Genomic DNA, 57,671 nt, shown 5'->3' with positions numbered 1-57,671 from the left:
GCTGGCGACCGCCCCTCCGTACCCCACCGCTACAGGCGACTTGGGGGGTGGTGCGGTCGGTGGTGCGGACGAGGACGGGGCCGCTGCCCCGACCGTGACCAGAGCGGCGAGAACAACCGGCAACGACACATTCCGCGCGACAGAACGTCGCATGCGCACCTCCAGTGAAGGATTGTCCGCCGCAGGGTAACGCCGCTTTGCCCCACTCGTCAGGACCCTCGTGAACCCGAGTCCGGTTGCCGGTCAGACGGAGCAGTGGGTCGGCCCGATGACACCGTCGGTTCCGATCACCTTCACCGCCGCTCTCCGGTCCGTGATGCGGGCCTGCGCGGCCGTGCAGATCAGCTGCTGCCGGGCGACCTCGGAAAGTTCCGTGACGGCGGTGTTCACCCGGACCACCACACCGTCCGGCCCCCGAGTCAGGCTCAATACGGGTTGGATGTGCGGAAGTTCGGTATGGAGTCCCGCCTCGGCCTCGGCCTGGGTGGGCCCGTCGAAGAGTATGGCGACCGCCTTGTCGGAGCCAAGCCATACGGGCCCCGCGCCCGAGGATTCTGCTTCCGCCACCATTTCGATCGGCCGCATGACGGGCATCAGCCGGTTCGCGGACGACGAGGACACGAAGTAGAGCAAGGCGCGCTGTCGGTTTCCCGGGGGCACCTCCACGGTCGCCGGATCGCCGACCTCGACGACGTCCGTCGCCCGTATCCCGCACCCGGTTCCCAGCAGCACGAGGGACAGCAGGACGCCGAGCGGGCGTACGCGTATCACTGCCCCTCCAGCGGTAGGCCCACAGTCAGGACCGCGCCGCCCGCGGGCCCGTTGGCGGCGTGCACGGTGCCGCCGTGCAGCCGTACGTTCTCGGCGAGCCTGCGCAGTACGGCGCGGATCCTGGCCTCTATCACTTCGTGCGGGCGGGCTTGACGATGCAGTCGTCGGCGCCGGCCTCCAGCCCGACGACCACGTCGAAGTCGTCACCGCGCGCCGTGAGCATGATGACCGGCAGCTGGCTGGTCTCCCGTATCAGGCGGCAGACCTGCACCCCGTTCATTCCGGGGAGCATCAGATCGAGGAGCACCAGATCGGGCCGGAACTCGCCCAGCGTAGCGAGGCCCTCCTCACCTGTTTCGACGGCCCGCAGCTCATGGCCGCGCCGCCGCAGCCCCAGCTCGCCCCCTTCCCGTACGGAGGGGTCATCAGGAACTGCTCTCGAATAAGTGTCCATGAGTGTTCTTCAGGTGTCACGAGTGTCGTATGGTCTTGTGTATGAACCTGACGGAATGGGCTCGCGCGCAGGGGTCGCCCCGCGTACTGCGTACCGCTGGTTTCGTGAGGGCACGCTGCCGGTCCCTGCGGAGCGAGTGGGGCCGCGCACGATCCTGGTGAACATCGACGCGAACACCTCACCGTCCGTGATCGGTGGTGTGGGTCTGTACGCCCGTGTCTCCTCCCACGACCAGAAGGCCGACCTGGAGCGGCAGACCGCACGCTTGTCGGCATGGGCCGCGAAGGCCGGGCACAAGGTCGTGCGCGTCGAATCCGAGATCGCTTCGGGCATGAACGGCACCCGTGCCAAGGCTCGTCGCCTGCTGGCCGACCCGGCGGTGACCGCCGTAGTGGTGGAGCACAAAGACCGGTTGGGCCGCATGAACGTCGAACTTGTCGAGGCCGCTCTGGCCGCAACCGGCCGTCGACTCGTTGTGCTGGATGACGGCGAGGTCGAAGACGACCTGGTGCGTGACATGGTGGAGGTTCTGACCTCGTTCTGTGCCCGCCTGTACGGCCGCCGCAGTGCGAAGAACCGTGCCAGGAAGGCACTGGAAGCGGCGGCTGCCGATGACTGACAAGAAGGAGCGGCTCCGTACCATCGCCCCGCCGTTCGTTGCTGTCGGCCCGTCCGGTGTGGCGTTACGCGACCGCCTCAAGCACCTCACCCCGAAGGACGAGAAGGTGTCGCGTCTGGTCGGCGAGCACCAGGGCCGTCTGGCCTCTCTCGATCTCAAGGCCCGTTGCGAAGCCGGGCACAAGCACGACAACAGTGCGTGGGCATCCCGCAAGCGTGACCTGACCGAGCAGTCGTCGTCGCGTATCGCGGGTGCGATCACGAAGGCCACGCACGACCAGTACGGCCTGGCCCGACGCTGCCTGCTCGCCCATGTCCAGAACCTTGAGGCCGGTATTCGCACGCTGCGACACCGCCTGTCCCTCCCGATCGGAGAGAAAGGCAGCAAGCGGGCGCCGGGCGGGTACCGGTCCAAGGCCGAGTGGTTCCACAAGTCCCGCCGCCTGCACACCCTGGAACACCGCCTCGACGTGGCCCGCGACGACTGGAAGACCGGACGCGTCCGTGTCGTTCGCGGTGGCCGGCGGCTGCTCAACAACCGGCACAACCTTCAGGCCGCACAGCTCACCGAGGGCGAGTGGCGTCAGCGTTGGGAGGCTGAGCGCTGGTTCCTCGCCGCAGACGGCGAGTCGGGAAAACGCTTCGGGAACGAGACGATCCGCGTCTGCCCTGACGGCGAAGTGTCGATCAAGTTGCCCGCTCCGCTCGCCCACCTGGCCAACAGCAAGCACGGCCGGTACGTTCTCGCCTCCAAGGTCGCGTTCGCGCACCGTGGGGACGAGTGGCGCGACCGCACCGAGACCAACCGTGCCGTCGCCTACCGCATCCACTATCACGTCGAGCGGAGCCGCTGGTACCTCACCGCGTCGTGGACCAGGCCCGTCGTCCAGACGATCTCGCTGGAGACGGCCCGGGCCCGGGGCATGGTCGGCGTCGACACGAACGCCGACCACTTCGCCGCCTACCGCCTCGACCAGCACGGCAACCCGGTCGGCGACCCGCGCCGCTTCCCCTACGACCTGTCCGGCACCGCCGACCACCGCGACGCCCAGATCCGGCACGCCCTCACCCGCCTCCTGCACTGGACCAAACAGACCGGCGCGCAGGCGATCGGCATCGAGAACCTGGACTTCGCCGCCGAGAAGACCCGCGAGAAACACGGCCGCAAGAAGCGGTTCCGGCAGCTCATCTCCGGTATGCCCACCGGCAAGGTCAAGGCCCGCATCGTCTCCATGGCCGCCGAACACGGCATCGCCATCGTCGCCGTCGACCCGGCATACACCTCGATGTGGGGCGACCAGCACTGGCGCAAGCCCCTGATCAGCAAAACTCGCAGCATGACTCGCCATGACGCCGCCTCGGTGGCCATTGGCAGGCGCGCCCTCGGGCACCCGATCCGGCGACGGACGGCACCGCCCCAGCATCGCCAGAGTGATGGTGCTGGGCATCGGACCATCCAGGCCGATCATGGTGACCGAGGGCGTGAGGAAACCCGCCACCCCGTCACGGAGCGTGCACACGATGCGCGTCGCCGGACAGGGACAACGAGAACGCGGGGGACCAGCGCATCCAAAACCGTTCGGGACGCGCGCAGTTCCGGGACGTGGGCACAAGACTCACTCCCGGACACTGTTTAGGAACGGTCGTCTTCGATCAGCAACACGCGAGGCATGGCAGCAGTATCCCAGCGATCAAGGAATGGATTCGAACCGGTGACCGGAATGTTCGCCGGGGGGCTCACGCCCGCCGCAGCCGCCCCCGGCCCGCCGCGATCGCGGCACTGATCTCCCGCAGCCGCAGCGGCCGTGCCAGCAGCGCCACCGTGAGCAGGAGTACGACAGCGCCCGCCCCCACGGCGGCGAAGTCCCCGGACCCCTCGCAGGCGCGAGCGGCCAGATATCCCAGCAGCCCGGCGGGCACACACGCCACCACCAGCCGGAGCTGCGCCCACAGCCCGGGCGAACGCATCAGTGAGGGCCGGGCCGCATCGCTGCCGGAAACCCTGCGGTGCAGCACAAACGCGGTGACTCCGAAGCCCGCGAACAGCGCCACCGAGTACGCCCCGGCCATCCCGGTCACGGCCCAGCGGACCGGCAGCAGCAGATACGCGGCGATCGAGAGCCCGGCGTTGAGCGCCGCGATCACCAGATTGAGGAGGAACGGGGTGCGGGTGTCGCTCATCGCGTAGAACGCGCGGGAGAGCACGTACTGCCCGGAGTAGGCGATCAGCCCCGGTGCGAACGCCATCATCATCCCCGCCATCACGGCAATGTCCGCGTCGCCGGTGCGCCCGTATCCGTACACGGCGCCCATCACCCACGGTGCCAGCGCGAACAGCAGGGCCACCGCGGGGACCACGACCGCGGCCGAGGTGCGCAGGGCGTACGAGACATCGCGCCGGACACCCGTCAGGTCGTTGTCGGCCGCCGCCCGGCTCATCCGGGGCATCAATGCGGTGACGAGCGAGACGGTCACGATGCCGTGCGGCACCACCCACAGCTGAAAGGCGTAGCTGTACGCGGTGTAGCCGACGCCGCCCGACACATGCTGTTCCGCGGCGTGCTGACCGGTGGCGGTGGAGAGCCGGGTGACCACCCAGTAGGCGATCTGGTTGGTCAGCACGAGCATGACGAGCCAGCCGGCCGCGCGCAGCGGCCGGGTGAGTCCACTGCCCCGCCAGTCGAACCGCGGTCGCCAGCGGAACTTCGCGGCGCGCAGCGCGGGCACCAGGGCGAGCGTCTGCACCGCGATCCCGGCGGTCGTCCCCCAGCCGAGCCACTGGGCCTGCGCCGCGGTCAACGTACCGTCGGAACCTGCCGCGACGGTCAGATAGATCCCGAACACGGCAATGGTCACCACGTTGTTGAGGACCGGGGTCCACATCATCGCGCCGAACCGGTCGCGGGAGTTGAGCACTTGACCGAGGAGGGTGAACAGTCCGTAGAAGAGGATCTGCGGCAGGCAGTAGCGGGCCAGGGCGATGGTGAGATCGGCCTGCTCGCCGTGGTAGTCGGGGGCGTAGACCGAGACGATCCATGGGGCGCCGACGACCGTGAGCGCGGTGAGGGCGAGGAGCCCGATCGTGCAGACGGTGAGCAGCCGGTCGGTGTACGCGGCACCGCCGTCGGCATGGTTCCTGGCGGCCCGCACCAGTTCCGGGACGAAGACGGCGTTGAGCGCGCCGCCGATGAGCAGTGTGTAGAGGATGTTGGGCACGGTGTTGGCGACGGTGTACCCGTCCGCCTGGAGTCCGGTGCCGAGCGCGGCGACGACGACCGCCGAGCGTATGAAGCCGGTTGCCCGGGAGACGATGGAGCCGGACGCCATGACGGCACCGCTGCGCAGCACCGAGCCGGACTTGCGCTCTGCGGCCTTCGCAGGGGCCGTCTCGGTGGCCGTCATCGGCGCGCCAGGTACGCCTGGAACGCCCGGTACAAGGTGTTGTTGGCGGCTCCGCCCACCGATGTCTCCCACTCGTCGAGGGTCTCGACGACCTGGCCTCCGGTGCCGAGCTTCCAACGGAGCAGCCCGAAGGGGCGGTCGTCGGGGTCAAGGGTGGAGCGTACCCCGCGCATGTCGTGCACATCGGCACCGAGCCCATGGGCGTCGAGCATCATCTTCCACTGCAGCGCGTTGCTGGGACGGACCTCGCGCCGGTGGTCGGCGGAGGCGCCGGTCTGGTACCAGACCCGCCAGCCGGTGCTGATCATGGTGTGGGCGGCCAGGATCTCGCCCTGGTGGACGGCCAGATAGAGCTTCATCCGGCCGGGGTGTTCGGCGTTGAGTACGGCGTACTGCTGCTGGTAGTACGCGAGGGAGCGGCCGAGCCGGAAGCCGTCGCGCTCCTCGGTGATCCGCAGCAGGCGGTGGAACTCGGGCAGTTCGGCCGCGCCGCCGATGACGATCCGCACCCCGGCCTTCCGGGCCTTGCGTACATTGCGGCGCCACTCCTGATTGAGTCCCGACCACAGTTCGTCGGTGGTCCGTCCGGCGAGCGGCACCTGGAAGACATAGCGCGGCTGTGCGTCGGCGTCCTCTCCCCCGTCGCCGCCGCAGCGGCGCCAGCAGCGGGCCCGGAGCCGTTCGGCGACGGCCGTGCCGAGCGGGTCCACCTCCATCGCCTACTTCGGGGTGGCCAACCACAGTTCGGGCTGTGTCGGGATGAGCGACGCCAATGCCGCTGCGCTGTACCAGCAGGTGCGGGTCGGCGACCCGTTCGAGATCACCGGCGCGGACGCCAAGGGCACGGTCGCGGAGGGCAATGGGTACGGGGCATGGAACGCGACATGGCCCGACTGGCAGGCGAAGAGCGCCCTGAAGTGAGCCGCTGGTCACTGCGGCGAATGCCCAGGACTCCACCGCCGCCCGGCCCGCGACCACGAAGCCCCCCACCGCTCCGAAGCCGTGATCCACCTCACGTCCCGCCACCTCACCGGCGAATCCACCACCACCTGGCGCGGCGCACATGAATCACCACCACACATGCGTCACACGATGAAACAGCGGGACGAAACGCTTTCTCTCAGTCCGTGCAGGTGACCTTCAGCGCGGATATCGCGTGGTGCTCGTAGTTGTTGTCCTCGCCCCGGTCGTGCAGTTGCACGGAGAGCTTCTTGGCGTCGACGGAGAAGGTGCCCGGCACGTTGTACCAGGTGCCGCGACGCTCCTGCTGGCGGACGTAGTAGGAGCCGACCAGGTTGCTGGTCCTGGGCAGGAACCGGTCGTACACGGTGTAGTAGCTCGGGTCGCCACCGACCCGCGCGATGTCGGAACTCCCTGGCACGTGGACGGAGATACTGCACTTCCTGGCGGTGGCGGGCAGATCGAACAGCCAGGTCGCCGATCCGCCCGAGTCCTTGGAGGAACTGCCGGACATGGGCATGGAAAGGTACTTCCCCGCGCAGCCGTAACCGCCGAAGCCGCCGCTGTGGGTGGCCCAGCCCTCCTTGCCGTCGCTGTAGTAACCCGACTTCTGGAAGCGCTGGGTGGGGCACTCCGGCCCGGACACGCCGCTGTACACCACGGCGGGTGCCGACTTGGGCGTCGAACCGGCCGAGGGGGCCTTGGTGGGAGTGTCCGAGCCCGTGCCGACGGGGGCCTTGTCGCCGGAACCGCTCTTCTCCGTCTTGTCGGCCGTGCCCGGGGTGCTGCCCTTGCTGCCCTTGGTCTCTGCCTCGGCCGACCCGTCCGCGGGCTTCCGCCCTCCCCCCGTGTCCGCGCGTACGTCACCGACGGGGCCCTTGTCACCCCGGGCCGGGGCAACACCCGGCTTGTCGCCACCGGCGGCCGGTTTGTCCTCGGGGCTGTCGGGGTCGGTGCCCGGTACGTAACCACCGGCCCGGCCGTCTCCCTTCCATGCCGCCGCTGCTTCGCGGCTCTCGGGCTTGGCCTCGTCCTTCTGGGCGCCCGCCACGACGAACGGGGTCGCGAGGAGCAGCGCACCGGCGAAGGCGGCCGCGACCACCATCGGGCGCGACACCCGGCCGGGGCGCTCCGGGGCACCGGCCTCCCCCGCCGCGGCACCGCCGGGAGGGCTGGACGAAGCCGCGGCGGAGACGGCGGCCGTGGCGGTGGCCCGACCGGCCTCGACGGCCGCCGCGGTGGAACCGGCCGTCGAGGCAGCGACAGCCGGCTCCGTCGCGGTCGAAGCGGTCTCCGTGGAAGCTGTCTCCTCGGCTACGGCGGGCCCACCCGCGGGCGTCGATTCCGCGGCGGCCGCGGTGGACGACGTGCTCGCCCCGGCCGTCTTCCCGGTGGTGCTCTCCGTGACATCCGACGAGGCCGCGGAGGCGGTGATCGCAGCAGTGGTGGTGGCGGTGGTGGCCACCACCGCGGTCTTTCCGGCCGTCGGTGCCGCCTCTTCCTGGGCGACCGCCGTGTCCTCACCGCCCGGTTGCCCCTCGGGCTCGGACGTGCTCCTGCCGATGGAGACCCCGGCCGCGTGCACCACCGCCGGGGTCCGGGCCGCAGGTTCCCCGGCCTTCTCCGGGCCGGACTTCGACGAGGTCGGTGTCCGCGCGCCGCAGTCCTTGCCGCCGGTGACCGAAGGGTCCCCGCCCTCCGTCACCGTGCGGGACGAAGGCGAGGACGGGGCGCCTATGCTCCCCGGAACCGCGCCCTGCGAACTGTCCGGAACCGTTCCGCCCGAGGCCTCACCCCCGCCGTTGCCGGACTCACTCTCCTCGCTGGACCGCTCTCGCTTCACAGGTCGCCCCTCTTTCCCTGCCATTGATTCTCTTCATCCTTTTCGATTGCTGCTGGGAGGGCTCGGTTCCCGCCCCTGCCAGGGAATGTGACTTCACGTCACGTCTGCTCGTAACTCTGGTTCTCGCTCTCGGCCGTCAGCCAGTCCATGGCGTTGTGGAAGTGCCTTCCCTGGCGCTGGAACCAGAAGACCTGACGTCCGTCAATGGAGTTGGGGTGGGTCCCCCGAGCCCGTGGTACATCCGCATGACCTCGGGTGAGAACGGCTTCCCGTACACCAGCCCGGTGAAGACCTCCGCTACGAACTCGCGGGGGTTGCCGGCGGCGTAGGCGCTCACCCCAAGGGCGAGAGCCTGATGGGGTACGGCGTCGCCGTCCTGCCCGCTGCGGCCGGCGAGCTGTGTGAAGGCCAGATCGTGGTACTGCGCACGGGCGTTGGCGTAGTGCAGGAAGTGGCCCAGCTCATGCACCATCGTGCCGACGCCGGAGGGGTCGAGCTCGGTAGAGAGGTAGCGGTACCGCTTGTCGGCGAGCTTGTTGGTCAACGGATTGCCGACGATGTCGGGCGAGGCGATCACCGCGTTGGGTGCGAGGTACTCGGCGCGCTGGAGCCGGCCCCCGCTCCGCTCGGCGATCAGGTCGTTGTGGACCTCCAGAAACCGGCCGTACTTGGGCAGGTGCAGCTCGACGTCGGGAACGTGGAAGCCGGCCTCCTGCACTGTGATTACGGCCTTGCGGAAGTTGTCGATCCGAGCGTCGCGGAGGCTGTCCGTGGGGTCCCCGTGGACGGTGACCTGCGTGCCGTGGACGTCCTCGACCACCGGCGCCAGGTTCCCGAGGTGGGAGCCGGTGTCGAGTGCCTCGGCCTGGTTGGCACGGTCGAGATAGGAGTTGAGTTCCGGGTAGAGCGTGGAGCGGGTCAGGTTGTTGCGGGCGCTGTCCATCAACTCCCTTACACGAAGGGCGGACACACCCGCGTCGACGGTCACCCCACCAGCCGCCGCCTGATCCCGCTTGGCCGCCAGCTGCTGGCGCGAGAGCTCATCGGCAGCATCGAGCGCATCGTCCGACAAAGCGCCGTGGTGGGTGCGGTCGCCAGTGAAGATGTTGTGCGTGGTGTTGTTCGCCGGATCGACCCGATCCGGCAACCGTCGGCCCGCGAAGTCGCTCACATCAGGATGGATACGGGCGTACCGGTCGAGAAGCCGTGCCTGGTGCGCCCGCTCGGCGATGCGCTGGTGCAGATCGTCCCGCTCGGACCGGACGTGTGCGGTGAGGCGGTCGACCGCCCCGGTACGGTCGCTGGGGCCGTTCTTGCCTGACTTCCACGCTTCCACGGCATCGAGGATGGCCTCCAACTGACGCTGGTTGGCGTCATGGGCACCAGGCAGCTTCCGGCCGCCGTTCGCCCACTCCTGGACAGCCGTATCGATGCGTCGCAGAGCGTTGGAGCGCCGCGCCCGCGGCAGCGTCGACAGAGCCCGCCAACTGTCGATGATCTCGCTGTCCCCGACCCCGCGGCTATCGGTCGGGAGCGCGCCCGACGTTGAGCTGCCCCCCGTGGGCGGGCGACCGGAGGGCGATGGCTGGCCGTCGCCGCCGACCGCCGCCAGGTCGTCGGACATTGCCTGCTCCGCACTGTTCTGCGGCGCGGAGTTGAGGGTTTCAAAGATCATGTCCGAGAAGGTGGCGGTGTGCGGCACCGCTTCCCCCTGCGGGGCGGGGACGAAGGCCGGGCCGGTTTCGAGTGACTCTCCCGCCACGATCCAGGCACCGCGGCGCTGTGTGACGGGGTCCGCGAGCAGACCCAGCACGCCGGTGACGCCGTTGGAGTCGTTCGACGGTCCGGCGTGGCCGACCTCGGTATCGGGCGCGTACCAGAGACGTCCGGGTATGGCACGTGCTGCGTCCGTCACCACGCTCCCGCCGTCGTCACTGCGGATCTTCGCCGTCTCGCACGCGACCAGTACGACCGGAGCCGGGGGCTGCGCCGGGTCCCTGAGCGTCTCCATGAAACGTGCGAACCGGGCACCGTCGACGATCAGCGGCTTTTCGCCCACCACATGGAGTTCGATGCCGTTCTCGGTTCCGTGCGCGTCGAAGAACAGCGGCCTGACCGGCTCCTTCGCATCCCGCGCCGGTGCGGCCTGCCAGGGGAGCTCGCCGGCCGGGGAGTCCGTGTCGCTGTCGGTGTCGAGTACGACACCCCCTTCCTCCGTGGCCCGGTAATGCGCGAACAGGACCTCGTCGGCGCGGTACTTCGTGTAGAAGTCGTTGCGTGGAGCCCAGTCCCGGTCGCTGTGCGAGGCGTATCCGATGACCTCGCCGGTGGCGTCCCGGATCGTCCGAAGGCTCTGGCGTGCCTGCTCGAAGGAGACCTTCCGGCCGTCTTTGCCGACGAGTTCGTCCTTCGGTGTCCCGCTGGCTTGTTCAAGCCGTTGCGGTGCGGGGTCGAGGCCGCTCAGCAGTGTTCCGTTGTTCGGTAGCAGTGCTGTGCTCGAATCGGACCTGCCGCTGCCCCACCGTATTGAGCCCTTGACTGTCCTGAGGGTGTCGCCGAGGCGCTTGGCCAGTGTTCTCTGCCGGGCGGGCGCGGACGTGCTCTGGGGGGCTTCTTGGTTCTCGCTCTCGTCGGTCAGCCAGTCCAGTCGTGTCCAGTCCGCCCACTCGGCTGCCCGGACACGGAACTCGGCGGGCGGCCCGAACCTGATGTTCGGCGCCTGGGTGGTGTCGAGGGACTTGATGTGCTCGTTGAACTGCCGCAGGAGGAATATCGGACCGGTACTGGCGCCCACGTTCTTCGACTTTATGGCCAGCTCAAGGACACCCTTGGCGTAGGCGTCCTTGTTGTTGATGTCCGGCAGATTGTCCAGAACCTGCTTCATGAAGCGGCTCCGGGGGTGTGTGACGATGAACTGGTTCCCGAAGCGTCCCTCCTGGTAAGCGACTTCGGCGGCCTGGTGGATCCGGTCCGCAGTCACGGGTGTGTTCTCTTCGAGTCCGAGCAGTCTCCGTACGCTCTTGGGGTCGCGAAGCATGGGACCGAACATCGGCAGGGTGTCGTCGCTCTTGGGCATTGTCACGCCCTCGGGACGCAGCACCGCCTCTCCCGGCCCCAGGTCCACATCGAGATACACCCCGCCGTGCTTGTGGAGGAGTGCGTATCTGGCGATGTCGGAGGCCATCGCGAAGCTGTTCTCCTTACGCGCGGCCTCGTACAGCTTGGACACCTTGGAGGGCAGCTTCTCCCCGTCGGAGCTCTTGTCCTTTTTGAACAGGTCCTCGACTCGGCCTTGATGAACGGTGCCGGAATCCACCAGGCCGTTGAGGAACTCCTTGTTGTTGCGCCGGCCGCCCTCGTCCGTCCAGATCGTCAGCTTCCACTGCGCTTCTTCTGCCTTGGCCGCCCATGTCCGGAGGTTGGCGCGGGCACCGTCCGTCAGTTCGCCACCCAGCCAGATGAAATTGAGTTCCTTGGGGACCACGGCCAGCGGACCGGGACCGGCGCCCAGGTAGTGGATCGGGCCGGCCGGACGTGCATCGCCGGCCGACGCGGTCGCGGTGCTCTCGGACAGAACCGTGTCGGCCGGCTGCTGCGTGATCTCCGAGTCGGCGTTGAGCAGCAGGCCCGGACCTTGACTGTCCGGGAGTTTCGTTCCGTCGTCGGTGTCCTGGTGGGTCTGTCGTTTCTCCCGCGTGAGGAGGGTTTCGAGTTCGGTGGGCTGGTTTGCGGTGACCCATTGGCCCTGGCGTCCGGTGGCTCGGTCCTGGAGGAGGGCCAGTACTCCGGTTGCCCCGCCCGCGGCTGCTCCGGCCGGCGGTCCCACGTGGCCGACCGCGACATCGGGGGCGTACCAGCGGCGTCCGGGCACCGCCCGTGCCGCGTCGCTCAGGACGCTTCCACCATCGGTGGAGCGGACGCTCGCGGTGTCACAGGCCACGAGCACGACGGGAGCCGGAGGCTGGTCGGGGTCGGTGAGGGTTTCCATGAAACGCGCGAACTGGGCACCGTCGACTTCGAGGGGAAGGTCGCCGCCGATGTGGAGCTTGACGCCGTCCTGCGAGCCGTGTGCGTCGAAGAAGACCGGGTTGGGTGTCCGCTGCCCGGCCGGGGTGTTCGTGCCGGTGTGCCAGGGAACCGTGTTGGGCGATGCATTTTCCTCGGCCACGGGGACGAACTTGCCGTCGTCCGTCGTCCGGTAGACCTTGAAGGATGTCTCGTCGGCGCGGTACTTCGTGTAGAAGTCGTTGCGTGGAGCCCAGTCCCGGTCGCTGTGCGAGGCGTATCCGATGACCTCGCCGGTGGCGTCCCGGATCGTCCGAAGGCTCTGGCGTGCCTGCTCGAAGGAGACCTTCCGGCCGTCTTTGCCGACGAGTTCGTCCTTCGGTGTCCCGCTGGCTTGTTCAAGCCGTTGCGGTGCGGGGTCGAGGCCGCTCAGCAGTGTTCCGTTGTTCGGTAGCAGTGCTGTGCTCGAATCGGACCTGCCGCTGCCCCACCGTATTGAGCCCTTGACTGTCCTGAGGGTGTCGCCGAGGCGCTTGGCCAGTGTTCTCTGCCGGGCGGGCGCGGACGTGCTCTGGGGGGCTTCTTGGTTCTCGCTCTCGTCGGTCAGCCAGTCCAGTCGTGTCCAGTCCGCCCACTCGGCTGCCCGGACACGGAACTCGGCGGGCGGCCCGAACCTGATGTTCGGCGCCTGGGTGGTGTCGAGGGACTTGATGTGCTCGTTGAACTGCCGCAGGAGGAATATCGGACCGGTACTGGCGCCCACGTTCTTCGACTTTATGGCCAGCTCAAGGACACCCTTGGCGTAGGCGTCCTTGTTGTTGATGTCCGGCAGATTGTCCAGAACCTGCTTCATGAAGCGGCTCCGGGGGTGTGTGACGATGAACTGGTTCCCGAAGCGTCCCTCCTGGTAAGCGACTTCGGCGGCCTGGTGGATCCGGTCCGCAGTCACGGGTGTGTTCTCTTCGAGTCCGAGCAGTCTCCGTACGCTCTTGGGGTCGCGAAGCATGGGACCGAACATCGGCAGGGTGTCGTCGCTCTTGGGCATTGTCACGCCCTCGGGACGCAGCACCGCCTCTCCCGGCCCCAGGTCCACATCGAGATACACCCCGCCGTGCTTGTGGAGGAGTGCGTATCTGGCGATGTCGGAGGCCATCGCGAAGCTGTTCTCCTTACGCGCGGCCTCGTACAGCTTGGACACCTTGGAGGGCAGCTTCTCCCCGTCGGAGCTCTTGTCCTTTTTGAACAGGTCCTCGACTCGGCCTTGATGAACGGTGCCGGAATCCACCAGGCCGTTGAGGAACTCCTTGTTGTTGCGCCGGCCGCCCTCGTCCGTCCAGATCGTCAGCTTCCACTGCGCTTCTTCTGCCTTGGCCGCCCATGTCCGGAGGTTGGCGCGGGCACCGTCCGTCAGTTCGCCACCCAGCCAGATGAAATTGAGTTCCTTGGGGACCACGGCCAGCGGACCGGGACCGGCGCCCAGGTAGTGGATCGGGCCGGCCGGACGTGCATCGCCGGCCGACGCGGTCGCGGTGCTCTCGGACAGAACCGTGTCGGCCGGCTGCTGCGTGATCTCCGAGTCGGCGTTGAGCAGCAGGTCGTCCGTCACGAGAGGCACGGCGGGCCGGTACCGGTCGTCCGCGAGGTGCAGCACCACGCCCGACCGCGTGTTTCCGCCCGTGTCCGTTCCAGGAGCGGCGAACGTCAGATGGTTCAGGTCCGACTGGACCACGGTGACCGGGACCCCGAGCACACGGGCCGCGAGCAGTGCCGCCAGGTCTCCCGCGGAGTGGTTCCAGCCCGCGTCCTTGCGGTCGCCGATCTGCCCGTCGCCGGACCGCAGCAGTGTCGTACGGGCCAGGTCCAGGCGCTGGTCGGGGGTCAGCCGGGCGGCCACGGTATCCGGGAGGCGGCTGCGCGAGGCGGCGTGTTCGGCGGCTTGTGCCTCGCTGAGCACGATTCCCGCGTCGGCCAGCTCCTGTGCGGTGAACCGCTCCTGGGGATCGATCGCGAGGAACTCCGCGAGTTCGTCGCGGTCCGCCATCAGCCGGTCGGCGAGGCGTTGCCTCAAGTGCTCGACATCGGCGGCGGAAAGACCTCTGCCCTGCGCGTGGAGCCCCAGCTCGGCGAGGAGCCCCGGATGGGCGTGCTCGACCGCGTCGAGGAGGGATCGGTGGAAGCTCGTACCGATGTCGAGGTGCGCGGGTCCGGTGGAGGGCGGCTCCACGAGGTGGAGGACGCGGCCGTCCGGCGACTTCAGACTGACCGGGCGCCCCTGTGAGTCCTCGCCCTCGGCGGTGTAGGGCTCGGGGGCGGACTTCGCGTCGGCCGGGCGGACGTAGCCCTCGGGTTCGGGCGCGGGGTGCCAGGGGGTGACGACGCGGGGGGCGCTGCCTTCGGCCTGCGGCTCCAGGACACCTCGGATGGAAGCGTCCACCGCTTCGAAGTTTGCCTGAACCAGGGCGAGTTCGCGGTAGTCGGCCTTCAGCTGTGCGACTGCCCGGTCATACACCGACCGTGCGTTCTTCAGCTCGGCATCGACCGCGTCGAGCGGTCCCTCGGTCTCCGCCCGCTCCGTTGCCTTTCGGGCTCGGGCCTCCTGGAGCTCGGCAGCCCTCAGGAGTGACCGCGCGGCCAGTACGGCCTCCAGCGACGACCGGTAGGCGGCGTCCGCAGTCCGCAGGCGCTGCGCCCAGCCCGCCGCCTTGATCTGTTCCCGGCGTACGGCGTCCGTGTCCGACAGCGGCCCCGTGTTGTCGAGCCAGACCTCCGTACGGGCGAGGACGTCCTCCCGCGTGACGAGGCGCGGCGGTCCGGTGAGGTCGGCGGCCGGGCCCTCGTGGGACACCGTGCCTTGGAGGGACACCGGCCCTTCGAGGGCTTCGGTGAGCGGGGGATAGCCGGCGACCGTGGCCGGATCCTGTTCGGTGGCCGCGGCGGCGGCCGGCTCGCTCCAGGCGACCGGCGGCGTGCCGGAGGGGCGGGTACCGGTGATCGTGTAGTGCTCGACCGCCTTCCACGCGGCCTCGGAGGCACCGGCGAGGCGCTGCTCGACGGTCGCGAAGCCGCGGCGATGGTTGGCCAGGTCCTGCTGGGCTTCGGCGTACCGGGAGCGGGCCGTGGCGAGCCTCTCCCGCGCCGCGGCCACGTCCGTGCCGGTGGGAGCCGGCGTCTCCAGGAGGCGCCGGAGCTCCGTGTGGAGGGAGGTGACCTCGCTGTCGAGTGCGCGCAGGCGCCGCTCGGCCGTCTCCGCCTTCTTGGCGGCCTCGGTGTACTTCTTGGTCTGCTCCTTGACGGTGACCGCGGCGGCCTCGACCTCGGGTGGCAGCAGTCCGTGCTCCCGGGCGACGTCGAACGACACCCACATCGTCACCCCGTCCTGCACCGTGTGCTCGACGGTGACCGGCGGCCGGGATCCGGGCCTGAGCACCGACGGGACGACCGGAAGGTCCGCGATGCGGTGCGATGCCTTCGCCGTCTGGAGTACCCGCAGGGGTGCCTGGACGAGGACGGCGCCGCCGGCGAAGGGCTTGAGCGTGGTCAGCGCGGAGGTCCGGCGGTCGGCGGCACCGCCCGCCGCGTCGGAGTCCGCCCAGCCCGGCACGGCGGCGGTGGTCTGGACCAGGGGCTGCGTCTGGAAGCCCGGTCCCGCGGTCATCGCCGGCGTGTGCGCTTCGGTGGTGTCACCCGTGTAGGTGTCGTTGTCCATGGTCCGCCGGCTGCCGCCGAGTCCCGCTTGCGGGTCCACCGCCAGCAGACGGGCCCGGGAGAGATCGACGTCCGCGGAGATCTTCAGGGTCGCGTCCGACCCGCCGATCGTCGACGTGGTGTCGTGCAGCGTGACGGTCAGGCTGTCGCGGATCATCTGCGGCAGGTAGGCGCTCAGCACGTCGGTGCTGATGCCCCCCTTGAGGACTTCACCGGCTGCGGTGCCGGGCCGCGTCAGCGCCGTCTTCCGCACATAACGGCCGTGGCCGTCCGTGGGCATGGCCGTCGCGGTGTCGCTCGTGGCGCCGCGTCCCTTGACGGCGAGGTCGACGGCGTACGCTGCGGCGTCCCGGAGGACGGTGATGCCGCCGACGGTGGTGACGACGACGCTCTCCGGGCCGGTGGCGAACAGCTTCCGGCCCGCCGCGTTGCGCTCCCGCAGCGCCACGGCCTGCTGCTGGTCCGGGGGAAGCAGTACCGGGCGGGCGGCTTCCCGGGGTGCGCGTGTTACCGACGGTTCGGTCGTCCGTGGTTCGGTGGTCCGCGGTTCGGTGGTCCGCTGTTCGGTCGTCCGCGGTCGGGCGAGGCTCAGGGGCAGCACCACCTCGGCGTCGCCGACGGGGTACGTGTGACTCACCACGGTCCCGTCGGGCAGCTCAAGGGTGAAGGTGACATCGAACCTCGTCCGACCGGTCACCACCGGTCCCTCGAAGGCCACTTGGGCGCTGACGGCGTCGGTGACCGCGTGTGCCAGGGAGGACGAACGGGTGGACCCGACCCGGTCGTCGAGGGTGAAGCCGCCGCTACGGAGACCCGGTTGGCCCAGGACGGTGGGCACCTCGCCGAGCCGGTAGCCGGCCTCGTACCCGCGCGCCAGCTTCTCCGTGACGGTCTCCGCCGTGGACGTGGGCCGGGTGATCGTGGGCTTCACGTCGTGGCGCAGCGCACCGGCGGTGAAGCCGGACCGTTCCAGGGTCACCGTGAGACTGGCGTCCTTGGCGGGCCCGATCTTGTTCCGGGCCAGACGCAGGGAGGTGCCGCCGTTCTCCATGCCCGTCTGGAGAGCGCGTATACCGGACGGCGACAAAGTGGTCATCTGCCGTGCCAGACCGCCGAGCTGATCGGCCAGCAGACTCCCGGGCCCGAGCCAGCTCTTGTGCTGGGGCAGGGATTCCAGCAGGCGGTTCGTGAACGCGCTGATCGCCGAGGCCATATCGATGCGGCCGACCGTGAGCGTGGCATGAGCGGCCGCATCGACGGCGGTGTACTGCTGCGGGGGTGGCGGAGCGGTGAGACCGTCGTCGAAGAGACCGGCCTTCCTTGCCTCGGCGAGCGGCATCCATACGAGCAGGCCGTCGGGGATCTCCACGATCCGGCCCTGGGGCGGCCGTCCACGCATCAGCTCCATGGGCGCCTGGAGCAGACCGGACGGCTGGGAGCGGGCCGCCAGGTGCCAGGCCACATCGGCGCCGACCAGGACCATCGGTCCGGTGTACTGGACCGTGTGGGCCGGGTTCGCCGAGAAGGTCTCGGCCGTGGTCGCGGTGCTGGTGCTCTGGTACGGCGACGCGATGAGACCGTAGGTGCCGGCGGTCTGGAACGCGTCGGTGTGCTTGGCCCGGAAGGCGAGCAGGGACGAGATGGTGTGACTGCGGACGTGGGCGACCGAGTGTCCCGCCCCGCTGGTTCCCGAGCCGATGTTGGAGAGGGCCAGGTCGCTGGAGTCGACGACGGCGAGCACGCGCGTCCCGCGCACCTGGGGCCAGGCGCTGACCGACGCGGTGATGTCGGTGACGGCCGTCCGCCCGAACAGGTCGCTGATGTGCTTGCCCGTCTGCGCCGCGTCGCTGAAGTCCGCTTCGTTGCGACCGGTGGTGAATGCCTCGGCCAGCGCGCCGGAGGCGGGGGTCCCGTCGGTTCCGTAGATCCAGGAGTTGCCGGAGACGGAGGCGAGCAGTTCCTTGAGGTGGTGGAGCACGACCTCGGGCGAGGTGACGCTCTGCACGGAGTGCAGGCCGTCGAAGAGGACGTGGGGCGTCCAGTCATCCGTGGAGACGGGTCTCCCGGAGGAGAGCAGTTCGGCCAGAGCCGGGTCCATCGGCACGGACACGGGGGCCGTAACCGTCTCCGGCCGGTTGAGAGGCAGAGCGGAGGGGACGGACAGCGACGCGGGTACGGCAAGGGTGACGCGGCCGGTGACGGGGGCCGGGGCGGTCTGTCCGTCGCCCTGTCCGCCGGCCAGGACGTCGACGCTCCCGGCGGCCTGCTTCACGAACCACCGGGTGCTGAGCAGCTCGCCGGTCATGGTCCGCGCGATCTGGCGCGGCCGGGTGAAACTGGTGGCTTCGGCGGTGAAGGCCAGGTCGTACGACCACAGGTGCTGCGACCCGGAACTGGTGATGCCGCCGTCCGGGGTCAGCGTCGGACCGTACGTCATGCCGTAGGCGGTCTGCCTGCCGTACCGGTAGCCGATGCTGCCAGTGCCGCCGAAGCGCTCGATCCCGGTCAGTCCCACGTCGACGCCGACCGACCAGCCGTGGGTACGGGTGGTCGCGCTGTCCGCGCGGCGGGTGGACAGGATGTTGTTGGCCAGACCCAGGTCGTGGTGGGTGCCCGCGAACTGACGGCCCGTCGCCTCGGCGCGCACGGTGAGCACGACGTACCGCTTGTTGAGGGAGTCGAGCTGCTCCAACTGGATGCGCAGTCCGGTGCTGGTCAGACGGTCGAGCGAGCCCTCCAGCACTGTACGGGAGAGCACCTGGCGCAGCAGATGGGTGTTGCGCACCGCGTTGTTGTACTTCCGGTCGCTGCCGCCGTCGCGGTCGCCGGTGACCGCGGTGTCCGGCCGGGGCGGAAGCACCAGGTCGGGGTAGGAGTGGTAAAGGCCGGCCTGGATACGGTCGACCAGTACGTCCGTCAGGGATGCCTGGGGCGGGGCCGATTGCGAGTCGCGGGTCGCCGCGAGGTCCAGGACCGCGTGCAGGCCGAACGTCGCCGGGTTCGACAGCGACAAGTACGCGGGGGCGGGGGGCGCTTCGGCGTCCGGGACGGGCGCGGTGCCGTCGTCCCAGCCGGCCAGTCTGCGTGCGTCGGCCCGCGGCAACTGCACGGTGGCGGTGAGGAAGGCACCTTCCTCGTTCGGGTCGTTCCGGTTGACCTGGCCGGTCCGCTCGGCCGGCACGGGCGATTCCCATACGCCGTCCCGCCTGCGCAGCTCCACACGGAAGCGGACGTCGTAGAGCCCCGAGTGACCACGGCTGTTGAGCGTCCGTACGGACTCGGCCGTGTTGCCGCTGTAGCTGCTCTCCGCACGCTGGGTCGTCAGGCCGGCCGATCCCGCGACCTGGAGGTTCAAGGCGCCCGCGGGCTGGAGCAGCGCGAACTGAGGGCCGACGGAGATCCCGATCCCGGCGCCCTGGGTGTTCTTCTTCTCCGTGGTGGCGGTGGAGCGCTGTGCGTCGGCCTTCTTGACCTCGGTCTTGTCGGACGCCTGGAGCAGTGTGGCATCGACCGGGGTCAGCCGGAGCTCGACGGAGCCCAGTGACCGGTTGCCCAGACCGGCGAAGAGCGGGGCGCTGACCACCGTCTCCCCGGAGCTCTGCGCGATCACGGTGCGCAGGCTCTCCTCGCCGAACAGATCGGCCAGTTGATGGCGCAGGAAGCTGCCGGGGGTCGCCTCGGGACAGTTCCTGAGTGCCCAGTCCAGCAGCCGGGTCTCCGTGGTGACGCTCAGCGGCGCGAGCAGATGCGGCCGGGCGCCGGGCGCGAACGCGAACGCGGTGGGCAGCCGGTCCGGGATCGCCGGATCGGTGACGCTGTCCGGGACCCGCCAGGTGACTCCGTCCCGGATACGGTAGCGCCGCTGTTCGGCAGGGCCGGCCTGCTGCCGGTTCACGGGCTGCTCACGGCCCTTCTTGTCCCAGACGCGCGCGGACTCGACGACGATGTGCAGGTCGCTCACATGCAGATGACTGCCGTCCTTGCCGACCGCGGTCACACTGCTCTGGGCGCGGCTCTCCTGGGTGTACGTGTAGCCGGCCTCCATGCGCCGCGCGCTGAGGGACACCGACCCGAGCGCGCCGAAGGTCCCCGCGGAGGGAACGAGCGGGACCGCCACTCCGAAGGCGCGGGAGGTGCCGAGGGACTTGGTCTCCGTAGCTCCGGGACGGGTGCGGAGTTCCGTCTCGATCTTGACGGGTGCGTCGGCGGCCTTGGCCTCGACGGTCTTCTTCGACGCGTCCTTCTTCGACGCGTCCTTCTTCGACTCGTCCGTCGTGGACGCGTCGGTCCTGGCCCCCTCCGCCTGCGGCTCCTCCGCCTTCGACGTGGTCGAACCGCCCTCGTTCTCGTTTCCGTCCTTGTTCGGTGCGGACTCGGCCACGTCGTCCACGGCGGCCGGCGCCGATGGCTCGGCATGGCGACGCCAGTTCCCGTAGCTCTCCACCGAGAGGGAGATCTCCCGGTGGCCGCCGTCCACGGTCGGCAGGACGAAGGTCCGGGGGCTGAGCAGCGTATGCGGACTCTGGGTGAGCACGCGCTTCAACTCGTCGAGCCCGTCAGGGCGCAGCCGCCATCCCGTCGCGACGGAATCGGCCAGCAGGTCGACACCTCGGATGGTGATCCGTCCGTGTCCGTGGCCCTTCATCGATTTCGGCAGCATCGCGTTGTCGTCGAACGTGACGAATTCACCGGACCGCTCCCGTGGGAGCGGATCCACGTTGTCGCTCAGCAGCGGAGGGGCGAAGGCCGCCTTCTCCACCTTCACGCCCGGGTTCTCGATCCGGCGGAACACCTCGTCGCGGAGGGCCTCCTCGCTCGTCAGGTCCGGACGGTCGCGGCGTACCCGGTACATCCGCTGCTCGTACTCGTCCGCCGAGAGCGCGTTCAGGGCCTTGTCGCGGGCCGTGGGCTGCTGCGCGCCCGACGAGCCCGCCGGTGAGGAGCCGTCACCGCCGGGGCCGCCCGGTGGCTCCTCGTTCTCCTTCACGGGGATGTCGGAGTCTTTGGGCGCGGAAGCCACGGAGTCGGCGTCGTCGTCGGACCTGAGGTCGGACGTGTCGGACTTGAAGTCGGACGCGTCGTCGGACCTGAGGTCGGACGTGTCGGACTTGAAGTCGGACGCGTCGTCGGACCTGAGGTCGACGTCATTGTTCGGTTCGGATTCCGACGTGCTCCGTGTGTCGGTGAGGGACTGCGTGTCGTCCTCGGTCTGTGTACGTACACGACGGGCGTTCGGCGACGGCAGGTCGTCCCGCTCCCGCGAGTGAAGACTGTCCCCGTCCTTCCCCCCGGACTCCGACGCATTGTCCGGCTGCCGCGGAGCCTCCATCAGCTGCTCGCCCGGCGGCACCGGAGCACCCCGGTCCCGTTCGGAGCCGGCCGGCCGCGGGGTTTTCGCCGAGTTGCCGGCCCCCTCGTCGACGTTCGTCCGGGAGACCGGATTGCGCACGGTTGCCGACGGTCCGGCATTCGACGGGCCCGACGCGTCCGTCAGATCAGTGCCCTGGACGTCCGTGCGCTTCTGCGACACGGCGTCGTCCAGCTTGGGGGTACCGGGCTCATTGCCGGTCGTGACCAGGTTCCGCAGGCGTTCCACCAGCGTGCGGGCGTCGTGGGCAGCCTGTTCGCGTACCTCTTCGGGCAGTTTGTCGAGCGAGCGGTCGATACGGCGGTCGAGGTCCCGCAAACGGTCCGGAGCACGCAGTTCCTGTTCCAGGCGCTCCTGCCCCTCACGCCGCAGCTCCGCCGTCTCGGCGTCGTAGCCGTCGAGGACCCGGTCGATGGCCTGCGGGTCGCCCGCCGCCTCGTCCAGCCTGTTCTGCCATGTGGCACGGCGTTCGGTGCTGCGCTGCGCCCCCTCGGGGTCGCCGTCCGAGATGGCCTGCCGCCGCCGGTCACGCTCCAGCTGTGCCATCCGGTCGAGCTGCTCCCGCTCGATGGCCTCCCTCGCCGTGTCGTCCTCGGCGTTCGCGCGCCGGTCTTCCCACTGCTGCCGCTCCTCGCGCGACATCCCGGTGTCGTCCGTACCCTCGCGCAGCCGGTCGAGCCGCTCCTCCAGAATCCGGTCGTTCTCCGCCCAGGAGTCCCCGGACCGGTCCCGGGCGGGGGTGGCGTCGCCGCCGTCACCGTCCTGCGGCGGGGGCAGCGGTTCCGAGGATTCCTGCTGGTGGCCGCCCGCACGCAGGGCGTCCAGCCTCGCCCGGAAGGACGCCAGTTCGGCTTCCCTGCCGAGGGTGACCGTACGACGTTCGTACTGCGCGTCGAGGTCGCTTCCCCGCCCCGGTCCTTCGAACCGGTTCTTCCAGGTGGCCAGTTCCGTCTCGGATGCACCGAGATCCCGCAAGGTCGCGAGCCGTCGCGACGTCTCCAGCTCGGCGTCGTAGTCAGCCTGCACCCTGCGGAGATCCTCGGGGGTCGCCGCCTGCTCCCTGCGGTCCTCCCATTCGAGGAACCGCTCGCGGTCCATGCCCGCTTCTTCCGCATCGGCCCGCCGGTTGTCGGCCAACTGCTTCCGGAGCGCCTCGGGGGTGCTGTCGGCGCGGGCGCTCAGCTCGGACCCGAGGGTCCCGAGACGGTTCTCGAAGTCGTCCAGCAACTGGGTCGTCCGACGGGGAACGTCGGCGAGAGCCGACTGCTCGATGTCGAGGGCGTGGCGCAGCCACTCCGTGCGGCGCATTCCCAGCTGCGCGGCCCGCGCCTCGTATCCGCCGTCCATGTGACGGCGGAACTGTTGGAGGCGTTCACCGAGGCCGTGCACGGCGACGAGATCGCCGAGTTCCCGCAGGCCGTCGGCGGCGTCGGCGTGCCTGCCCGCCCCGACGTCGTCCCGGATGCGCTCGCTCAGCCGCTGCCGTGTCTCCCTGTCGACGCCCACCCGCCGGGCATCCGCCAGCAGGGCGTCGGTCTCCCGCTCCACGTCCTTGGTCAGCCTGCGCTGCTCGGTGGGGGTCAGACCCTCGGGCACGTCGGGCAGCTGCTCCAGCCGGTTCACCGGGTCGTCGGTGAGGCTGCCCAGTTCGTCGAGGCGCGTGATCAGCGCGTCGACATCGCCGTCGTTGTACACGTCGAAGCCGTCGCGGAAGGGCAGTTCGTCCTGCGACTCCGTACGGAGAGGATGCGGCGAGTCCTCGGTGGCCGGTCCCTTCCCGCCGCTCTCGGTCCGCTCCGTCTCCGGCCGGCTCCCGGCCGGGGGCTCGGTGCCGGGCGGGGCCTCGGGAACGTCCGGGAACACGAGGTCCGGCTCGTCCCCCGCGAAGGGCTGGGCACCGGGTTCGTTCTGCGGGACGTCCGGGAGCATCACATCGCGCCCGTCCTGGGACGGACCTGTGGGTGTCTGCCGACGCGATCCGCCGGGGGAGACGCCGGCACCCGGGGCCGTGGACACGGTCGGTACGGGGCGCGGCGGCGCTGCGATGCCACCCGCGCCGTTGTACGGGAGGACTCCGTCGCCTTCGATACCCGTCGTCGTGCCGTCGGGTTCCAGCCCGTCGGCGCCCTCCTCCTCCAGGGCCGCGCGGTACTGCTCACGGAGCTCGTCGACCCGTGCGGGGCGGCCGAGGCCGTCGGGGTCGCCCTCCCGCAGCTTTGCCATCCGCGCCGCCAGGTCGCCGACGGAGTCCGAGTCGTCGGAATTCTGCCGGTCCTTCAGCCGGTCCAGGCGCTCCTGGAGGCGATCGAGGTCGTTCGCTGTCCGGTTCACCGGCCCGGAGTCGTCGGACCGACTGGACGACCCCACGCCCGCGCCGTCGTCGGACGTCCGAGGAAGGTCGTTCCGCGGTACGTCGGGCAGGTCCGCCAGGAGTCGCTCCGCCTCCGGCGACAGCACCGTGCCCAGCGGGGTATCGGGTACGTCCGGGAGGCCGTCCAGAAGCGTGTTCACGTCCGTGAGCTCCTGCGTCACGTTCTCGTGTACCTGGTCCGGGGAGGGCAGCGTCTCGGGTACGTCAGGGAGGCTGTTCAGCAGGAGGTCCAGCTCCGGCACCGAGTCCGGCGGGACAGGGGGCTCGGGTGTGAGGGAGTCGGTGGTCGAGTGGCCGGAGTTGTTCGTCGTGTCGCTGTTGTTCGAGTTGTTGGTCTCGTTCGTGTGGTTCGTGAAGGTGCCGCCGTTCGTGAAGTTCGTGGCGTTCGAACTGGTGGCGAAGGAAGGGGCGGACGCCCCGGACACGTCGTACGGTGCGGCGTTCCCGTCGTCGCTCGAGTACAGCGTCCGGCTGTCCGAGAAGTCGTCCGCGTCCAGGTAGTACAGGCTGTCGCTGTCCGAGGCGTTGTCGTCGCCGCTCCGCAGCGACACGCTGTCCGAACCGGAGTCCGAGGCCGAATCCGTGAGCGTGCGATTGTCGGCGTCGTTCCTCGGGTCGGAGCCGTCGCGCACCGTCGTGCTCGACTCCGTGCTCGGCCGCGACGCGCCGGACGGCGGCGTGGGCGAGTCGGACGAGAAGACCGGGGGGCGCGGCGGCGGCGCGGCCGGGGGGCCCGAGACCGCGTGGTGCACGGCCTGGAAGCCGTGGGCCACTCCCCGGCCCATGACACCGCCGGCCGCGCCCGCTGCCGCGGTCCAGCCGCTGACCGTGAACTTGTGCTCGGGCCCGAAGATCAGGTTGTACATGCCCTCGGTGACCACGGCGTGGCCCGATTCACCGGCGATCTCGCCGACGAAGTTACCGATCCGGAAGCCGATGTTCCCTTCGATGTTCTTGCTGATGGTCTGTACGAAGGAGCCGGGCAGGTCGTGCGAGAGCGCACGCACTCCGTTCTCCCCCAGGTCCTTCACGTACGGCTTGAGCGCGTCGTCCAGCGAATGGGTCAGACCCTGCCAGTCGGCCTTGCCGCCCCAGTTCTTGACCAGCGCCTCGCCGTAGTCGCGGCCCAGGTTCCGGGCGGTCTCATTGCCGAGGGAGTCCCCGAGGTTCTTCTCGAAGGCGTTCGCGAAGTCCTTGACGACCTCCCGGCCGACCGCTCCGGCGGCCGCCCCCCTCGCACCGTCCGCTCCCACATGATTCAGGGATTCGTTGGTCCGGCCCATGATGTTGCCCAGGCGCTCGCCGAGTTTGCGGGCGGACTCCTCCGAGATCGTCCGGCCTGCGGCGCCCGCTCCGGCCCTTCCGCTCGCTCCGGCCGCGCCGTCACCCGCGGCGCCCGCCCCCTTGCCCAGGCCCGCTCCTGCGGCCCCCGCACCCTTGCCCGCGGCACCGGCCCCCGCGCCACCGGCGCCCTTGCCGAGGCCGCCCGCGCCCGCGCCGCCCGCACCCTTGCCGAGACCGCCTGCCCCCGCGCCGCCCGCACCCTTGCCGAGACCGCCCGCGCCCGCACCACCGGCGCCCTTACCGAGGCCGCCCGCACCCTTTCCGAGGCCGCCCGCACCCTTTCCGAGACCGCCTGCGGCACCGCCCGCTCCCTTGCCGCCCCCGGCCAGCCCCTTGCCCAGCACATTCCCCGCGTCATTGCCGAGGATCTTGCCCAGTCCCTTGCCGGTCATGTTGCCGAGCAACTTGCCGAGCCCGCCGCCCAGCAGTGCGAACGGCCCGCCGAGCGCACCGCCGATGGCGGCGAACTTCGCGGCGTTCGCGGTGAAGTCCTTGTTCCACTCCGTACGGTCGCCGCGGCCCATCTGGGTGAGCTGGAGGATGGAGTCGAGCAGCAGACCGCCGACGAGGCCTGTGATGGTCTGCATGATGATCTGGGCCAGCAGGAACTTGAGGATCAGCACCGCCATGGAGCGGAACGCGGCGATCGCCGCGGCCGCCCAGATCTCGGACAACCCGGCGGTCACCGGCAACAGTGCCTGGGCCAGCGCTATCTGCACGACGAGCAAAGCGAGTTGGCCGAAGATCATCCACTTGGTGTACTCGATGTCGGCGGCGGTCTTGTGGGCGTTCTTCGACAACTTGAGGGCGTCCTCGTAGGCCCGTTCGAGGACGCTCTCGTTGCCGTTCGTCCTCTCGACGAACTGCCGGGCGTACGTCACGAACCGAGTCGCCGTCTCGCCCTCGAAGTCCTCGTCGACACGGCTGACGACCTGCCGGAGAAGTTCCTCCACCTCACGGAACTTCTCCGCCATCTGGCGATACTCGTCACTGACCACCCGCAGGGTGTCCTCGTTCGCCTGCGGGAAGGGCATGCCGGTCAGAGTCTTGAGGAAGGTCGCCCATCCCTCGGAAACCTCAATCGCCATTGTGTGGTGCCGCGTCTTCGGTGTTCGGCCGGCTCAGCCGGCGGCCATGTGGTTGGCGTCGTTTTCTGCGTCGTTCAGGATGACCGAAGCCTTGTTGCCGCTGATGCCGACCATTTCGAGCAGTTCGGAGAGCCCTTCGAGGCCGTACGTGAGTCCCTTGCCCGTCGAGTCGACGAACTTGTGGTACTCCTTCGCGTACACGTCGTCCCGGCCGCCCGCCGTCCGGTTCTCCAGGTTGATGCGGTCGTTGAGTACGCCCAGCTCACCGACGATCCTCGAAATGGCGCCGAACTGGGTGAACCGCCGTGGCAGATCCCCCGGAACGCTCAGGGTTCCGTCAGCCATAGAACTCATCCTCCTCGCCGCGGTTTCCGGTGCGCTTGCGCCCGTCGCCCAGGACCGTCTCGGTCAGACCCTCGGGTTGCATCGCGCGCAGCGGAGCGAGCAGCTCGTCCAGTTCACCACCGCCGAAGAAACCCTTGGCAAGGTTCTCCTGATCACCCATCAGCGGACGCACGGAACCGCTCACCTTGGTGTTCATCTCCAGGCGCGCGGCGTTGACCGTGCTCTTCAGCACCTCGGCGAGCTGGGCCCCGGGCATCGTGCGGTAGCCCTCGGTGTGGAACTTGAAGGAAAGGATCTCGCCGTGGGCGTTGACCGAGGCGGTCACCATCCGGTCCTTGGAGGTTGCCGAGGCGGACGCCCTGGCCAGTTCCTCCTGGACCTGCTGGATCTTCTTCGTCTGCTCCGCGAGGCCGGCCATGGCCTCCGCGAGCTGTTCCTGGAACGACACCATCAGTACTGCTCCTCCTTGCCTTCCGCCGCCGCTTCCAGTACGTCGACCGCGCGGGACAGGTCGTCCGCGGACAGCCGCAGAGCGACGGGGCCCGTCGGGTTGAGGTACAGGTCCTGGCCTTCGGGTACGAGTGCGAATGCCTCGGAGACGGGCAGCACCCGGTGGGCGAGCGCGCCCGCCCGCTCCAGATGGGCGGGCGCGGTGAAGACGGGCACCACCGGGTCGCCGTCGGGCGTGCAGGCGCTGACCGCGCCACCGCCCGGCGCGGTCAGGACGGCCAGTTCGGCACGGACCACGGCCAGGGCCACGCCCTCGACGGGGCCGTAACCGGTAGCCGCCAGCTGCATGGCGGCATCCACGTCGTCGGTCGGCTCCGGCCAGCCGAGCATTCCGGGGGACGGCCGGTAGTCGGCGTTCCGCTGCCACTCGACGATCTCGCCGTCGGCGTCCGAACGCCACTGCCCGATCACCGCCCACAGCGGCGGTTCACCTTCTCCGCTCCACGCGGGGTCCACCGTGCCGAACCAGTGCTCGGGTGCGGTGCGCGCCGCCGCGCGGATGTCGTCGGGTACCAGCGGCATGGCGGAATCCTCGCCCCCAGGGGGCATTCCGCCCGCTTCTGCACCTGCGGAACTCATCGTCCGATCACGCCCGTTCCGGCGTCGGGCTCGGTGCCCCACACCTCTTCGTCCTCCGAGAGCCATACATTGCGCTGCCGGTCACCGCCGTTGCTTCCCCCACCCGGGGCGCCACCACCGCCCATGCCCATCGGCGGCATGAAGGGCATGCCGGTCCCCGCCCCGCCCCCCGCTCCGCCCCGCCCGAGGGCGCCGAGCGACTGGGTGGACACGTTGCCCTGCGTCGGGGGGACACCCGGTGTCGCGGGCAGCCCCATGGCGGCACGAGCCCGGTTGCTGAGCCCGGACACCACGGAAGCCGGCTCGCGGATCGCGTTGCCGTTGCTGTCGACCATCTTGCGGAGATTCTCGGAGGCCCCCTTCGAACCGCCGAAGAGATCGCCGCTCGACGTGGACGGACGCCGCTGACCGTTCAGCAACTCTTCGAGCGTCTTGGGGTTGCGGGTCTTCAGGTTGTTGCTGCTCTCGGTGATGTGCTTGCCCTGCGGGTCGCTGATGGTTCCGTCGGCGTTGATCCGGGAGCCGGGCGGAACGGTGAGCTTCCCGCCGTACATGTTGGTCAGGGGCTTGCCGTCCGCGCCGATCAGGTTTCCCTGAGCATCCACCCTGGTGCCCTTGGGCACGATGACGTTGCCCTCGGCATCGACTCCGAAGCCCCGCGTCAGGTTCCCGGAGGTGGAGCCGCCGGGAAGCGTCGGCGGCTTCGGGCCACCGGTCGTGGGGGAAATGATCTTACCCCCGGGGCCGATCGTGGAGCCGGGCGGCACGATCAGTGGCTTGCCGTCCGCGCCGAGGACCGGTTTGCCCTTGGAGTCGGTGACGGCGCCGGTCTTGGGGTCGATGCGCGATCCGGCCGGAACCGTCAGGGACCCGCCGCCTCCCAGGGGGTTGCTCGTACCGGAGGTGCTGCCACTGGGGCCGGTGACCGGGGTGGGGCCGAGGCTGAAGTTGCTCATGCCGCGACCGTTGGACGAGGACTCGCTCCCGCTCGGACCCGTCACCGGAGGCGGGCCGCCGAGGTCCAGATCTCCGCCGCCGCCCTCACCGCCGGAGCTGCCTCCGGCCCCGTCGCCGCCGGCGCCGTTGCCGAACATCTCCTTGAACTTGTTGAGGAAGTCGTCGGTGCCACCCGTGCCGCCGTCCGAGCCGTCACCGGTCGAGCCGTAGAACTTCTCCTGCTCCTCAGAGGTCAGCGAGATGGTGAACGTCTGCTTCACGACGGAGTTCGCGTCGGAGAGCTTCGCGCTGGCCTTGTTGTAGGCCGTCGCCAGGTCGAGCATCGTCTGCGCGGACGCGTCGTCCAGCTCGGTCTTGACGCCGGCGAGCCAGTTCGTCTTGGCATCGCTCTCCACACCTCCGAAATCGATACCGTCGACCGTGTCCCGGTACGCCGAAGTGAAGGACTTGGCTCCCAACGCCTTCAGGAATTCGGAGTAGAGGTGAGTGAACGGCATGGAGATGGGACCTGCGGCCCGGGCCTTCTGTCCCTCGACCGCGGTCACCGTCTCCAGCTTTTCGAACCATGTCCAGGCATTCTTCTGCAGGACACGTATGGTCTCCTTCAGCTTGGTGCTCACCGCTGCGAGGTCGTCCTTGATGGCGCCACTCATGTAGTAGGACTGTGTCTCCAGGAGAGAACGCTTGACCGCCAGGAGAACAGCTTCAAAGAGATCCGCAGATTCTCCTTTGAGCTCCTCCGAGCCGTTCCCCACACTCTCGGCCCATCTGTTGAACTCGGCCACCCACCCACCGGTCCACAAATCCATGTTGTTGAACACGTCGGCCGCCTTGCTGGACATCAGCGGATTGGTGTCCTTGTTGGTACCGGCCGAGACCGAGCCAAAAATAGGACCGGCGGCTCCCGTGAAATCGCTCAACGGCCCGGGGTCGTTACCGAATTCTTTCCAGTCGTATCTGAACCCGAAAACCAGGTATGGCTTTTCGGTCCTGGTGGGAAAGAAATACGCCTTGTACCCGTCGAGTTCCCATTCCTTGCCGTTGTTCCTCGTAGCCGTATCGGACCAGGCGCCGTTCACCTCTGCGGTGATCCACCTCTTGGACCCCGGCCCCGCCACAAGATTCCGGTCCGGAAGCTTGGTGGTTCCGTCGTGAAACATGGCGAGGATTTCCTCCCACTTGGCCGGCATCCCGGTGGGCACCTCGACCATGGTTTCACTTTCCCTTCGGGGTCAGGATCTCGGAGAACTCGTCGGCGAGCGCACTACCCATGCTTGTGGAGTCGTCCTCGGCGTCCTTGTGCTTGGTCTCGACGTCCCGCAGGCCGGCCGAGAAGTTGCTCAGGAGCGTGATGGCCGATTCGTACCGGGTGCGCATGCTGGCGCGGTATGTCTCCAGCTGACCTTCCAGCGCCTTCGCCTGTGCGCACTTCTCGGGGATTCCGATGGCAAGCGGGATCTTCGAGCCCAGGCTCACATAGTCCGGCTTGACCGTGAGGTCGCGGCGGAATCTGGGGATCTCCTGGTTGGCGTACCTGAGGTAGACACCGTCGGTCGACTGGAAGATGTCGCCCGGATTCACGTCATCAGCCATGCTCACACCTCACACAAGTCGATTCGGTCGGGCGGGTCAGCTGCCCTGGAGGTTGTTCAGGCCGCGGCCGCCGTCGAGGTCCCCGTCGATCTGCCGGGCGTGCATCCGCTGGAGAGTCGTCCGGGCGACCCCGTACTGCTCGTCGAGCTGCAGCTTGATCCGGCCCAGCTCCGCCTGGAATTCCTCCCAGGAAGTACGGGTCTGACCGTTCAGGGTGTCTCGCAGCGCACCGAAGTTGTTCTGCATCCAGGCGAGCGCCTCCTTCATTTCCTGTTGGGCCGAGTCCATGTTCTTGATGGCGTCCAGGACCCCTTGGTGGCTGATCTTGACGGACATGGCGGAACTCCTCGCGGGGAAGCTATGAGAACGGGGAAGGAAAAGCGGGGCGAGAGCCGGGGAAGGTCACCCGGGGTTGATCTGGCCGACGATGCCCGCGGCGTAACTGTTCGCCTCGTGCTCGGCGTCCACGAGGAGCCGGTTGGCCATCGAGGTACCTTCGCGGAAGAACTGGGTGCGCTCCATGACCCTGCCGTGCGCCCTGAGCCACTCATCGATGCCCGCGGCGTGGGTCTCCGAGGAAGCCGCCTGGTAGGCCGCCCGCACCTGACCCTGGATGGTCTTGACCTTGCGGCCCGCTTCATCCATGTCGCGAAGATGCTGATCCAGCGTCTTCAACGTCTGGAGCATCGCCGTTTCGTCGTTGGACAGGCCGTCGGCCGAGTTGACATTGAAGCCGGAGACATCAGTCATGAGGGTCCTCCTGGACACTGCGGGAACACGGCGGCACCACGGGTGCACGGCAAGCCGACCACACCGGGAATCAAACCCTTCGGGAGCCAACGGATCACCAGGTTAATACGCCGTACGGGATCTTGGTACGGATGTTCCTCGTCAATCTGAATGTTCATCTTCGATGCGTGCGTGAGCTGCGGAAATGCCGGAAAAAGCGCCTGCCTCCCGGCTTCCCAATGCTCAAAGAAAGCTCAATTCCTTTAACACGGCGGGCAGTCGGCTATCGGTGTGCGTCGCTCTCCGCCGCTTCCACCAGCCCCTGCGACAGCAGGGCCGTATTGTCCAGCGCGGGCCCGGACGCAAGCATCCCGAGGACGCCCGACGGCATGGGGACGGACTGCTCGACGCTGTAGCCGAGCTGCTTGAGCCCCTTTTCGCCGCCGGGGATCGGGTACTTGGCGCCCGACTCGGTGACCAGGTAGTGGGCCGTGCCCGTGCCCGCGGAGGAGAGCTCCGTGATGAGGGCGCCGCCCTCGGGGCGCACCGCGAACAGGTCGGCGGCTCCGGAACCCGCCGAGATTCCGGGCTGGTTGGACACCGGGCGGCCGCCCACCGCTTCCGCGCGGGGCAGGACGACCGAGACCGTCGGCCTGCCGTCCGCGGTACCGACGACCGCGCAGACGCCCTCGCCCGCGCCGACCGGGCTCGGCCTGGGCAGCTCGCTCGGGACCGTACCGCCTTCGGCCCCCACGAGCCGGGATTCCTTCGGGTCCTGGTGGCGTGCCAGGTCGTCCGGGCCGATCTTGGGAAGTACGACAGCTCCGCCGGCGTAAGCGGTCCGCTGGGTACGGGGATCGCCCTTCAGAAGTGCCTCTTCCAGCGCTGTGACCTGGGTCAGACCGCGCTCCGTCAACAGGAAATGGCGGCCGGAACCGTCGAAGAGCTGCCCGACCCGCGTCGCGCGGCCGGCCAGCGAGGGGCCCGCCTTGCCGCGTCCTGCCACCTCCGGCACTGCCAGATCGGGGCCCGCGGGCAGGGCGTTGAGGAAGGCGTCCGGGACCGGGTAAGCACCGTCCGGGTCGTAACCCAGCGCCTGGATCGCGTAGTTCGCCGTGTTGAGCCGCATCCGGGTGCCGTGCCAGAGCAGGTACGTATCGTCGCCCGGGACACTGCGGACCAAGGTGGCCCGGTCCGAGGTGACAGGCCTGCCCCGGGCCGTCAGGCCGACGGCCACGGTCAGGAGTGGTTCCTTCGCGGCGTCGGGCCGGGTGGCGCACACCGACCAGGCCTCGCGGCTGAGCGCGCCCGGCTGCGGGAGCGGATCCGGCGCGCCGACGATGCCCAGGGTCGCACCGCGTGGAGCGTCTTCGAGGGAGGCGGGCTTGACGCTCACCACTTTCATCCGATCGCCGGCCAGCAGTTTGGCCGAGGTCTCGTTCAGGACCGGGTGGAGGACGCCGTCGAGCGTGAGGTAGCGAGCGCCCGAACGCTCGTCGATCACCAGCGTCCCGGTGGCCTTCCACGCGTTCGAACCGCCGGGCACCACCAACCCGTACACCGCGACGATGAGCCCGGCCAGCGCCGCGACCACCAGGCCGATGACGAAGCCCTTCGAGGTCCGCCGGTGCGCGGACTCGGGGGCGTCCGGGTCGTCCCGGAGCATTCCCAGTGACAGTCGGCTCATGACGAACATGTGCGCGTGGACCTGGTCCCGCCTGGACTGCATTCCTTGCCTTTCCGACCGGGCATCGGCCCGGCGCGCGAGGGCCCGGGGTTCCGGGGCCTTCGGCCGCGGAACCCCGGGATCAGCCTGCTGTCCGACGGCGGACGCCGGACCACGGGCTCAGCTGTTGAGGCCCCGCAGGTACTGGTAGAGACCGGCGACGAGCAGGGCCAGCGGTACGAGGACGATGGCGAAGAGCAGGTGGAGCAGATCGACCGCGCGCCCCCAGTAGGGCACCAGACGGCGGCCGGGGAGCGTCCAGCCCGTAATGGCGAGCACGGCCGCGACGGCCAGCAGACCGGCGAGCAGCAGCGGCCGGGACCCTGCCGACAGCCGCAGGACCAACTGCACCGTCAGCAGTACGGAACCGTAGGCGGCCGGCAGGACGACGGCGAGACGCTGCCAGGCTCCGCCGATCGCCCGTGCGTGCGTGAACAGGAGCGCGCACAGGACCGCGGCCAGGGTGAGCGGCGCCCAGGACGTCTCGAACGCCAGCACCGTGAGGCAGCCCGCTGCCACCAGACCGGTGGCGCCGTAGAGGCCGGTGAGGTAGCTGTCGGCGACGGCGCCACGGGCGGCGATCTGCTCGTCCGGGGTGGGCTCGATGCCCTCCTGGAGCTGGCCGGCGTTGGTGGGCAGCAGCGGCACCTTCAGGCCGGACAGACGGAACGCCAGGGACGGCAGGAAGTGCCCCAACAGGACAACCGCCAGGATCAGCGGGGCGGCCGTGCCGGTGGCCGGGACACCGAAGAGCATGACGGCGCCCCCGATCGCCCCGAGGACCGCGGCCAGGGCTGCGGCCAGGAACAGCGGGGCACACGCGCCCACGGCGGCCAACGCGAGCACGGCGGCGCCGGCCGCCGCGGAGCAGCCCGCCAGCAGCATTGAGCCCAGTTCCGTCCCGGACCCGGCGCTTTGGGGTACCAGCGCCCCGGCCAGGGCGAGAAAGGGGATGGCCGCCGCGCCGAGCGCGCCACCCGCTCCGACGTCGCCGACCGCGCGTGAGGCGGCTCCGGCGCCGGCCAGCAGGAGGATCGCGGTCGCCGCCGCGCAGACCGTCCTGATTCCTGTGGGACCGGGCAGCAGCAGGAGCAGCAGGCCCGTGGCGAGAGCGCACACGGCGAGCGCGGTCATGAGGTGGTGCGACCACAGAGGCCGCCAGGAGTCGGGGCGTTCACGCAGCCGGCTGGAGAGCCCGTCGACGAGGTCGTCGTAATGGATCTCGGGCAGGGCGTCCCCGCGAAGGCGCAGGTGTACCGTCTCGCCGTCGTGCAGGCCCAGGTCGCCGAGGGTGTTCTCCTCGTCGAGCGGTTCCTGGCCGAGGCGCTGAAGCACCCAGCCGCCGGCCGGGGCTCCACGTTCGTAGAGGTCGGTGCCCCCGTGGTCGACGATGGTCGGCATCAGGTCGGCGAGCACGATGTCGGACGGCACGGCGAGTTCGACGGAACGATCGGGCGTCAGCACCGTGAGGCGGCACAGGGGTGCCGCGGATATGTCGGTCAAGCGCGTTTCATCGCCTTCCAGGACGGTGGTCGACGCGGTCAGATTGATCACATTAACTTGTGCGTGCAATCTGTACGTTGTGGGGTGCGGCCACGATCGGCAGTCCCGTCACCGCCCATGCCTCGGCCTGCGCAATTCGCCGCCGGTCGTACTACAGGTGTTTGACGTTCCGTCATCCGACGATGCGTCACAGCAACCGCAGGCACCTTCCAGGAAGGCGATTCCCTTTGAGCGTGGTCCTCTTCAAGAGGCCTCCCCGGCGTCTTGGCCCCGAGATGCCCCACGGCGAACTGAGCCTCCAGGAGCCGCCCTCGGTGCCCGAGACGCAGAGCGCGATGGGCAACCTGATCACGTACATGCCGATGGCGCTCAGCTCACTCGGCATGGTGCTCATCTTCCTGCGTCCCGGCAGTGGCGGCGGCCCCATGATGTACGTCGCCATCGGGCTGATGGCGGTTTCCGCCGTCGGCATGCTGGTGTCACAGATCGTCCGGGCCTCCGGGGACCGCAAGCGAGCGTTGCTGGGTGAACGGCGCGACTACATGCGCTACTTGTCGATCAGTCGCAGGCGCATACGCAAGGTGGTCACCCAGCAGCGGGAGGCGCAGGCGTGGTCGCATCCGGACCCGGCGTCCCTGTGGAGCCTGGTGCCCACGGCCAGGCTGTGGGAGCGACGAGCCGCGCACGCGGACTTCGCCGAGGTGCGGATCGCGGTGGGCGAGCAGCAGCTGGGGACGAAGCTGGCACCGTTGAGCACCAAGCCGGTCGAGGATCTGGAACCGCTGTCCGCACACGCCCTGCGGCGCTTCATCAAGGCGTACGGCACGGTGCCCGACCAACCGGTCGCGGTCTACCTGCGTACCTACGCGCGCGTTTTGTTGCAGGGCGAGGAGACGGCGGCGCACGGGATGGTACGGGCCCTGCTGGCCCAGCTGAGCGTGTTCCACGCGCCGCAGGATCTGCGGGTCGTGGTGCTGGCGGACCACGACCGCCGGGCGGCCTGGGAGTGGGTGAAGTGGCTGCCGCACGCCCAGCATCCGACGGACGTCGACGGTGGGGGGCCCGTGCGGTTGGTCACCGATTCCGTCCCCGGCCTCGAATCGCTGCTCGGCCAGGAGCTCACCGGCCGCCCCGCCTTCGAGGCGGACGCCGTACCGAGCCCCGAGGAGCCCTACTGCGTCGTGGTGCTGGACAGCGCCCACACGCCTGCCGACTCCCGGCTGGCCACCGACGGGTACCGCAATACCGTGACGCTGGACGTGGGCGGGTCCCTGCCCTGGCGTCAGTCCCGTCACACGCTGCGGCTGCGGATCGCCGAGGAACAGTTGAAGCTGGTCAGCACCGACCGGTCGGGCAAGGAGACCACAACCACGCTCGGCAGGCCCGACGCGCTGGGCCCTCGGCGGGCCAGGGCGCTGGCCACGCAGCTTTCCCCCTACCGGATGGGCGTCACCAGGGACACCGGTGAGGCACTCACCTCGGACGTGCAGCTGACCACCCTGCTCGGTCTCCCCGACCTGCACACCGTCGATCTGGACGCCGTGCGCGCCGACCGGAGTGAGCGGGCCAGACTGCGGGTGCCGTTGGGCCTCGCCGGTGACGGCACACCGGTGGAACTGGACATCAAGGAGGCGGCGCAGGGCGGTATGGGCCCGCACGGCGTGCTGATCGGGGCAACGGGTTCCGGCAAGTCGGAGCTGCTGCGGACGCTGGTGCTCGCCCTGGCGCTCACCCACTCGTCGGAGAAGCTCAACTTCGTCCTGGTCGACTTCAAGGGCGGCGCCACGTTCCTCGGCCTGGACGGCCTGCCGCACACCTCGGCCGTGATCACGAACCTCGCCGACGAGTCCTCCCTGGTCGAGCGCATGCAGGATGCCCTGCACGGTGAGCTGATGCGCCGCCAGGAGTTGCTGCGCAGTGCCGGGAACTACACGTCGGCGTTCGAGTACGAGGCGGCGCGGGCGGCGGGGGCCGATTTGGAGCCGCTGCCGACGCTCTTCGTGGTGGTCGACGAGTTCAGCGAACTCCTCTCTGCGCATCGCGACTTCATGGACCTGTTCGTGATGGTCGGGCGGCTGGGCCGCAGCCTGGGTGTTCACCTGCTGCTCGCCTCGCAGCGGCTGGACGAGGGCCGGATGACCCAGCTGGAGTCGCACCTGTCGTACCGGATCGCGCTGCGCACATTCTCCTCGATGGAGAGCCGGGGCGTACTGGGCGTACCGGATGCCTACCAGCTGCCCTCCGTCCCCGGCAGCGCCATCCTCAAGAAGGACACCGGGACCCTGGTCCGGTTCAAGGCCGCGTACGTCTCCGGGCCGTATCAGGGTGTCCGCAGGCTCGCCGCGTCGGCCGTCGCCGGTCAGGTGGTCCCGTACCGCACGGAGTGGATCGCGCCCCGGCTCCCCGCGCCCGACCCGGACCCGCAGTCGGCGGCGACGGAGGAGGAGAGCAAGGAGACCCTGCTCGCGCTGGCCGTGGCCCGGATGCGGGAGGGCGGCAGGCCCGCGCACCGGGTCTGGCTGCCTCCGCTGGACAGCCCGCTGTCTCTGGACACCCTGCTGATGGGACTGGAGGTGCATGCCGAGCGGGGTCTCACCACCGTCGACCCCGAGCTGCATGGTCGGCTGACGGTGCCGGTGGGCATCATCGACCGGCCCTTCGACCAGACCCGCGAACCCTTGATGGCCGAGCTGTCCGGCGCGGGCGGGCACGTCGGCATCGCGGGCGGACCGCAGAGCGGCAAGTCCACGCTCGTGCGCGACCTGATCATGTCTCTCGCCCTCACGCACACTCCGCGCGAAGTCCAGTTCTACTGCCTGGACTTCGGTGGGGGTTCGCTCGGTTCCCTCCGTGACCTGCCGCATGTGGGCGGTGTCACGGGCCGGCTGGACCTGGAGCGGGTGCAGCGCACCCTGTCCGAGGTGCACGGGCTGGTGGCCCGGCGCGAGAAGCAGTTCGCCGAGTGGGGCATCGATTCCATGGCAACGCTGCGCGCCCGCCGGGCCGCCGGTGAGCTGCCCGACGAGCCGTACGGCGACGTGTTCCTCGTCGTCGACGGCTGGGGCACGGTCCGCCAGGACTTCATGGACATCATGGACACCTTCACAGCGCTGGCGGCGCGTGGTCTCAACTACGGTGTGCACCTCGTCGTGGCGGCGAGCCGCTGGTCGGAGATTCCCACCGCGCTGCGGGACCAGCTCGGCACCCGTTTCGAGCTGCGGCTCGGCGACAGCATGGATTCCATGATCAACATGCGGGCCGCCGCGACCATCCCCAAGTCGCCCGGCCGCGGCATGACCGATTCCAAGCACCATTTCCTCACCGCCCTGCCGCGGGTGGACGGCGGCGACAGCGCCTCGGACCTCGGAGCGGGCGTCGCCGACGCGGTGGCACAGGTGTCCGAGCACTGGGAGGGCCCGCCCGCACCCGCGGTCCGCACCCTGCCCACGGTCCTGGACCCGGCCGACCTGCCCGACGCGGAGGTCGGCGCGGACGGCGACCTCCGCATGCCACTGGGCCTGGAGGGCGGCCAACTCGACGTCATGTGGCACGACTTCGCGCAGACCGCGCACCTAGTGGTGGTAGGCGACGCGGAGACCGGCAAGACCAACCTGTTGCGCTCGGTGTGCCGGGCCATCGCGCAGCGCTACACCCCCGCCGAGGCGCGGGTGATGCTGATCGACTACCGGCGGGGTCTGCTGGAGAGTGTCCCCGAGCCGCACCGACTGGGCTACGCCGTCTCCGTCGACGTACTCAAGCAGGTGGTGGACGGCGTCGCACGGGCCATGAAGGAGCGACTGCCGGGCGCGGATATCTCGCCCGCCCAGCTGAAGCGGCGGGACTGGTGGAACGGCCCACAGGTATTCCTGATCGTGGACGACTACGACATGGTGTCCAGCGGCAGCATGACCAACCACTTCGGTCCGCTGCTGGACTACCTCGCCCAGGGCGCGGAACTCGGCCTGCATCTGATCGTGGCGCGCAGCGCCAACGGCGCGGCACGGGCGATGAACGACCCACTGCTGCGGCGCCTGTTGGAGGTGAACACGCCTGCCGCGCTGCTCTCCTGCCCGCCCTCGGAGGGCTATCTGTTCAACGACACCAAGCCACGACAACTACCGCCGGGGCGCGCACAGTTGATCACTCGCAGGGGTGTTGTGCAGGTGCAGACCGCACTGCTGGCGAACACGGAGGGCGACGTTTAGCCTCAATACCGTTCAATTAAGCGCTTTTGGGGGCACTGTCACGTTGGCAAATGGCATGGGAGGATCTTCGAGTTGATCACAGCGGTAAGGGACCGCCCGTGGGCAACGCGTCGCCGTCGTACAAGGGGCACCGGTACCCGGTCGAGGCCATCTCCCACTGCGTGCGGCTGTACTTCCGCTTCCCGCTCAGCTTCCGCGAGGTCGAGGCGTTGATGCTCCAGCGCGGCGGCATCGTCTCCTACGAGACCGTGCGCCGCTGGTGTCTGAAGTTCGGGCAGGCTCATGCCTCGGCCTGCGCAATTCGCCGCCGGCTGCGGCCCGGCGACACGTCGGCCAGCCCACGAAGGCCTGGTTCATCCGGCTCCTCCCTTCTCCTCGTCGTCGACGATCTCCGCGTCCACGACTTCCTCGCTAGCCGTGGGGGAACCTCCGTCCGCCCCTGAAGTCTGGGCCGCCTGCGCGTAGAGCGCGCTGCCGATCTTCTGGGCGGCGGCGGTGGCCTTCTCGATGGCCGATCGGATGGCCCCGGTGTCCTCTCCCTTGAGCGTCTCCTTGATCTCCGCCAGCGCCGTCTCGGTCTCGGAGCGCGCGTCCTCGGGGATCTTGTCCGCGTTGTCCTGCAGCAGCTTCTCGGTCTGGTAGACGAGGCTCTCGGCCTGATTGCGGATCTCGGCGGCCTCGCGGCGGCGGTGATCTTCCTCCGCGTACTGCTCAGCCTCCTGCACCATGCGGTCGATGTCCTGCTTGGGCAGCGAGGAGCCACCGGTCACGGCCATCTTCTGTTCCTTGCCGGTGCCGAGGTCCTTGGCGGCGACGTGCATGATGCCGTTCGCGTCGATGTCGAACGTGACCTCGATCTGCGGGACGCCACGCGGGGCCGGCGGCAGGCCGGTCAGCTCGAACATTCCGAGCTTCTTGTTGTACGCCGCGATCTCGCGCTCGCCCTGGAAAACCTGGATCTGCACGGACGGCTGGTTGTCCTCGGCCGTCGTGAAGATCTCGGAGCGCTTGGTCGGGATCGTGGTGTTGCGCTCGATGAGCTTCGTCATGATGCCGCCCTTGGTCTCGATACCGAGGGACAGCGGGGTGACGTCGAGCAGCAGGACGTCCTTGACCTCGCCCTTGAGGACACCGGCCTGGAGCGAGGCGCCGATGGCGACGACCTCGTCGGGGTTCACACCCTTGTGCGGATCCTTGGAGGCCAGTTTCTTCACCAGCTCGGTCACTGCCGGCATCCGCGTCGAACCGCCCACCAGGATCACATGGTCGATGTCCGACACCTTGATCCCGGCGTCCTTGACTGCGTTGTGGAACGGACCCTTGCAGCGCTCCAGAAGGTTCGCGGTGAGCTGCTCGAACTGGGCGCGCGTGAGCTTCTCGTCCAGGTGCAGCGGGCCCTCGGCCGACGCCGAGATGTAGGGCAGGTTGATCGTCGTCTCGGTCGCGGACGACAGTTCGATCTTCGCCTTCTCCGCGGCCTCGCGCAGACGCTGCAGCGCCATCTTGTCCTTGGACAAGTCGACGCCGTAGCCGTTCTTGAATTGTTTCAGCAGGTGGTCGACGATCTGCTGATCCCAGTCGTCACCGCCGAGGTGTGTGTCGCCATTGGTCGCCTTGACCTCCACCAGGCCCTCGCCGATCTCCAGCAGGGATACGTCGAAGGTGCCGCCACCGAGGTCGAACACGAGGATCGTCTGGTCGTTCTCCTTGTCCAGGCCGTAGGCCAGCGCCGCGGACGTCGGCTCGTTGATGATCCGCAGCACGTTCAGGCCCGCGACGTGGCCCGCCTCCTTGGTCGCGGTGCGCTGGGAGTCGTTGAAGTACGCCGGGACGGTGATCACCGCGTTGGTGACGTCCTCCCCGAGATACGCCTCGGCGTCCCGCTTCAGCTTCTGCAGCACGCGCGCCGAGATCTCCTGCGCGGTGTACCGCTTACCGTCGATGTCACCGGATTCCGGGAAGCGCCAGCCGCTATCGCCCATGTGCCGCTTGACGGACCGGGCGGTGCGCTCGACATTCGTCACAGCCTGCCGCTTGGCGATTTCGCCAATCAGTACCTCACCGCTTTTGGCGAACGCCACGAGCGACGGCGTGGTCCGCGCGCCCTCGGTGTTGTTGACGACTGTCGGCTCGCCGCCCTCCAGGACACAGACCACAGAATTGGTCGTCCCTAGATCGATACCCACTGCGCGTGTCATCACAACCTCCTCGGACACATCACATCTTCGCCTTCATGCGTAAAACCTGAGTCCAGCCGAGTCAAGTTCCCACGTTCCATGCCTTTCGGAGCCTGGGTATCGGGCCCTTGCCTTGCTGGGAGCTCGGAGACAACTCGGCGGGACGGGCCAGGGGCGTGTGGGCCTGGACGGGGAAGTCGGTGAGGGCCATGATCTGACCGGCGAGTTGCCGCAGATCGGCGGCGTTGGTCCGGGCCCAGGCGGCGACAGTGCGGTCGGCGGCGCGGCGGCTTCGGGTGGCTTGTACGCGCTGTTCGCCGTTGGTGCCGGGTGTTCCAGGGCGTACGCGCAGGTAGCGCCGCTCGGGGGCTTGGCGGCTGGCGACGCCCAGGGGGTGGGCTGGGCAGACCAGCTAGGGCCTTCCCTTTGAATCAGGCCGGATTCGCGGGGGCCCGGCACGCGCATCGGCGACCGGCCCCGTCCGCGCACACCACTCGTACATGCGCGGACCGTTGGTTTCGTCCGGTACGCCGCCGCGCTAACCTGTGCGGCCCGCCCTCCATCCCCGACGACGCCCCCTGGGCAGCACGACCGCCAGGAAGGCGACCAGCAGCGCCACCGCTCCCGCCGAGGCGGCCACGGCCAGCGCACGGTTCCGCGCGTGGGGCGGGTCGAGCGGCGGCACTGTCGGCGTCGAGCCGCTCTTCAGCGCGGCCGGGGGCCGCGTCGCATGCTCTTCGGGCAGTACGGCGGACAGCGCCCGTACCGGGTCCACAATCCCCCGTCCGAGGTCGGGGTCCAGCGCGTCGCCCGCGGCTCCGTAGGCGGTGTATTCCAGCCGGTGCGCTACCTGACGTGCAGTCAATTGAGGCTGGTAGGAGAAAACCAGAGCAGCCGCGCCGGCCACGAAGGCACCGGCCACCGCGTCACCATGACCGACGAACTGACCGCGACCGCCGGGCCCCGGCCCCACCACCGAGACGCCGGGAGCGCTCAGCGTCGGCGGCGTGCGCCGCCCTTCCGGCAGGCTCGGCCGGTCGGGCTCCCCGCCCGGCCCCACCGAGGCAACGGCAACCACTCCGGGCAGCGCCGCCGGGTAGGCGAGGCCCTTCACCACGTCGGGCGCCCCCGGTCCGCTCTCCCACTCCCGTGCCGAGGCGGGCGCCACCACCAGGGCGCCGGCCTCCTGAGCGGCGCGGACGGCGGCCTTCAGCGGCTCAGGCGCGGAAGGGACGCTCAGCGCCACGTGAACGACCCGCGCCCCGGCGGCCGTTGCCGCCCGTATCGCCTTGGCCAGCGCCTCGGGTGTCGTCGCGCCGTGCCGGTCGGTGGCCCGCACCGCGAATACGTCGGCCTCAGGAGCGACCCCGGCCGCTTTCAGCCCCGTCTGCTTCCCGCCCGCCACGATGCCGGCAAGGAACGTGCCGTAGCCGACGCAGTCTTCCCGCACCGTACCGCCCGCCACCACGTCCGGACCGCCGGTGACCCGGCCGTCCAGCGCCGGCACCCGCAAGTCCGCCCCGGTGCCGATGACGGCGACTTTCACCCCCGCGCCCCGGCTGAGTTCCCAGGCCCGTTCAAGGCTCAAAAAACTTTGTGCCCACGGCAGTTGGGCTGACTTCTTGGTGGAGCTCACAGTGCACGGATTACCCTCGGCAACAGTGGCGGGCATTCTCGGCAACGAGGGGCTGTCCGCCTCCCCCGCCGCGCTGGCCGGAGCCGCGGTGCCAGGTATCAGGAGCAGGGCGGCCAGCGCCATTGGTCCGAGTGCGTGGAACGCCGAGGACCTCGAAGATCGCATGCGCCGATGGTAACGACGCGCGCCGCACGACCGGCACCTGCCCCGGAACATGAGCCGGGGGAGGCGGACCGGCCCCCGGAATACCGGCGCTGCCGCCGGGCGGGCACCGCTCTGCTGGGACCGCTTCACAGCGGTCCCGGCTACTGCACTCCCGGCAGCAGCGTTCCTGGTTCGGCCGGTGCGACTTCCACGGCCTTCGTCTTCGGATTGCGCCGCTCCCGCTTGGCCACCCAGGTCGCGAACCAGGAGAGCAGCATGCACATCCCGATGTAGATCGGTGAGATCACCATCACGACAGGGATGAAAGGGAGATCGTAGTCGAGGTTGGACGCGATGAGCTTGCCCGCGTGAAGGAATTCCTCATAGGTGATCAGATAGCCGAGCGAGGTGTCCTTCAGCGCCACCACCAACTGGCTGATGATCGCGGGCAGCATGGCGCGCACCGCCTGCGGGGCCAGTACGAACGCGGTGACCTGTGTCTTGCGCATCCCCAGGGCGTACGCGGCCTCGCGCTGGCCGCGCTCCACCGAGTTGATTCCGGTACGGAACACCTCGGCGAGCACCGAGCCGTTGTACAGGGTCAGACCGGTGACCAGTGCGGGCAGCGGGTGCACCTGCAGCGCCACGAAGATGAAGAAGATCATCACCAGTACGGGCATGGCCCGGAAGAACTCGACCAGGAGCGTAGAGAACCAGCGCACGACCCGGTGGTCGGAGAGCCGGCCGACGGCGAGCACCGCCCCGAGCACGAGGGAGAGCACCGCGGCGTACGCGAACGCCTTGAGGGTGTTGCCCAGTCCGCGCAGCAGCAGCTCCTGAATGCCCTGGTACGCGAAGGGTGTCCATTTGGCGCTGGTGAACTGTTCGGTGTCGAAGAGCAGATAGATGACCCAGCCGAGCAGGGCGAGGATCAGTGCCGTCGAGGCGATCCCGTACAAGCGGTGGCGTTTACGGGTGACCGGACCCGGGATGTCGTAGAGCGCGGTGGCGGACGGCACGGTGCGGGTGGTCATCGGGGGACTCCCCAGCACTTCTCCAGCAGATTGAAGAGCGCACTGATGGACAGGGTGATGATCAGGTAGCCGACGGCGATCCAGACGAAGGTCCAGATGATGCTGTAGCCCAGCTCGTTGAGGGTCTTGTAGGTGCCGAGCAGCTCGGTGACGCTGAAGGCCCCGGCGATCGCCGAGTTCTTGGCGAGGGCGATCAGCGTCGAACCGACCGGCGGGATCACCGAACGGAACGCCTGCGGCAGCACGACGGTGTTCAGCGTCTGGCCGAATGTCATACCGAGGCTGCGGGCCGCCTCGCCCTGCCCCGTCGGCACGGTGTTGATGCCGGAGCGCAGCACCTCGCAGATGAACGCGGAGGTGTAGCAGCCGAGCGCGAGGACCGCGAAAACCGTGAAGGGCAGCACGAGGCCGAAGCGCGGCAGCCCCAGCAGGACGGCGAAGAAGAGCAGCGTCAGCGGGGTGTTGCGCAGCACGGTTACCCAGACCGTGCCGAGCATGCGGAGCGAGCCGACGGGCGCCACCCGGCAGGAGGCCATGAAGAAGCCGAGGATCAGGGCCAGTATCGAAGAGTAGACGGTCAGCTCGACCGTACCGAGGAAGCCCTTGCCGTAGAGCGAGAAATTCTCTGTGAGTACGTCCATGGTCGATCCCCGCCCTCTCAGGTCGCCGGGTAGCGGTCGATGGGCGGCGGGGTCGGCGCGGGCACTCCGGACAGACCGAGTGTGGCCTCGAACGCCTTCTTCCAGTTGCCGTTCTTCTCGTTCGCCTCCAGGGCGTCGTTGAGGGCGAACCGCAACGCGTTGTCGCTGCGCGGAACGCCGATGCCGTACGGCTCCTCGGAGAAGGGCTTGCCCACCACCTTCAGCTCCTTGGGGGCCTTGGCGGCGAAGCCGAGCAGGATCGCATCGTCGGTGGTGACGGCGTCGACCTGGTAGGTCAGCAAATTGTCGACGCAGATCGAGTACGTGTCGTAGGCGACCAGGATCGCCTTCGGGTAGTCGGCGGCGATGCGCTGGTACGGGGTCGATCCCGCCGCCGAGCACACGGTCCTGCCGGCCAGGTCCTGCGGGCCGTTGATGTCGTGCTCGTCGGTGCGGACGAGCAGCGACTGTCCGGCCATGAAGTAGGGACCGGCGAAGCCGACGAGCTTCTTGCGCATGTCGTTGATGGTGTAGGTGCCGACGTAGTAGTCGATCTGGCCGTTCTGCAGCGCAGTCTCGCGGTTGGCGGAGGCGATGGTCTTGAAGCGGATCGTCCTCGGGTCGAAGCCGAGCGAGGCCGCCATCATTTTGGCGATCTCGATGTCGAAGCCGGAGTAGACGCCGGTGGCCGGGTCCTTCTCGCCCAGATAGGGCTGGTCCTCCTTGGCCCCGACCCGGAGGTATCCGCGCCTCTTCGCCCTTCTCCAGGTCGGTGATTCGGGCAGCCGGAAGCTGGTGTCGACCTTGTACACCGGCAGCTGCTCGGGCCTCGGCCCCTTCACCGGCGGGCTGCCCTCCTTGCCGCACCCGGCGGCGACCAGAGCCAGCAGGAGACCGGCGCAGACGGCCAGAACTCTTCTCGTACGCAACACTGAGCCCCCCGTCAGTGTTTGAGGATCTTGGACAGGAAGTCCTTGGCGCGGTCGCTCTCCGGAGCGGTGAAAAACGCCTCGGGGGTGCGGTCCTCGACGACACGGCCATCCGCCATGAACACGACCCGGTTGGCGGCGGAGCGGGCGAAGCCCATCTCGTGCGTGACGACGACCATGGTCATGCCGTCCCGGGCGAGCTGCTGCATGACCTCCAGTACCTCGTTGATCATCTCCGGGTCGAGTGCCGAGGTGGGCTCGTCGAAGAGCAGCGCCTTGGGGTCCATGGCGAGGGCGCGCGCGATGGCCACCCGTTGCTGCTGGCCGCCGGAGAGCTGGGCGGGGAACTTGTCGGCCTGCGAGGCGAGTCCGACCCGCTCCAGCAGCTCGCGGGAGCGCCGGTCGGCCTCGTCCTTCTTCCGCTTGCGAACCTTGAGCTGGGCGAGCGAGACATTGGCCAGCACGGTCTTGTGCGCGAACAGGTTGAACGACTGGAAGACCATGCCCACTTCGGCCCGGAGCTGGGCCAGCCCCTTCCCCTCCTCGGGGAGAGGTCTGCCGTCGATCGCGATGTAACCGGACTCGACCGTCTCGAGCCGGTTGATGGTCCGGCAGAGCGTTGATTTTCCGGAGCCTGAGGGGCCGATCACCACTACCACCTCCCCACGGCCGACGGTGAGATTGATGTCCCGCAGCACGTGCAACTGTCCATAGAACTTGTTGACGTCCCGCAGCTCGATCAACGGATCGACGGCCATACGCTGCCCTACCCACTTATTGCTGTGTCGAGGTCAGCGCAACCTATCCATCGTGAAAAGGGACCTCACCTCCGACACGCACAAATGGGGTACAAAGCGTCTTATCCGGTTTGAATGAAAGCTCTACCCCTCGGCCGACTCCGAGTACACCTGCGAGAGCTCGGGGCTGCCCGCCATCGCCCAGTCCAGCCCGGCCCCGACCACATCGATCTCCCGCCCCGAGGCGAGCCGCACCACGGGCTGCCCGCTCGGCCAGATGTTCCAGACCGCACCGGGGACGTTGCGCACCAGAACCGTGCCGAGATACAGCCCCGCGTCATTGCCCAGCCAGGGCAGCTCCTCGGGATCGTCGCGCCAGCGCGGCGGCAACTGGTCGAGAGCCGCCAACGAGGCCGGAGTGTCGTCGAGTTCCAGCCCCCGCTGCCCCGCCCGGACACGCAGCAGCTCGCACTCGGCAAGAAGCTCGGCCACGCCCTCAGGATCGGCCGCGACGGCGGCGGCGAGCCCCGCTCCCCGCGTACCGTCATGACGCTTGCGCCAGTTGTCCAAGAAGGGGATGTTCATACCACTCAGGGTCGCATCCCCCACGTGTTACGCACCACAGGGCGCGCGGCCTGTCGTTCGCGTGCTGAACCGGACGCGAGCACCCCGGCCGCAGCTTTGCCGCGCACGCCGCCCGCAACCGCCCGGGGCAGAGCGGTCACGCTTCCCGGCTGCCGGACCTGGCCGGCTCCGGCGCGAGGACGGCAGGCAGTTCATCGACGAGATCACCGTCTAGGGACTGGCGGGTGCCCAGCACCCAGCGCGTGCCGAACACGATGTCGACACCGCCGTCGGGGCCGGGCGCACCAGCGGATCGACGCGGTGCGCGGCGCGACCCACCGCCCGGCCCGGCCTGCCGGGGACCGCGGGCGTCGCCGCGATCGACGGCGTGGTCCTGCCGGCCCGGCGCGTCGCACCGCGCAGGACATCGCCGAGGTGATCGTTCTCGCCGCGACCAACACCAACCAGTGCCGCCCGCGGCCCGCGACCGTCCCGCCGCATCACCACGGCGGCGGCCCCGGCCCGGTCGGCGTTGGCGGCGCTGCACCAGGGGTACGGTCCAGTGCACCCCAGATGTTCCGGCCGCTCCGGCCCCACCCACCGGCGGAAAAGAGGTGGAAGCGAGCCCCCCGCGCTGGTAGTTTCGCGACCATGTCCAGCCCCGAGTCCGACAGAGACTAGCCACCGGTCCATCGGTGGCTGATCCGCTGTCGGGTTGATCCCGCGCTGCCGAGTTTCGGCGCCGGGATCGCTTCCGCCGGACTGCCGCCGCAGGACCGCCGCAGTGTGGGCTGCGTTTCCCCGTATGCGCTGGTGCGCAGATTCTCCGACTCCGGCGCCTGCCGCGTTGTCGAGTTCCGTCCATGACCACCCCGGACGTTCTTCCGTGTTGCCGCTCGTCACGACGGGCGGGCGCGGCCCACACCCCCTGTCTGGTCCATCCGTCAGCCGTCCATGGGGTTCCTTCATGCCTTTCGCTGTCTACGCGCTCGGGCTCGCCGTCTTCGCCCAGGGCACGTCCGAGTTCATGCTGTCCGGTCTGGTCTCGGACATCGCCGCCGACCTCCACGTATCCATTCCGGCAGCGGGGCTGCTGACCTCGGCCTTCGCGATCGGGATGGTCGTCGGGGCGCCGTTGATGGCGCTCTTCAGCCGGAACTTGCCTCGCCGCCGCGCCCTGCTGTTCTTCCTCTGTGTCTTCAGCGCCGTCCATGTCATCGGCGCGCTCACCCCCAGCTATGGGGTGCTCCTCGCGACGCGGGTCGTCGGGGCGCTGGCGAATGCCGGTTTCTGGGCCGTGGCCCTGGTGACCGCGGTTTCCATGGCCGGACCCGAGGTCCGGGCACGCGCCACGTCCGTGGTGGTCGGGGGCGTCACCATCGCCTGTGTGGCCGGGGTGCCCGCCGGTGCGGCGCTGGGTGGGCACTGGGGGTGGAGGTCGGCGTTCTGGGCCGTGGCCCTCGTCTCCGTACCGGCCGTCGTCGTGATCGCCAGGACGATTCCGGGGTCGCCGCCACAGTCCGTCCCCGCACCCGCACGCGACGAGCTGCGGGCCCTGGCCCGTCCGCGGCTGCTGCTGACACTGCTGACGAGCGCCCTCGTGCAGGGGGCGACGTTCTGCGCGTTCTCCTACGTCGAACCGCTGGCCACCCATGTCACCGGACTCGGTGCCGCCTGGGTGCCCGCCCTCCTCGCGCTGTTCGGCCTGGGCTCGTTCGTCGGGGTCACCGTCGCCGGCCGGATCATCGACGCACGGCCGGTCGCCCTCACCGCGACCGGTCTCGTCCTGCTCGCCGCCGGCTGGACCGGGTTCGCGGTGACCGCGAAAAGCCCGTTCGCAACGGTCGTGCTCATCTTCGTCCAGGGGATGCTCGCGTTCGGCACGGGTACGGCGCTGATCTCGTGGGTGTTCCGGCTGGCGGCCGACGCACCGACCCTGTCCGGCTCGTTCGCCACGTCCGCGTTCAATGTGGGCGGCGCGCTCGGCCCCTGGTTCGGCGGGCTCGCGATCAATGCGGGGTTCGGCTTCCGGTCGCCGCTGTGGGTGAGCGCGCTGCTCATGGTCCTGGCGCTGGGTGCCGCCGGGGCGTCACTGGGGATGCGCCGGACCGCCGATCGGAGCCGGGACGGCGTTCCCGCGTTCTGACGTGTGGGGGATGAAGCCCCGCCCGGCGCTGAACGGGCGGGGCTGTCCTGGTCACAGCAAGCAGCCAGCAAGCGGGATAAGGACATCAACCACCGTATCGACGACCACTGACAACGACGGCTCGTCCGAGGCGTCAGGTGCCGGAGAGCGTCCGCGCCGGGGTTCCGCATCCGGAGGCGCGAGCCCCGGTAGCGCGAACCCCGGCAGCGGGGCGGACGGTCAGAGATCGAGGTCCACGACCACCGGGGCGTGGTCGGACGCACCCTTGCCCTTGCGCTCCTCGCGGTCCACATAGCTGTCCTTGACCGCCGCGACGAAGGGCGCGTTGCCGTAGGCCAGGTCGATCCGCATGCCCTTGTTCTTCGGGAAGCGCAGCTCCCGGTAGTCCCAGAAGGTGTACGGGCGGTCGTACTTGAGCGGGCGCGGCATGACGTCGGACAGGCCCTCCTCGCGCAGTGCGGCGAGAGCGGCGCGCTCGGCGGGGGTGACGTGGGTGGCGCCCTCGAACAGCGCCGGATCCCAGACGTCCTCGTCGGTCGGGGCCACGTTGAAGTCACCCAGGACCGCAAACGGCTGCGCGCCCGCGGCGTCCGCGGCAACGGCCTTCCGCAGGGCCTCGAACCAGCGCAGCTTGTACGCATAGTGCGCGTGCTCGATCTCGCGGCCGTTGGGCACGTACACCGACCAGACGCGGACCGGGCCGCAGGTCGCGGAGATCGCCCGGGGCTCCTGCACACTCTCGTACTCGGGACCGTCGGGCAGTCCCTTGACGACGTCGGACAGGCCGACCCGGGAGACCAGCGCGACCCCGTTCCACCGGCCGGTGGCGTTGACCGCGGACTCGTAGCCGAGCTCGCGGAGCTCGTCCGCCGGGAACAGTTCGGCTGCGCACTTGGTCTCCTGGATGCACAGCACATCCGTGCCGGTGCGCTCCAGCCAGGCCAGCAGCCTCGGGAGCCGGACAGTGATCGAATTGACGTTCCAGGTGGCGATGCGCATGTACGTAAACCTAGCCGCTCCCTCTGACAGTCGCCGGACCGGAGGCCGTCACAGGCCGGTCGATTCCCCCGGCGTCAGCCGGCCGTGCTCGGTGCCACCGAGGCCGCCGATCTGGTTGTCGTAGATCGGGCGGGCCAGATCGGTCAGCAGCGCGTCGTGGATGTCGATGGCGCGGCGCGGCTTGACCTCGCGTACGTAGTCGATGACCTCGGAGATCTTGTTCCAGGGTGCCATCACCGGGAGCATCAGCGTGTCGACGGGCTGGTCGGGGACGGTGAGCGCGTCGCCCGGGTGGAAGACCGAACCGTCCACCAGGAAGCCGATGTTGGTGATCCGCGGGATGTCCGGGTGGATCACCGCGTGCAGCTCGCCGTGCACCTGTACGTCGAAGCCCGCCGCGGAGAAGGTGTCGCCGTGGCCGACGGCGTGTACGCGGCCGGGGAAGACCGCGGAGAGCCGGTCGGCGACGCTGCGCAGGGTCCAGATCTCGGCGGCCGGATTGGCCTCCATACCGGCACGCAGCCGCCCCTCGTCGAAGTGGTCGAGGTGCTCGTGCGTGACCAGCATCGCGTCGGCGCCCACGGCGGCGTCCTGCTCCGAGAAGCCGCCCGGGTCGATGACGAGCGTCCGGCCGTCCTTCTCCAGACGGATGCAGGAATGCGTCTTCTTGGTCAGCGTCAGGTGCACGGGGTTCACTGCGTTCATGAGGCCCATCCTGCTACGGGCGGAGCGTCGTTTCTTCCTGAATCACGGACTGGGCGATCGAGAAGGCGGCGCTCGCGGCCGGCAGGCCGCAGTACACGGCGGTCTGCATCAGCACCTCCTTGATCTCGACCGGGGTGAGCCCGTTGCGCAGCGCGGCCCTGACGTGCACGGCCAGGCCCTCCAGATGGCCGGAGGTGACCAGAGCGGTGAGCGTGACACAGCTGCGGGTGCGGCGGTCCAGGGCCTCCCGTGTCCACACCTCGCCCCAGGCGTAACGCGTGACCAGCTCCTGGAAGTCGCCGGTGAAGTCGTCGGATGCGGCCATGACCCGGTCCACATGAGCGTCGCCCAGCACCTCGCGGCGCACCTTCATGCCGGGCTCGTACGGGTCGGGGTGTCCGGTGGTCCCGGTCTCGGGCCGCGGAGCGGCGGCGGTGATCTCCGCGATGGGCAGCACGGGGGTGGAGAGCTGCGGGACGACGGGCGGGACGGGGATGGCGGCGAGGGTGTCCTGCCAGGCCGTGGAGAAGTGGGTGACGAGCAGATCGGTGACGGCTCCGGGCTGCTCGACCGGGGCGAGGTGGGCGGCGCCGGGGACGAGGGCGAGCCGGGCGTCCGGTATGCCCGCGACCAGGGTGCGGGCGTCGCCCGGTCCGGTGACCCGGTCCTCGGCACCGACCAGGACGAGGGTCGGGACGGTGATGCGGCCGAGTTCGCTGCGGATGTCGAAGGCGGCGAGTGCTTCGCAGGCGGCGATGTAGCAGCCGGGGTCGGTGGTGCGGACCATCTGGACCGCCCAGTCGACGATGGCCGGCTGAGCGGCGGCGAACCCGGCGGTGAACCAACGCTCCGGTGAGGTGCGGGCCATCGGCTCCAGGCCGTTGGTGCGGACGACCACCCCGCGCTGGCGGAACTCGTCGGCGCTGCCGAACCGGGGCGAGGCGGCGACCAGCGCCAGCGAGGCGACCCGGTGCGGGTGGCGCAGTGCGAGGTCCGCGCCGATCGCACCGCCGATGGAGCAGCCCGCGTACCCGAAGCGCTGGACGCCGAGCCCGTCGAGGGTGGCCAGCAGCCGGTCGGAGAGTTCCGTGACGGCGGTGACCGGGTGGGCGGGTGCACCACCGTGGCCGGGGAGGTCGAAGCGGAAGACTCTCCAGTGCTGGGTGAGCTCGGGAATCTGCCGGTCCCACATGTGCCATGTGGTACCCAGTGAGGGACCGAGGATCAGGACCGGTGCGTCTTCTGGCCCGTCAAAGCGGTATTGCAGGGTGTTCATCGGTGTCTCACTCACCCGCCTTACCCTCTCATCTGTCACGAGATGTCACATCGCCGGGGTGGACCTAGGGTCTTGCCCCGCTCCGGCACTACCGGACCTGCCGACTAGAGCCCAGGTATACGTTCTCCGTCATGTGCTCGTGGCCGTGCCGGCAGTGGGCCCTCCGGGCGCGTGCCCTCCTTCAGTCGCTACGAGCAGCGCTTCCCCCTTTGATCACGGCCTCCAGGCGGTTCGCGTTGCAGCATCAAGTGTGGTGGCACGGACAAGACTCGGCGTGACTCACCTGGAAACCTTCCGGAATCCCGCCCAACAGCAGCTTGAACACCACACGGTGAACGCTTGGTAGAAGGCTTGGCCGCAGCCGCATGCTCTCAGTTACAGCCACTGGTCCAAAACAAGCAAGCGGACCCTGAATCCACGTCGCCCCAAACCTGCTGGCCATACGGCTGGCAAGTTGCTCGGCTGATAGTCCACGTGGCTCACTCTTGCCCCTCCGCCGCACCCCCGTGCAGGCCATCCCAAGTGGTGGCGGCTCCGCGAAGATCTTCTACATCCGGCTTGACGTACCACCGCTTGGTCGTCTTTACGTTCGTATGTCCGGCCCATCGCGCGAGGATGTGGTCCGGGACACCGTTGTTGGCCAGGAAGGTGAAGCACGACGAGCGTGCGTCGTAGAGCCTGACGCGACGGAGCCCGAGAAGCTCCATAAGCCGGTACGCGCGTCGGCGAAGTTGCTTGATCGTGAAGGCGTCGCCCGCCTCGTGCGCTAGCACGTAGCCCGACACCGTGTACCCCTCCCCCAGAGCGAGCCTCTCCTCGGCTTGGAGCGCCCGGAATGCCTTGAGGGCTCCCAGCACCAGCGCTGGCAGCGGCAGATCCCGCTCACCCGCAAGAGACTTGGTGTCCTTCTCCACCACGTACCGGTTGCCCATCATCGTGCGCGTGTTGGCAATGACGATCGTGGCGTTCTCCAAGTCAACGTCTTCCCACCGGAGGCCGCAGACTTCAGCTGGACGAAGCCCCATCAGCGAAAGAAGAAGCGCAGCATAGAGCCGCTCACCCCTAATTCCTTGTATGAATTTCTGAACCTCCTGGACATTCCAAGGCGGCACCTCCTCTTTAGTCTTCCGCTCTTCCTTGCGCGCTCTCCGGGGAATGGTCACGTGCGCAGCGACATTGACGTACACCAACCGCCGGGTAACGGCTCTCCCAAGCGCTTCCTTCAGTCGAGCAAGGCTCATATCCACACTCGTGACACTGAGTGGCGTTCCGGCCCGCTTACCACGCACGCGGCCATGCGCCAGCGCCCAGTCCCTCCACTCTTCCACGTGCTCTTCAGCAAGGTCCTGGAGACGGATATTGCCGAGCCTCCCCCGAAGTCGGTCCAGGGTAATCCCGTAGTTGTAGATGGTGGTTTCTTCGAGGTCCTCCGCCTTCATGGCCAACCATCGGTCGAGCCACTCATTCACGGTGATCTTGTTGGGCGACACAAGCGACCCATCATGCCGCCGATTAGTTATGTTTGCGTACTCAGCCCTAGCTTCCTTCAATGAGTCGAAGGTGCGCCTCAACTGCTTACGCTTCCCAGTTTCGGGGTCGATTCCTACGTCGACAACAAACCGGTATCGAACCTTCCCCTTCGAGTTCGGCGGAAGTTTCTTGATGGGATCGGACAGAATACTCACTCTCCTTGAGGGTGTGGAAACTGCACAGGAGGGGAGGAGCCGCTGCGCTTCAGCGAAGGGCGCCGCAGGCATCAGGGCTGCAGCAGCTGATGCCCCTTCTCTTCCTCCGCGGCGGGTATGGGGGGCGCTGCCTTCTGCTGTGTCCGCTACGGCTCCACCGCCAAGTACAGCCAAATGCGGACCTGCTCAATGGTCGCGACGATCGCCGGTTTGGCTAACCGGCGATCGTGGTCTATGACAGACGGGCCTCCCAAGTAGGGGCCACGCCAGCGGGACAACTCACGCAACGCGTCATTCCGAACAGTTTCGGAAACCTGAGCGCAGCCGACGAGTAGCACCGTCTGACCTGATGTTTCGCGGGACGTTGTACGTTGACATGGCCCCGGCCTAGCTTTCCAGTCTTTCGGCGCTATTTCTTTTCTGCCGTCGGCGAATCTGTCCTTTGACAGTGAAGTCAGTCGCTTTGTCATCCAATCGAGGCGTTTGACAGCGAACCCAGTCGTTTCGACTTCTCTGACAGTGAGCGTTTTCAGCATTGCCTCTCCAGGGTGAGGACGGCCTTCGCGACGAACGTCATGCGGTTGGGGCTGATCCGGGATCTTCGGAAGATGCGCCAGGACTTCAGTTGTGCCATGCCGCGTTCGACGGGTGCCCGGGATGCGGCCAGCGCCCGGTTGACCGTCTGCTGTGTTGGGGACAGTTGCCCACCGGGCGGCCGTCTGCGCCCGGTGGTGACCCAGGGGCCGCCGCCCTGGTAGGCGCGGTCGGCAAAGACGGGGACACCTTGGCGTTCGCAGATCCGGATGATCCGGTGAGTGCGGGCCGCCGTCAGGTCATGGCACCGGCCCGGCAGGGCCGGCGAGATCCACAGCACCCGCCCGGTTGAATCGGTTATGACCTGCACGTTCACGCCGTGGCGGCCATGCTTGTGCGAGTAGTCGGCCCGGCCGTCGCCCAGTCGCACTCGGCGAGCGTCCCGTCGAGCAGTACGTACTGCGGTTCGTGCTCGCGCAGGACCTTCAGCAGGCCGGGGGCCCGGGCAGCCAGGAGGTCGATCACTGCGGTGGTGTAGGCATGGGCGGTGCCGACCGAGATACCGAAGCCAGCGGCTATCTGTGCCAGGGTGCCGTGCTTGCGCAGGTACACCAGAGCGACGAGCGCGCGTTGGTGCGGCGGGAGCTTGCAGCGGCGTTCACCCTCGCGGGTGACGATGAGCAGGGTGACCCACTCGACCAGCGAATGAGGCAGGTCGAGTGCGGCAGGATAGAAGACCAACGAGGCACCTGCGCTGACGAGTTGAGACTATGAACCCTCATGATGTGACGGGACCGCTCGCTGCACGATGGGGGAACAAGGATGACCACTGGCAAGTGGTACGGGCTACTCGTGGTTGTGGGGATTGCCGGCGGGGTGGTAGCGGCCCTGACCCTCAACGGGGAGAAGATCGGGGTGGCGAGTGCCACCCTCCTGGCTCTCGCTCCCATGTATCTGGCGTGGATGGCTTACCGTCGTGAGCACGCCAGCGCAACCGATCTGGACGCGGTCGCGGACGAGCTCGCGGCGGCGGTGAGACCGCAGTGGGAGAAGGAGGCCACCGGCCGCCAGATCAACGATCCGTACACACTGCCGGTGGCGTGGGGCAGCGTCGACGCCACCCTGATGGAACCATGGCCCCACCTGGCCGACGTGGCACGCTCCTGGCCGGGTGGCGCGCCGGGCGACCCTGCCGAATGGCCCGCGGATGCTGCCGGTCTGGCGGGGGACGGTGCGCAGATCGGTGACGTATTCTCCCGGCGGATCCCCACGCGCCGGCTGGTCGTTCTCGGTGAACCGGGTTCCGGCAAGACGGTTCTGCTCATCCGGCTGCTGCTGGATCTGATCCAGCGCCGGCAGAGCGGTGACCCCGTGCCGGTGCTGTTCTCCCTGGCTTCGTGGGACCCGGTCCAGCCTCTCAACGTATGGATGGTCGAACGGCTGCAGAGCGCCTATCCCCGCCTGCGCGCGCCGGCATCCCGCTCCAGGTCCGGGCCCAGTCTTGCGCAGTCCCTGCTGGAGGCGGGGCGCATCGTGCCGTTGCTGGACGGCTTCGACGAGCTGCCGCCCGCGCTGCACGCCGTCGCGCTGGACACGCTCAACCGATCCCTGCCCGCACGGCAGGCCGCCGTACTGACCAGCAGGACGGAGCCCTACCGCGCCGCGCTCAACGGGCCGGATGTCACTGTGCGGTTCAACAGCGCCGCCGTGGTCCGGCTGCTTCCGCTGAGTCCCGAGCTGGCCGCCGACTACTTGCAGCGGGGTGACGGTGCTTCCGACGCCCTGGCCATGGAGCGCTGGCGCAACGTGGCTGCTCAGTTGGGCAGTGGCTCCGCGGTCGGGCAGTCGCTGAGCACCCCGCTCGGCCTGTTCCTTGCGCGAACCAGCTACAACCGCCGCCCTCAGGTCCGCACCTGGACCGCACTCGATCCGGCCCCTCACCCGGACCGGCTCTGCGACACGGCGGTCTACCCCACCCGTGCCGACCTCGACGCCCATCTGTTCAACGCCTATATTCCGGCTGCCTACGGCTGGTACGGCGCCGGTGAGCCCCGCTGGAACGCCGTCGAAGCCGGGCAGTACCTGGGCTTCCTGGCGCGACACCTGGAAGACAACCGCGGCGGCAGCCCGGACCTCGCCTGGTGGGAGCTTCACGAGGCCGTTCCAGCGTTCATCCGCTGGCTCTCAGCAGGGTGCATGGGTGGTCTCGCCATAGCTCTCGGCAGCGGGCTCCTGCGAGGCAGTTTCGACCACGGGCTGATGGCATGGCCCATGTACTGGGCCATGTTCACGCTCATGTTCTCCATCCCCGCGACCATGCGTCCTACGCCCCTCGACCCCCGGCGCCCCTGGTCGCTCCGTACCTTCGGGATCGGTCTTGCGTACGCGATCGCCTATGGAATCGCGTTCGCCGTTCTGGTCGCGGTAACAGCGCCCGGACGCCTCGACTCGGATGACATCCCGGCCATGGCGGACGTCGAGCTCAGCGGCGTGGAACTGGCCAACTTCGGGCTCCTGGCCGGGTTGACGGGCGGGATCCTGTTCGGAGTCATGGTTGCGGTTCCGCTACGGATGCGCCCCACAGCGGCTGCTTCGTCACGACGCCTGTCACCCCGTTTGTTCGGAATCGGAACTATTTATGGGGCCTTCTACGGTTTCACCGGTGGAATCCTCGCAACTTTCACAAGTGCATTGTGGCTCTACCTGCAGCCGGGGCGCCCGACGGCAGGTGGTGCTGTCCAGCCCACCGGCATCCTCCTGCTCCTCTTCGCTGTCCTGTACGGAATCGTCCTCAGCCTGGTGTGCGGGATCGCGTACGGAGTGGCATTCGGGATCCCCCGTCGCGTGCACCCACGAACCCCCAACGCAGGTATGCGCCTGTCATTCCGCTCGTTTGCCGCCGGGTTCGCCATTGGTTTCGTCCCGTTCCTCGGCCTCTCGTTCCTGCCGGATACCCCACGTTCGGGAATGATCATTCTTGGTTGTCTGTGCGGAGTCATCAGCGGGCTCTTCGTCGGACTTGTGGACGGGCTGAGGGTGAGGAAGGCCGACCAGGCATCCGTGGTCGGACCGACAGCACTTCTCGCCCTGGACCGTCGGACCTTTTGGGTGTTCGAGACCGCCGGCGCCATCGTGTGCGGACTGGTATGCGGATTCATGGCCCTGCTCGCGAACGTGAGCCCGGAGCTATCCGGACCCGAGACCCTGGAGCTCTTCCTGCAGTGGACAGGGTTCGGCACCTTCGTCGGGGTCCTGAGCGGGTTCAAACGCGCGGCCTGGGGAAGGTCGGCCATGGCACGGATCTATCTGGCGTCGAGGCGCCGAGTCCCGTTCCGCTTGATGGTGTTTTTAGAGGACGCGCATGAACGTGGCGTACTGCGCAAGGTCGGGGCGACGTACCAGTTCAGGCACATCGACCTGCAGCGCCACCTTGCGCAGCGACATGCCACTGTTCCTTCCCCCCGGTCACCACACGTCAACACGCCCTCGACGGTGGGGGGCTGACGGCCCGGACCCGATAGGCGGCGCCGCCTTGGTACGGCGCCTCCGTCCGATCCTTGGAGCGCTGTGCACGGCCCGGCGTCGACGCGGTTGCGAGGAAGCCGCCGGACGCCACAGATGCTTACGACCTTGGGGAAAATTGAGGTCGGGTCGTGTTGGTCTGGCGGTTTGGCTGGTGGGTGATTCAGCAGGCCGTCGCGCAAACGGGCACGAGTTCGGCGCTCGTGAGGCGACGGGTCGTGCGTCGGGCCGCGCGGTCGGAGACCAGGCCAGCGATGGCGAGGTGGGTCTGCTCGTAGTCCTCGCGGCGTCCGGTGTAGCGCTGAAGCGGATGCCACTGCTTGAACCCGGCGTTGGTGTGTTCGACCACGATGCGGGCCGATGACTGCCGCCTGCGCGCCTCGCGCCAGGCACGCTTGTCGCCGTCGGGAGCGTCCTGGGCCGGCTTCTTCGGCGGGGCGCTGACCTGCGACGGGAACTCCTTGGCCAGACCCTGGTAGCCGGAGTCGACCTCGGCGTGCACAACGGGGTGGAGGCGGAACTGTTCGGCGATGCCCTCGGTACGCACAGCGGTCTGGTCGTGCATGCGGCCCGGGCGGACGACACCGGAGAACAGGGGGCGGCCCTGGTGGTCGCTGAATGTGGTGGTCTTGATCGTGTTCTGCTTCTTCTTGCCCGAGACGAAGGCTTTGCGTCCGGGGCAGCCCGCGCGCGGGCGTCGGACCTGGACTTCCGTGCCGTCGAGCCGGATGCCGACGCCTTCGGCATCTGCGTAGGCGAACAGGTCGTCCAGGGTGCGGATGCGCAGACCGGGGCGGTCCGGGATGGCGAAGCCCCGCGCGGCAAGCAAGGGTCTGACCTCGCGGATCGCGGCGGAGACGGTGGAG

At 68.9% G+C, this 57,671-nt stretch carries 30 protein-coding genes and 7 pseudogenes (2 of these 37 only partly in view); 7 read left to right on the top strand and 30 right to left on the bottom strand.

Annotated features, from left to right (window positions below):
- The 3 genes and pseudogenes from ggt to ACZ3IC_RS10555 all read right to left on the bottom strand — a co-directional run.
- Positions 1–153, bottom strand: partial view of a gamma-glutamyltransferase gene (gene ggt, locus ACZ3IC_RS10565; RefSeq protein ID WP_467414641.1) — the beginning only. Its footprint begins 1,656 nt before the window's first position; only the first 153 of its 1,809 coding nucleotides appear in the window; the start codon lies at positions 151–153; its stop codon lies beyond the left edge, outside the window.
- 90 nt (positions 154–243) lie between these two features.
- Positions 244–771, bottom strand: a complete 528-nt coding sequence (locus ACZ3IC_RS10560) for a hypothetical protein (RefSeq protein WP_467414639.1) — start codon at positions 769–771, stop codon at positions 244–246.
- A gap of 86 nt (positions 772–857) precedes the next feature.
- Positions 858–1,225 (bottom strand): annotated as a pseudogene (locus ACZ3IC_RS10555) (response regulator); the annotation flags it as partial.
- A 41-nt stretch (positions 1,226–1,266) separates the two neighbouring features.
- Here ACZ3IC_RS10555 and ACZ3IC_RS10550 point away from each other — a divergent pair.
- Together ACZ3IC_RS10550 and ACZ3IC_RS10545 are read left to right on the top strand one after the other, a co-directional pair.
- Positions 1,267–1,844 (top strand): annotated as a pseudogene (locus ACZ3IC_RS10550) (IS607 family transposase).
- A complete protein-coding gene (locus tag ACZ3IC_RS10545; protein WP_467414638.1) occupies positions 1,837–3,480 on the top strand; it encodes an IS200/IS605 family accessory protein TnpB-related protein in 1,644 nt (547 codons plus the stop codon). The pseudogene ACZ3IC_RS10550 and the gene ACZ3IC_RS10545 overlap by 8 nt, the downstream one beginning before the upstream one ends.
- A gap of 100 nt (positions 3,481–3,580) precedes the next feature.
- Here the strand turns inward: ACZ3IC_RS10545 and murJ are convergent, their stop codons facing one another.
- Entirely contained in the window at positions 3,581–5,245 is a 1,665-nt protein-coding gene (murJ, locus tag ACZ3IC_RS10540; protein WP_467414635.1) for a murein biosynthesis integral membrane protein MurJ, read from the bottom strand.
- A pseudogene (locus ACZ3IC_RS10535) lies at positions 5,242–5,964 on the bottom strand (lipid II:glycine glycyltransferase FemX); the annotation flags it as partial. The gene murJ and the pseudogene ACZ3IC_RS10535, both read right to left, overlap by 4 nt.
- Position 5,965: 1 nt before the next feature.
- On the opposite strand from ACZ3IC_RS10535, the pseudogene ACZ3IC_RS10530 reads away from it, so the two are divergent.
- Positions 5,966–6,166: pseudogene (locus tag ACZ3IC_RS10530) on the top strand (L,D-transpeptidase family protein); the annotation flags it as partial.
- A gap of 199 nt (positions 6,167–6,365) precedes the next feature.
- On the opposite strand, the gene ACZ3IC_RS10525 reads toward ACZ3IC_RS10530, so the two are convergent.
- The 11 genes from ACZ3IC_RS10525 to eccD all read right to left on the bottom strand — a co-directional run bounded on the left by ACZ3IC_RS10525 (position 6,366) and on the right by eccD (position 33,871).
- The gene (locus ACZ3IC_RS10525) at positions 6,366–8,048 is read right to left on the bottom strand and encodes a hypothetical protein (RefSeq protein ID WP_467414633.1); all 1,683 of its coding nucleotides are present in this window, start codon (positions 8,046–8,048) and stop codon (positions 6,366–6,368) included.
- A gap of 136 nt (positions 8,049–8,184) precedes the next feature.
- Positions 8,185–25,929 (bottom strand): glycosyltransferase, encoded by a 17,745-nt coding sequence (locus ACZ3IC_RS10520; protein ID WP_467414631.1) that lies wholly within the window; start codon positions 25,927–25,929, stop codon positions 8,185–8,187.
- A 33-nt stretch (positions 25,930–25,962) separates the two neighbouring features.
- Complete coding sequence (locus ACZ3IC_RS10515; protein ID WP_467414628.1) at positions 25,963–26,274, bottom strand: hypothetical protein; 312 nt, start codon at positions 26,272–26,274, stop codon at positions 25,963–25,965.
- A complete protein-coding gene (locus ACZ3IC_RS10510; protein WP_467414627.1) occupies positions 26,267–26,725 on the bottom strand; it encodes a YbaB/EbfC family nucleoid-associated protein in 459 nt (152 codons plus the stop codon). Before ACZ3IC_RS10510 ends, ACZ3IC_RS10515 begins: the two co-directional genes overlap by 8 nt.
- Positions 26,725–27,306, bottom strand: coding sequence for a type VII secretion system-associated protein (locus ACZ3IC_RS10505; RefSeq protein WP_467414624.1), 582 nt, complete (start codon positions 27,304–27,306; stop codon positions 26,725–26,727). Before ACZ3IC_RS10505 ends, ACZ3IC_RS10510 begins: the two co-directional genes overlap by 1 nt.
- Before the next feature lie 53 nt (positions 27,307–27,359).
- Entirely contained in the window at positions 27,360–29,531 is a 2,172-nt protein-coding gene (locus tag ACZ3IC_RS10500; RefSeq protein WP_467414622.1) for a hypothetical protein, read from the bottom strand.
- A 4-nt stretch (positions 29,532–29,535) separates the two neighbouring features.
- The gene (locus ACZ3IC_RS10495) at positions 29,536–29,913 is read right to left on the bottom strand and encodes a hypothetical protein (RefSeq protein WP_467414619.1); all 378 of its coding nucleotides are present in this window, start codon (positions 29,911–29,913) and stop codon (positions 29,536–29,538) included.
- Between the two features lie 36 nt (positions 29,914–29,949).
- The gene (locus tag ACZ3IC_RS10490; RefSeq protein WP_467414618.1) at positions 29,950–30,249 is read right to left on the bottom strand and encodes a hypothetical protein; all 300 of its coding nucleotides are present in this window, start codon (positions 30,247–30,249) and stop codon (positions 29,950–29,952) included.
- Positions 30,250–30,315: 66 nt separating this feature from the next.
- Positions 30,316–30,663, bottom strand: coding sequence for a hypothetical protein (locus ACZ3IC_RS10485; protein WP_467414616.1), 348 nt, complete (start codon positions 30,661–30,663; stop codon positions 30,316–30,318).
- A gap of 262 nt (positions 30,664–30,925) precedes the next feature.
- Positions 30,926–32,371, bottom strand: coding sequence for a type VII secretion protein EccB (gene eccB / locus ACZ3IC_RS10480; protein ID WP_467414615.1), 1,446 nt, complete (start codon positions 32,369–32,371; stop codon positions 30,926–30,928).
- A 117-nt stretch (positions 32,372–32,488) separates the two neighbouring features.
- On the bottom strand, positions 32,489–33,871 hold the full coding sequence (eccD, locus tag ACZ3IC_RS10475; RefSeq protein ID WP_467414612.1) for a type VII secretion integral membrane protein EccD: 1,383 nt from the start codon (positions 33,869–33,871) through the stop codon (positions 32,489–32,491).
- A 275-nt stretch (positions 33,872–34,146) separates the two neighbouring features.
- Between eccD and eccCa the strand changes: the two genes are divergently transcribed.
- Together eccCa and ACZ3IC_RS10465 are read left to right on the top strand one after the other, a co-directional pair.
- The gene (eccCa, locus tag ACZ3IC_RS10470; RefSeq protein ID WP_467414748.1) at positions 34,147–38,076 is read left to right on the top strand and encodes a type VII secretion protein EccCa; all 3,930 of its coding nucleotides are present in this window, start codon (positions 34,147–34,149) and stop codon (positions 38,074–38,076) included.
- 98 nt (positions 38,077–38,174) lie between these two features.
- A pseudogene (locus tag ACZ3IC_RS10465) lies at positions 38,175–38,402 on the top strand (IS6 family transposase); the annotation flags it as partial.
- A 27-nt stretch (positions 38,403–38,429) separates the two neighbouring features.
- Here ACZ3IC_RS10465 and dnaK read toward each other — a convergent pair.
- From dnaK to ACZ3IC_RS10425, 8 genes and pseudogenes are all read right to left on the bottom strand, one after another.
- On the bottom strand, positions 38,430–40,274 hold the full coding sequence (gene dnaK, locus ACZ3IC_RS10460; RefSeq protein ID WP_467414610.1) for a molecular chaperone DnaK: 1,845 nt from the start codon (positions 40,272–40,274) through the stop codon (positions 38,430–38,432).
- A gap of 61 nt (positions 40,275–40,335) precedes the next feature.
- Positions 40,336–40,697, bottom strand: a pseudogene (locus tag ACZ3IC_RS10455) (hypothetical protein); the annotation flags it as partial.
- Between the two features lie 94 nt (positions 40,698–40,791).
- Positions 40,792–41,889: a S8 family serine peptidase gene (locus tag ACZ3IC_RS10450; protein ID WP_467414608.1), complete on the bottom strand. Its 1,098-nt coding sequence runs from the start codon at positions 41,887–41,889 to the stop codon at positions 40,792–40,794.
- A gap of 305 nt (positions 41,890–42,194) precedes the next feature.
- The gene (locus ACZ3IC_RS10445) at positions 42,195–43,067 is read right to left on the bottom strand and encodes an amino acid ABC transporter permease (protein ID WP_467414605.1); all 873 of its coding nucleotides are present in this window, start codon (positions 43,065–43,067) and stop codon (positions 42,195–42,197) included.
- The gene (locus tag ACZ3IC_RS10440; protein WP_467414604.1) at positions 43,064–43,708 is read right to left on the bottom strand and encodes an amino acid ABC transporter permease; all 645 of its coding nucleotides are present in this window, start codon (positions 43,706–43,708) and stop codon (positions 43,064–43,066) included. Before ACZ3IC_RS10440 ends, ACZ3IC_RS10445 begins: the two co-directional genes overlap by 4 nt.
- Positions 43,709–43,725: 17 nt before the next feature.
- The gene (locus ACZ3IC_RS10435; RefSeq protein WP_467414602.1) at positions 43,726–44,637 is read right to left on the bottom strand and encodes a glutamate ABC transporter substrate-binding protein; all 912 of its coding nucleotides are present in this window, start codon (positions 44,635–44,637) and stop codon (positions 43,726–43,728) included.
- Between the two features lie 14 nt (positions 44,638–44,651).
- Positions 44,652–45,395, bottom strand: a complete 744-nt coding sequence (locus ACZ3IC_RS10430) for an amino acid ABC transporter ATP-binding protein (protein ID WP_467414600.1) — start codon at positions 45,393–45,395, stop codon at positions 44,652–44,654.
- A 123-nt stretch (positions 45,396–45,518) separates the two neighbouring features.
- Positions 45,519–45,959 carry a DUF6278 family protein gene (locus ACZ3IC_RS10425; protein ID WP_467414598.1) on the bottom strand — a complete coding sequence of 147 codons (441 nt, stop codon included), beginning with the start codon at positions 45,957–45,959 and terminating at the stop codon, positions 45,519–45,521.
- A 946-nt stretch (positions 45,960–46,905) separates the two neighbouring features.
- On the opposite strand from ACZ3IC_RS10425, the gene ACZ3IC_RS10420 reads away from it, so the two are divergent.
- A complete protein-coding gene (locus ACZ3IC_RS10420; protein ID WP_467414596.1) occupies positions 46,906–48,084 on the top strand; it encodes a Cmx/CmrA family chloramphenicol efflux MFS transporter in 1,179 nt (392 codons plus the stop codon).
- Positions 48,085–48,303: 219 nt separating this feature from the next.
- Here ACZ3IC_RS10420 and ACZ3IC_RS10415 read toward each other — a convergent pair whose 3' ends face one another.
- The 5 genes and pseudogenes from ACZ3IC_RS10415 to ACZ3IC_RS10395 form a co-directional block, all read right to left on the bottom strand.
- Positions 48,304–49,083 carry an exodeoxyribonuclease III gene (locus ACZ3IC_RS10415; protein WP_467414594.1) on the bottom strand — a complete coding sequence of 260 codons (780 nt, stop codon included), beginning with the start codon at positions 49,081–49,083 and terminating at the stop codon, positions 48,304–48,306.
- A 48-nt stretch (positions 49,084–49,131) separates the two neighbouring features.
- Positions 49,132–49,788, bottom strand: coding sequence for an MBL fold metallo-hydrolase (locus ACZ3IC_RS10410; protein ID WP_467414593.1), 657 nt, complete (start codon positions 49,786–49,788; stop codon positions 49,132–49,134).
- A 13-nt stretch (positions 49,789–49,801) separates the two neighbouring features.
- A complete protein-coding gene (pcaDC, locus tag ACZ3IC_RS10405; RefSeq protein WP_467414746.1) occupies positions 49,802–51,064 on the bottom strand; it encodes a bifunctional 3-oxoadipate enol-lactonase/4-carboxymuconolactone decarboxylase PcaDC in 1,263 nt (420 codons plus the stop codon).
- 479 nt (positions 51,065–51,543) lie between these two features.
- Positions 51,544–52,749 carry a tyrosine-type recombinase/integrase gene (locus tag ACZ3IC_RS10400; protein WP_467414590.1) on the bottom strand — a complete coding sequence of 402 codons (1,206 nt, stop codon included), beginning with the start codon at positions 52,747–52,749 and terminating at the stop codon, positions 51,544–51,546.
- Positions 52,750–53,278: 529 nt separating this feature from the next.
- Positions 53,279–54,024, bottom strand: a pseudogene (locus tag ACZ3IC_RS10395) (transposase).
- Positions 54,025–54,105: 81 nt separating this feature from the next.
- Here ACZ3IC_RS10395 and ACZ3IC_RS10390 point away from each other — a divergent pair.
- Entirely contained in the window at positions 54,106–56,787 is a 2,682-nt protein-coding gene (locus ACZ3IC_RS10390) for an NACHT domain-containing protein (RefSeq protein WP_467414588.1), read from the top strand.
- A gap of 181 nt (positions 56,788–56,968) precedes the next feature.
- On the opposite strand, the gene ACZ3IC_RS10385 is transcribed toward ACZ3IC_RS10390, so the two are convergent.
- Positions 56,969–57,671, bottom strand: partial view of a transposase gene (locus ACZ3IC_RS10385; RefSeq protein WP_467414586.1) — the 3' portion only. Its footprint extends 200 nt past the window's final position; the window shows 703 of its 903 coding nt (coding positions 201–903); the start codon falls outside the window, past its right edge; the stop codon is at positions 56,969–56,971.

This window comes from Streptomyces sp. NPDC002958, assembly GCF_055563255.1.
Note: the sequence above shows the minus strand (reverse complement) of the source record. Positions and strands in the feature narration are given on the sequence as shown.

What these genes read in the sequence shown, in the direction of transcription:
- ACZ3IC_RS10445 (WP_467414605.1), bottom strand. Translation starts at nt 43,067, where the DNA reads ATGACCACCCGCACCGTGCCGTCCGCCACCGCGCTCTACGACATCCCG.
- ACZ3IC_RS10500 (WP_467414622.1), bottom strand. Translation starts at nt 29,531, where the DNA reads ATGGTCGAGGTGCCCACCGGGATGCCGGCCAAGTGGGAGGAAATCCTC.
- dnaK (WP_467414610.1), bottom strand. Translation starts at nt 40,274, where the DNA reads ATGACACGCGCAGTGGGTATCGATCTAGGGACGACCAATTCTGTGGTC.
- murJ (WP_467414635.1), bottom strand. Translation starts at nt 5,245, where the DNA reads ATGACGGCCACCGAGACGGCCCCTGCGAAGGCCGCAGAGCGCAAGTCC.
- ACZ3IC_RS10430 (WP_467414600.1), bottom strand. Translation starts at nt 45,395, where the DNA reads ATGGCCGTCGATCCGTTGATCGAGCTGCGGGACGTCAACAAGTTCTAT.
- pcaDC (WP_467414746.1), bottom strand. Translation starts at nt 51,064, where the DNA reads ATGAACACCCTGCAATACCGCTTTGACGGGCCAGAAGACGCACCGGTC.
- ACZ3IC_RS10545 (WP_467414638.1), top strand. Translation starts at nt 1,837, where the DNA reads ATGACTGACAAGAAGGAGCGGCTCCGTACCATCGCCCCGCCGTTCGTT.
- ACZ3IC_RS10485 (WP_467414616.1), bottom strand. Translation starts at nt 30,663, where the DNA reads ATGACTGATGTCTCCGGCTTCAATGTCAACTCGGCCGACGGCCTGTCC.
- ACZ3IC_RS10515 (WP_467414628.1), bottom strand. Translation starts at nt 26,274, where the DNA reads ATGGCTGACGGAACCCTGAGCGTTCCGGGGGATCTGCCACGGCGGTTC.
- ACZ3IC_RS10520 (WP_467414631.1), bottom strand. Translation starts at nt 25,929, where the DNA reads ATGGCGATTGAGGTTTCCGAGGGATGGGCGACCTTCCTCAAGACTCTG.
- ACZ3IC_RS10420 (WP_467414596.1), top strand. Translation starts at nt 46,906, where the DNA reads ATGCCTTTCGCTGTCTACGCGCTCGGGCTCGCCGTCTTCGCCCAGGGC.
- eccB (WP_467414615.1), bottom strand. Translation starts at nt 32,371, where the DNA reads ATGCAGTCCAGGCGGGACCAGGTCCACGCGCACATGTTCGTCATGAGC.
- ACZ3IC_RS10490 (WP_467414618.1), bottom strand. Translation starts at nt 30,249, where the DNA reads ATGTCCGTCAAGATCAGCCACCAAGGGGTCCTGGACGCCATCAAGAAC.
- ACZ3IC_RS10505 (WP_467414624.1), bottom strand. Translation starts at nt 27,306, where the DNA reads ATGCCGCTGGTACCCGACGACATCCGCGCGGCGGCGCGCACCGCACCC.
- ACZ3IC_RS10440 (WP_467414604.1), bottom strand. Translation starts at nt 43,708, where the DNA reads ATGGACGTACTCACAGAGAATTTCTCGCTCTACGGCAAGGGCTTCCTC.
- ACZ3IC_RS10510 (WP_467414627.1), bottom strand. Translation starts at nt 26,725, where the DNA reads ATGGTGTCGTTCCAGGAACAGCTCGCGGAGGCCATGGCCGGCCTCGCG.
- ACZ3IC_RS10415 (WP_467414594.1), bottom strand. Translation starts at nt 49,083, where the DNA reads ATGCGCATCGCCACCTGGAACGTCAATTCGATCACTGTCCGGCTCCCG.
- ACZ3IC_RS10410 (WP_467414593.1), bottom strand. Translation starts at nt 49,788, where the DNA reads ATGAACGCAGTGAACCCCGTGCACCTGACGCTGACCAAGAAGACGCAT.
- eccCa (WP_467414748.1), top strand. Translation starts at nt 34,147, where the DNA reads ATGCCCCACGGCGAACTGAGCCTCCAGGAGCCGCCCTCGGTGCCCGAG.
- ACZ3IC_RS10495 (WP_467414619.1), bottom strand. Translation starts at nt 29,913, where the DNA reads ATGGCTGATGACGTGAATCCGGGCGACATCTTCCAGTCGACCGACGGT.
- ACZ3IC_RS10425 (WP_467414598.1), bottom strand. Translation starts at nt 45,959, where the DNA reads ATGAACATCCCCTTCTTGGACAACTGGCGCAAGCGTCATGACGGTACG.
- ACZ3IC_RS10390 (WP_467414588.1), top strand. Translation starts at nt 54,106, where the DNA reads ATGACCACTGGCAAGTGGTACGGGCTACTCGTGGTTGTGGGGATTGCC.